Below are 57,671 nucleotides of genomic sequence, written 5' to 3'. Positions count from 1 at the left end.
AGTATCCCCAATACTACAGGCTTAAATACCAGGAGGTAACTATTACCCCAGAAGATGTTAAAGCGATGCTGAAGCCCGGTCAAACGATGATCGAGTATGCCTCCGGCCGAAACGCGCTGTATGCGTTTGTCGTGAACCGGGCTCAGATCCGGCTGCAAAAGGTCGGGGCAGATACCACCCTGGATTCGTTAATCCATCAATTTCGTACGGTAATTGAGGAGAATGATAAACAGGAGTTTGCCCATACCTCAAACCGGCTGTACGAAACACTGATTGCCCCCCTGGCGCCGCATGTAAAGAGCTCCAGCCTGATAATAATACCCGATGGAACACTCCATTATCTTCCGTTTGAAGCATTAACTACAAAACCGGCCGGTCCCGAAACAGATTACCAGGAAATGCCCTACCTGTTGGAACAGCATGCCATCTCTTACGCCCCCTCGGCCACGCTTCTGCAATTCTGGCGCCAGGACCAAAGGCAGGAGGGGCACAAATCACTGGTCGGCGTGGCCCCGGTATTTTCTCAGTACCAAGAGCAGGCCGGCACGAATAAAAGCAGGGATACTCCGCCTGTCCACGCCCTTCCTCTAAGTCGTTACGAGGTTCAGCAGGTAGACTCCATCATGAACAGTAAGGGGTACTTGACAAAGTTGTATCTTGAGCAGGAAGCTTCGGAAGCGATATTTAAACAGTCGGTTCAGGAGCAGTATGAGATCATCCACCTGGCTACCCACGCATTTCTGTCGCAAGACTCGGTGACCGCGCCCGGAATCCACTTTGCCAGGGAACCGGGTCATCAGGAAGATGAAGATGGCATCTTGCGATTGCAGGAAGTTTACAACCTGCAGCTGAACGCCCGGCTGGTTGTGCTCAGTGCCTGCGAAACCGGGCTGGGGAAACTGCAGCGTGGAGAAGGGATCATCAGCCTGGCACGGGCTTTTGAGTATGCGGGGGCGCAAAATTTGCTGGTCTCGTTGTGGAAGGTCGATGACCGGTCTACCTCGGAACTGATGATCGAGTTCTACCGGCATCTCGATAATAACGGTTCACTGCGAGAGGCGGCCCGGCAGGCAAAGCTTCACCTGCTAAATGAGTCGCAGTACGCCGCGCCCCGGTTCTGGGCTCCGTTTGTGCTCATCGGCGAATAGGTAGAGGGCTTGGCAAAATCCTAATATCCTGATTCTGAGGGAGTTGTATTCCCTTTTAAAAAGTCAATAAGGTCGGTGGTACCACCACCTTCCTACAAATTAGCAGGTTCTCTAAAGGTCCCTGGGAAATGGGAACTGCCGGTGATAAGTCGAAGAGAAAAATTAAAAGCAGGACCCAGTGAGAGGGCCCTGCCCAAGAAAGGAGACTATAAGCTTCGATGCTTAGCTGTCACTGTCTTCGGGGCTCGGAAGATTTCTTTCCGAATCTTGACCTCCTGAATCGTCATCCTGACCATCAGGCATCTGGCTAAGCGTGGTATCGTTGTCAAATAGAGTGCTGGATTTCTGGTTGAGTATCAACATTGTCAACCTCCGTTGGCTGTTTTAGTGTTGCGCTTTATTATAATAGACCGTTTGGCAGGACATTCCTTACAAATTAATTTTATTTTTTGATCATTTGTCCTTTTTAGCTACTGATTTTTTTGCTTACTTGAGGACAGCAGGCAATTTACAGTGGATGGTATCGCATACAATGCTCTTGAAACGGTTTGGTATTTTGGGGTTGGTGCTGGTGGGACTTCCTGTTCTTCTTCAGGGGCAAAACCTGCAACGGGCCGACTCACTCGCAACAGTCGGGATCAAATATGAGCAGCGTGGTAATTATAAGGAAGCTGAATTGTATCTTTCAGAGGCGGTAAGTCTCTACCGGCAGCACCAGGTTCAGGACACTTCTCAATATATCAATACGCTGTTTTCTTATACCGAGGCGCTTTTTCAGCGGGCGAAGTATGACAAGGCGCTGTCGCAACTGGAAATTGTCAAACCCCTGGCAGAGCAGAGGCGGGATACTTCGAATCTCACATCGGTCCATAACTACTGGGGACTCATACAAAAATATCAAAGTCGGTTTCCTGCCGCCCGGAAACGGTATCAGAAGGCACTTCAGCTGGCTATCTCCAGCAATGATTCCCTGATGATTGCAATCATACACGACAACCTGGGCAGTGTAAACCTTGAACTGGGTGATTATGCCTCCTCTCTTGAACACCGGAGTAAGGCGTTGACAATTTTTCAAAAGGTGGGCACCGACCTCAATCAAGCTATTACCCTTAATAACATCGGGATGACCTACATAAACCTTTCGATGTATGATCGGGCCTATGACTACCTTTCCAAAAGTTTATCTTTGAGTAAGAATCTCAATAATACGGCCCGGCTTACCACGGCATATCTCAATATCGGGATGGTTCACTTTAATCTCGGAAATTATGACCAGGCCCTGGTCTCCTACCAGAAAGCCCTGGAGTATGCACAAGAAACCGGCAACCCGGTGAGGCGGTCCCACTTGCTGGTAAATTTGGGAAATCTCTACTACCGGCTGGGAGATATTGAAAAGTCACTGAACTATTACCAGGAAAGCCTGGAGCTGGTGCTCCGTCACAACATCACATCGCCCGTCGAGCTTTCTACCAAGTACAAGAACATAGCTACGCGGCAGGTTGACCTGGGACAGATGGAACAAGCCCGACAGAATTACCATAAAGCACTTGAGCTACGCAAGCAGACGGGCAATGTTCGTGAACTGGCCCTCTCCTACCTGGATATCGCCCAGCTGGAACGGGGACGTAATCATTTTGATAAGGCGCTCGACTATGTGGAGCGCAGCAAACAGATTGCCGACTCCACCCGCATACGTGATTTAATGGTAAAAGTACAGGTTGAGCTGGGACTCATACAGCGAGCTCGCGGTAATCCGAGGCGGGCTCTCCCTCACTTTCGGACAGCTTATCGCCAGGGCAGGGTTACCAGCGACCGGCTTACACCGCGGCCGCTGGCCTTGCTGGCACACACTTTTAATGAGATCGGCTCTGACAGCGCAGTTGTCTATGGGACTAAGCTTGTAGATATAATTGAAAGCAGCCGAAGCAGGGTGGGAGAGCTGGCCAGCCTGAAATCGGGATATTTTGAAAACTACGCCGACTTTTATGTAAACCTGGCCTCATGGATGTTAAAATACCGCGGTGACAAGCAGCGGGCTTTTGAACTTGTGGAGGCCTCCCGGGCGCGTACGCTGCTGGATGAGCTGGTACAGGCCTCAAAAAACCTGGATGATCTGCTGCCGGTTGAAGATCAGCTAAAAAAGCAGCGACTGCAGAAAACCATAGAGAACTACCAGGGCCAGATCGCTACCACGACCAGCATATATGAAAAGCAGCGGCTGAAAAAAGAATTGCGCAGTGCGGAACTGGAATATGCCGCTTTTATGAACGAGATCAGTGCTCAAAATGAGGGCTTCAAGAAGCTGGAATACCCAACCCCGGTTTCGGCAGCAGACGCACAGGCACTGACGGGCGGTGATACGGCAATCCTGGAATACGCCTTTGCTGACGAAGCGCTGCTGATATTTCTGATCACGCGGCAGCAGATCCGGGTACAGCGGGTCGATGTGGCTGGCGGCCGGCAGGACCGGCACCGGATAACTACCCTGGTGGAGCAGTTCAGGGACAACATACTGGCCCACCAGCCCAGCCACCTGATCCAGGCGCAGTCATCCGAGCTGGTCCACCATCTGATCACCCCTTTTTTCGAGGAACTTTCGGGTTATGAAAACCTGATGATTGTCCCGGATGAAGTACTGGCCTACCTCCCCTTCGAAGCGCTGATGGTCGAGGGTGAATATTTGATTGAGCAGTTTAGTATTAAATACGCCCCTTCGATGACCACATTTTCGTTACTGAAGAACAGGAAAGAGCGACATTCGGGCCACGAGCGGGAGTTGCTGGCGATAGCGGGATCCAGCTTTGAGGGAATATCCAGCCCGTTACAACGGGGCGAAGCCTACCCTCCCCTGCCGGCTACACTGGCTGAAGTCGATTCTATTGCCTCAAAATTTAATGATGCAGAGGTATTCAAGAAGGGGAATTTCAGTGAGCAATTTATAAAAGAGAGTCTCACCAAAAACTACCGGTATATTCACCTGGCCACGCATGGCATCATTGATGAAGAAAACCCCAATCTTAGCGGGCTCGCCCTCTCCACCTCCCCCTCGGAGGCGTCCGGAAGAGAAGACGGGATGCTGAGGAGCTCGGAAATTTACCAGCTCAACATAAATTCCGATATGGTGGTGCTGAGCGCCTGCAACTCGGGGCTTGGCAAAATGGTGAACGGTGAAGGCATGCTGGGACTGCAGCGGGCTTTTTTCTATGCCGGCGTGCCCACGGTGAGCGTGAGCCTCTGGAATGTATATGACCGGTCTACAGCCTACTTTATGGACCAGTTTTACAGCTCGTTGCTGAATCGGGCAGAGAGCCTGCACTCGTCGTGGAGCTGGAGCTCGCTGTTGCGATGGGTGGGATGGGATCCGTCGGTTCCCTTTGGAGACGCCGCCCCCGCGATGCGTCAAGCCAAGCTGAAGATGCTGGAGCACCCGCTTTTTCACCACCCGGTCTATTGGGCCCCGTTTATCGTGCTGGGCCGGTAAGTTTTTTAGCGTGGCTGGGTACGGGTCATGTCGATGAATTCCTGGTTATCTACCGACGGCGGATCCTCCTCATTTGCCACAACAACGGTCGTAGCATAGATCGTCCGTACTATTTTTGCGAGCTTGTCAAACCGGATTTTGTGAACTTCATCGGAGGGGCGGTGGTAATCTTCGTGAACCCCTGTAAAGAAAAAGACAAACGGCAATCCGAACCGCCCGAAATTCCAGTGATCGCTGCGCCGGTAGAACTGGTTGGGATCCTGAAGGTCGTTGTATCTCATATCGAGTTCGATGTTGCCCGAACGGCTGTTGGCAACGGTCAGCATGCTGTCCAGTTCAGAAGAGATAATACTGCTTCCGATGATATAGGAATAGTCGGTAATCCCCTCTTGTTTGTGCCTGGAATCGATCCGCCCGATCATGTCGATGTTAATGTTGGCGACAGTCTGTTCCATCGGGATAACAGGATGGTCGGAATAGTAGCGGGAGCCGAGCAGCCCCTTCTCTTCAGCGGAGACATGCAGGAAAAGAATGCTTCTCCTGGGGGCGTGACCCGCTTCCCGGGCCTGTGAAAGAGCATGGGCAATGTTCAACATCGCTACCGTTCCGCTGCCGTCATCGTCGGCGCCATTGTAGATGGCGTCGCCCGTTGAGTCCGGCTGACCTACGCCAACATGATCGTAATGGGATGTCAGCACGACAACCTCATCCTTCAGCTCGGGATCGCCTCCCGGGAGCATCGCAACCACATTTTTTGTTTTTAACCGTGAGAGGGAAGCAGAGGGAGCTTGCGAGAGAGAGTACCCTGTTTTTTGAGGCGAAAACGAGCTGATCTTTTCAATAAGCTCCTCCCGGTATTGCTGCAGGGCCTCCGGCGTTGAATCGATATCCAGGATACGGGCCGCCAGGCTGGGTTTGACCAAATTGTATCCCACGGGAAGATCTCCGCGTGAGTCATCTTTCAGGTACTCCAGCCCAAACCGGGTCGGTTCAGCGTACCGGATGTTATTTTTTTGGGCGGTAGCCTGGTATTCCTCTTCACTAATAGGAGCAATATTGAGAATGCCCGCCGCTCCCCGTTCCTCGATGATGGTATTGAACCGGGTTTTCCCGTTGATGGAGGGATCTATCACCGTTTCGCCGTCAACCTTGTGGGGAATCTGCTGGAAGATAAGCACCCACTTGCCCTCCAGGTCCATATCACCCAGGTGATTGACATCCCGCCGGGGGTCGTTGATGCCAAACCCGGCAAAGACAATTTCGCCGGAAAGGGAATCGCTGCCCCCGAAAGAGCGGATAAAGTTCCCGGTGCTGGTTTGACTTTCCACGGAGCGGTCCACCAGGCTGCCCCCTTTGTACAGCTGAAATACCGTGCTGTCCCGTTTCAGCGCGCTCAGTGAGAAGTGCTGGAAATAGCTGTTTTGATCACCGGCCGGCTGCAGGCCCATCGATGCATACAGGTCGGCCAGGTAGCGCGCGGCAATGTCGAGCTCCTTGCTGCCGGTATCGCGGCCTTTCAGGGAATCGTCAGCCAGCACGGCAAGGTGGCGATGCAGGAACCCGGTACGGATCGCCTCCTGGTGGTTGAGCAGCTGGTCGGTACTGCGTTCAGCCGGGGCACTCTGACCAACGGCCTGCCCGTGCAGGATAAACAGGAGAAGTATAGCGGGAAAAAACAGGTAGAGAAGCAGATTTCTTTTTTTCATGGTAGTAAACAGCCAGGATTAAAGAGGTATGTTGCGAAACAGGAAGTTAATTTCAGAAAACGGGTTGTCGGGGTTAGGTAGCATATAACAGGCTGACAGAGTTTTTATTCTGCCGGCGATTCCCGCATCGTGTCTCCGATAATCTCGTCAACGGGGCGAAGGTCCAGGTAAAACTCGGTCGGATCATCGTCATCGATATAGAGACTGATCTGCTGCTCTTTCAACATTTCGAGGACCGCGAGAAAGGTGACTACCACCTTTGTTTTACTGCTCAAATCCAGGCAGATCGCCTTAAATGAGGTCCGCCCGCCGCGATGGAGCTTCTCCAGGATGTATTCGGTCTGCTGCTCCACGGTAAGCCCGATCTTTTCCACATGATGGGCCGTCGGCTGATGCTCCGCCTGCGTGAGCACCTTGTTAAAAGCGGCCATCAGGTCAAATATAGTGACATCCTTGAGCGCCTCCCCGGTCGCCTGTTTCTCAACTTCATCGACCTCGTGGTAGCCCCGGTAGTGAAATTTTTGGGCCTCTTCCTCGATAGCCGACATTTTTTCTGCCGCCTCCTTGTACCGCTTGTATTCCAGCAGCCGCTGCACCAGCTCATAACGGGGATCGTGTTCATCCATCTCATCATCGCCGGAGTCCTCCCTGGGAAGCATCATGCGCGCTTTGATCGACATCAGCATGCTGGCCATCAGGATAAATTCACTCGCAACATCCAGGTCCAGCTCTTCCATCAGTTGAATATATTCCAGGAACTCTTCCGTAATATAGGAGATCGGAATATCATAGATGTCGAGCTCGTCCCTTTTGATAAAAAAGAGCAGCAGGTCGAGAGGACCTTCAAAATTTTTGAGCTGAACTCGGTACATGAGAAATTCTTAAAATGGAAAAGGGTGCAACCAACACTGATGGTACAGTTCTTTGGCTAAAAAAGGAAATTTTAATAACGAATGCAGCACCAATACATAATTTTGATTTGTTTTTAATACCTTTGGGTTGAAGTAGCATTCGGGGTGCAAAAAAATGACAGTTAAAAATCAGGAAGTTGGATGGATTATTCAGAGTTAGCAGAAGCTCTCCAGGATGGCGATGATGTAAAAGTAAATAAGATTCTTGAGGAGATCATACCCCGCCTGGTCCGTTTTTTGGAGATCCACATGGGGGCCTCAACAGCAGATGCGGAAGATTGTGTGCAGCACTCGCTGGAACGCGTCCTGAAGGTACTCAGGGAGGACGGGTTGAACAATGCGGACCGTATACTAACCTACCTTATGAGCACCTGCAGGAATAATTACCTGAAGGAGCAGGAGAAAATAAGGGAAGTAAATTATGATCACGTTCCCAGGACAGAGTTTCACAAGCCCAACCAGGTAAAATCCATACTGGACCGGGAGCGCAAGCAGATTTTGAAGCGCTGCATCGAGGAGCTGAAGGAGATGTATCGCACATTCATCGAGTACTGGTTTGAACACCCCGACTCTGAAGCCGATATGGTAGCCTCCCATTTTGGTATCAGCGTCAATAATGTATGGACCCGGAAGCACCGGGTGATTAAAAAACTGAACCAATGTTACAAGCGGAAAATCAATCAATAAATTTTTTTGTAAGGATTGGTCGTCTTACCGGTCTATATAATAACAGGAGTCCTTTTGAAAACCCGAGGTGTTGGTCAATTCAAGTTTTTGGAATACATACTGACAATGAAGGTACCGTTTCGGATGCCAAGAGAGCTTGCAACAAGAGGGCTGTGAAAAACCAGGAGTTTTGGTCAAGATCAACGCCTGAGCGGATTCGAAACCGCAGTTTATATCTGATAAATGAGGATTTCGCATCCGAAAAAATGACGATATTGGCAAAAACAATGGTTTTGCCAAGCCCTCTAACAAGTAATTTGTAAAACAGAACAACCAGCGTGATGAATCATCAATCAAGAGATATCGAAATTATAAAGCAGATTGATGCCTATTTAAAAGATCAGCTATCTGAACAGGAGATCCGTGAATTTTGGGTTGAACTTTTGAAAAACCAGGAATACCTGGAGTACCTGGAAACCGAAATCGCGGTAAAATCGATTCTTGAGGAACGGAAGAATCGCACGGGAGAAGGACCGGAATCGAAGGTATCAGAACTGCGCCAGTCATGGAAATGGATTGCAGCTGCTGCTTCTGTAGCGATATTGGTGATTGCAATCAATTTTCTCAAAATTGACAGTTCTACTCCTCTATCGGAGCAGACGGTCGGTACCATTAATATGACGAGCAACCTGGCGGCGCCGATGGTCATGCGCTCCCAGAACGCGGAACTTACCGGCGCGGATTCACTTATGAATGTCGGTTTTGAAGCCGCTTTATCCGGGGATATAGGGCGGGCCGTACAGATGTATGAGCGGGTGATTCTACAATATGAGGATACGCCGGTGGCGGCCCGGGCCCACCTGAATATTGGCATTATCCGCTATAATGAGGGCGATTTTCGTACCGCTTCCGATGCGTTCCAGCAAGCTGTTTCGATTGCAGAAGATGCCGATCTGTTGAAAGAAAAGGCGTACTGGTACCTGGGGAATGCATATATCAATCTGGACCAGCTGGATAAAGCTCGGGCAGCGATTCAAAAAACGTACCTGCTGGACGGAACCTATCGCAAGCCGGCATATCGCCTACTGAGAAAACTGGATTACGAGCTGGGCAATATCGACTTCCAGGAGCTTGAGCAGTAGAATTAGTAATTGTGAATTTCGAAGGTCGCATAAACGGGTTAAAGCACCATGTCCGACCGGAAGAATTTTTGTCTGACGAGGAGATAGGACAAAAAAATAGACCGGCTGTTCCCGGCCTTTTTGGGTTCCTTTTGGATCAAGCCAAAAGGAACATTGTATTGAGGGAAACAGCTTTTTTTGATGGGACTTCCCAATCAGCTTTCCTTGTTCGTTATGGGTCACTCACAAAATGAACATCCCATTCCGAGATTACCACTTCTAACAGGAACCTGGCTATCAAAAATTTCCTGTAAAAACACCTATGCAGGAAAATGCAGCTACCCCGGATTTCTCACGAGTATTTCGGATAAAATCATGTAACTTCATGGGTGACCATAACTTATACTATTTTTCACTGCCAGATTATCACACACAGAGTGTAAAAGCCTGCGAAATTTGTCTTTCAGCTGCGTTGAAGGGCAAATCACCTGCTCAACGTGCCAATGTACGTCTGCGCGGCCATTTGCCCTTCGCCTTGCTGAAAAATAAATTTCTTGGTGAGGTAAATCCGGGCTAATGTCCATAAAATCTTGCATTCAAAACAGCCTGCTTATCCTACTAAGTTATTGATGAATAATCCGGTAAATAAATGCTGGAGGAGCTGGTAAATACAAGAACTTTTCGGCAACTTGTTCAGAAAATGTAAAGTGGTTCTGTTATTTGTAACAATTTTAGAGATTTATGAATAATGAATTAATTTAAGAGAACTCAAACTCATCATTATTCATTACCTACAACTCCGTGCAAAATCCACTGCTAGACGCTGAAAAAAAAGAGGAACTCTTTGAACAGAACGTTCGCCCCGGCTCAATCGGGGAATTTATAGGTCAGCGCAAAGTGATTCGGAACCTCTCTGTCTTTATTGAAGCTGCCCAGAAACGGGGAGAAGCACTCGACCACGTCATCCTTTCTGGGCCTCCCGGACTGGGCAAAACCACGCTGGCCCACATTATTGCGAACGAGATGGGGGTGCAGATCAAACCGACGACGGGTCCGGTGCTGGAAAAGGCCGGGGACCTGGCCGGCATGTTGACCAACCTGGAGCAGGGCGATGTAATTTTTATCGACGAAATCCACCGGCTGAATCCCGTGGTGGAGGAGTATCTCTACTCGGCGATGGAGGATTACAAGCTTGATATCGTGATCGATTCAGGTCCCAATGCCCGCAGCGTTCAAATCGACCTGAACCGGTTTACCCTGGTGGGAGCCACAACCCGAAAAGGGTTGCTTACAGCCCCGTTGCGCGCCCGTTTCGGCATCGACATGCGGCTGGATTATTACGATGTGGAGCTGTTGCAGCATATTGCGGCGCGCACGGCTAAAATTCTGGACTTCGGCATTACCGACAAGGGAGCGTTTGAAATTGCCCGCCGCAGCCGGGGGACCCCGCGCATTGTTAACAAGCTGTTGCGCCGCACGCGCGACTTTGCCATGGTGGAGGATCTGGATACCATTACCGATGAGATCGCTGACAAAGCCCTCAATGCCCTGGATGTAGATCAAAACGGCTTTGATGAGATGGATATCCGCATCCTGAAGGCGATCATCGAAAACTACTCCGGCGGACCGGTGGGGCTCGGCACACTGGGGGTGGCCGTGGGCGAAGACAAGGGCACGATCGAGGAGGTCTATGAACCCTACCTGATCAAGGAGGGATTCCTGCAGCGCACGCCCAAGGGGCGCATCGCCACCCGAAAGGCGTTTAAATACCTGGGGATCGATCCCGATGAAGAAGCCGAGCCGGGTCTGTTTGGCTGATATCGCGGTAGTTTAATATCTGCACACAGTTCCAGCGTACGGCACAATACCGGGTGGTTAAAAGCAGATCGAAAGTGTACACTATGATCTTTTTTTCGTAGCTTCACTGCTCAATTTTCAAAGTACCAGGCCACATATTGTTTAAATATTGATTAGCTGACATTATGAAAAACCTTTTTACTTCCGAATCTGTATCAGAGGGACATCCCGACAAGGTAGCAGACCAGATTTCAGATGCTGTTCTGGATGCGATGCTTGCTGAAGATCCGAACTCCAGGGTAGCCGTTGAAACGATGGTAACGACCGGCCTGGCAATTCTTTCCGGCGAAGTGAATACCGAGGCTTATGTAGAAGTGCAGGATATTGTCCGGGAAGTGATTCGTGATATCGGCTATACCAAGGCCTCTTACCGGTTCGATGCCGATTCCTGCGGCATCCTTTCCAGCATCCACCAGCAGAGTCCCGACATTGCGCAGGGGGTCGACGCCGGAGAGGACAAGGAGCTGGGGGCCGGTGACCAGGGCATGATGTTTGGCTACGCGTGCCGGGAGACGGACACCCTGATGCCGATGACGCTGCAGTATTCGCACGATCTGTTGCGGAAGCTGGCGCATATTCGCAAGAATACGGCTCTTATGCCCTACCTGGCGCCCGACAGCAAGAGCCAGGTGACCGTGGAATACGATGAGGAAGGTAATCCCCGGCGGGTGGATACCATACTGATCTCCACCCAGCATGATGAAGAGGTGGACCAGCAGCAGATAAAGCAGGACCTGAAAAAGCACCTCATCCCGGAAGTTATTCCTGAAAACCTGATGGATTCGGAAACCATTTTCCATGTAAATCCCACCGGTAAATTTGTCATCGGCGGCCCGCATGGCGACACGGGCCTGACAGGACGCAAGATTATTGTAGACACCTACGGCGGACGCGGGGCTCATGGTGGAGGCGCGTTTTCCGGGAAGGATGCCACGAAGGTGGATCGCAGCGCGGCGTATGCTTCGCGTCATATCGCAAAAAATGTGGTGGCGGCCGGGCTGGCCGATGAATGCCTGGTGCAGCTGGCATATGCTATCGGGATTTCGGAACCGGTGTCGGTGAATGTAAGCACGAATGGAACCGGCAAGGTCACGGATGCCGCGCTGGCAGAGGCGATTCTTAAGACGTTTGACTGCACGCCGGCCGGCATTATCGATCGTTTTGATCTGCAGCGCCCGATCTATCAAAAAACGGCGGCATACGGACATTTCGGACGCGAGGAGTTTCCCTGGGAGAAACTGGATTACACCAATAAAATTCAGAATGCGCTGTAATATTAAAAAGTACAAGCTGGCCTCAGGCATTTCTTGTTCGGCTATCGCACGAGTGATATATCAAGTCCAAAAAAGCTGTTTCCCCAACAGAGGTGTTCCTCGTCTTGATACAAAAGGAACCAAAAACTCAAGGCGGTGAATGGGGCAAACGCTTCAACCTCAGCAGGCGTGGGGGTAGAGAACAATGCCTGTTCCGAACAAGGTCTTGATCCCAAACCTGCGAGGTTTCCCTTCCCGGAAAGGCAATGGCCTTGATAGGGTGCGTCCCTTCCGGAGTACAAACCTCGCAGGTTTCGAGCCGAGCTGACCATCAGACAAGGTAGTACCGGCAGGGCCTCCACGCCCCATTTAAGGCCAGGAAAAGCCGGTCTATTTTTTGTCCTAACTCCTCGTCAGACAAAAATTCTTCCGGTCGGACATGGTGTTTTAACCCGTTTATGCGACCTTCGAAATTCCTGATTCCTAATTCTTCATTCATAATTCCCATCACGGCCACTTCATCCCTTTACAAACTTTCATCCAATCGCATGAAGAATTAATTCAGTAGCGATGCGCTGTTATACTTTTCCTGCTTTATTGCTATTCAGGAGAGAGATCAATATATAGAGTTAGATGGCACGATTACCGGTAAAAAGTTGATTTATATTTCTTTAGGTGAATATTCAATCTCCCTGATCCGCTTTGTCGGAGCGGAGGACGCCCCCAATATTTGATGGGGTTGAACACGCTGTCAACGGGTAAACACATTTGGAAGGTACCTGCCAAATGCATATCTGCATGGGATAAAGGAGGGATTCAGATGAATGCGATAAAAGTATATGAAAATGCATTTGGGAAGTGGTAAAAAGGTCAATCAGGCCACCGTTATCTGCTTAAAATTGATTCCAGCCTTTTCCTGCGATGTGAAAACAAGAAGAGGGATATCATAGCTCGATCAGCAGTGCGGGTTGAGTTCTATTTAAGGAGTAGTAAAAAAATCCGGGACATTGGTCTTCTGGCTGTTTCTTATTAAACAGATAGTGAGAAGGACATGAGCTTGGCGGGGATTTTCGCTTCATTCATGTTGGGATAACAGAGCCACAAAAAAGGGGAAGTTGTGGGATTGCACGAGATGTTCAGAAAGCCAGGTACAAGTGATGATTGGCACGGCCGGTCGGCAGAAGAACTCTGGACCGCTTTTCAGTCGGGTAACAGGGGTGCATTTTCAGAACTATTTTTACGGTATTACGAGCAGCTCTTTCGGTACGGCATGAACTTCTCTTCAGGTTCCGAGGTGGTCAAGGACAGCATCCAAAAGCTATTTTTCCGTCTCTGGCAGAAGCGAACCCTGCTCTCCCGTCCCCGGTCGGTTCGCGGTTACCTGTTTGTGTCGCTTCGCCGGATTTTGCTGAGGTTACATGAGCGTGAAACGTCCCGCGGAGAGCGCAATGCTCGTTATCTTGAACAGGAAGATGAGGCTTTTGTTACCATCGAAGAGGAAATAGTCCGGGAGGAGCAGCGAAAGCGGCGGATGGAGCTGTACAGAAAGTCGGTAGAGGTCCTTTCACCCCGCCAGAAAGAGGCGCTGTTGCTGCGAGTGGATGAGGGGATGAGCAACGGGGAGATTGCCAAAATCATGGGGATCTCCGACAAAAGGGTGCGCAACCTTATCTACGAGGCGACGCGACGGATACGGGAAGAGATCTATTATTTGACCGAGTAAAATGTGCCGGCACCTCTTAGCCCGGGTTCTACAGTTTTGTAACGTGGAAATCCCATTCCCTAAGCAAGGCCAGGCAGGTTGACCGCCTTCCTGGTTCTTTAACCCGGATTATTCACCAAGAAATTTGGTTGTGCACGAGGCGTCCCGGCAATGGCACCAGCAGGCGTACTGAGGTGCGTTGAAGAGCCATTGTCGGGATAACGAAGTGCACGGGCCAATTTCGCAGTTCGTTGCAACGGCACCCAAATTTGAGCTACAGGTAATTTTCGATATATCAACCAACATCACAGGCTTAATTTCATGTTTTACTATTTCGTGAATAATCCGGGTTAACATGCAGAACAAACCAGAAAATAATACCCGGGACAAAATGGTCACGATGGTTTCTTACCAAGTGGAAATATGATAACAAAGATCGTAAAAGATGGATAACAGCAAATTGGAACAATTACTGTCAGATGAATCCTTTGTGCTCTGGCTTAAGGGAGAAGCGTCTCCCGGGCAGAAGGAGCGCTGGGATGTCTGGCTGCAGGAGCAGCCCGGCCGCCGCCAGCTGGTTGCGGACGCGAGAGTGATGATGCAGGCACTTGAGCGGGAGCATGAGCTGCCCGACCCCCATCTAGAGCTGCAGAAGCTGAATCAAAAAATTGACCAGGCTGAACGCGCGTCCTCATCGCAAGCCGGCGCTGCTCCCGGACTGTACCACAGGAGACGTATTGCCCCGGTTGCGGCCGGTATCGTATTTCTTGTCGTACTATTGGGAGGTGTGTTTGCATACCAGGCGTATCCCTCCTACCAGCAGTCCATTGAGTCCACTGCTGAAAAGACCCAAACGACGCCGGTTAAAGAATATGAGACCGATTATGGCGAAAAGCTGACATTCCGACTCAGTGACGGGTCCCGGATTGTGTTGAATGCCAACTCGGAGCTACGTTTTTCCTCCCGGATTGAAGAAGGGCTCAATACGGAAGTCTGGTTGAAGGGGGAGGCGTATTTTGATATCACCCACCTGGAAGATGAACAGCAGCGCACGTTTACCGTTCACACCGACAATGGGTCTGTTCAGGTGCTGGGGACCCGTTTCGCGGTCAACACGTTCAGGGGGCGGACCCAGACGGTGCTGGAAGAAGGCGAAGTCAGTGTTCGGGTCAGGGATGAAGATACCGGCAAACCCAATGAGTACCTGCTGGAGCCCGGTGAGATGGTCCAGTTTAAAGCCTACGATAACAAAATCGCAGTCAAGCAGGTCAACACCCGCGTCTATACCTCCTGGAAAGAGGACAAGCTGATTTTTGAAAAGACGCCTATGGAAGAGGTGGCCAGGCGAATTGAAGATACATTTGGGGTGGAGGTGGTACTGAGCAGTAAATTCAGCAAAGAAAAGCTGTCCGGTTCTATTAAAAGCGACAACATTGAAGTCTTGCGGGAAGCACTGGAAAAGATTTTGAAGACAGAGATTGTACAACGGGGAAATAAGCTCTTAATAGGAGATGTGACCCAAAATTGATTGGAAATTAACCCTTACAAACAAAGCAAAAAGGATAGATATGAATAAGCTACGGTTGACGATTATACTGTTTATGGTCTCGATGCTGGTTCAGGGGACATGGCCACATCAAGGTATAGCCCAGGGCGGAGCAGAGAATAAAGTACTCCTGAGTAGTACGGATGTGATGAAGAACCTGCAGGGCAAGGAGATGGTTGCGCTGCAGGATCTGTTAACGGCACTGGAGCAGCAGTTTGATGTCACTTTTCTGTACCGCAACCAGGTAGTGGAAAACAAGATGGTACCCTCCGATAAAATTAACCTGGAAGAGAGCACTCAGGCGGGTCGTAGTCTCTCTATGATACTGCAGGGCCTGGATCTTTCCTTTCAGCGAATCGATGCCCAGACATATGTTTTGTTGAACGGGCAGCCCTCATTCAGGCGGGCCCCGGTGCTGGAACAAGTGACCGGCCAGGTGACGGATGCTTCCACGGGTGAAACAATGCCCGGCGTAAACGTGCTGGTGAAGGGAACTACCACGGGTACTTCAACAGATTCAGAAGGTCGCTACGAGCTCTCGGTCCCATCTCTGCAGGATACGCTGGTGTTTTCCTTTATCGGTTATCAGCGGCAAGAGGTGCCGATTGATGGGCGGACGGAGATTGACATAGCAATGCAGGTACAGGCAGTTTCTGGTGAAGAATTGATTGTGGTTGGTTACGGAACCCAGCAGCGACAAAATGTGACAGGTTCCGTTAATCAAATTTCTGGAGATGATATTGCAAGTCAGCCATCAGTTCAGGCTTCAGCAGCATTGATGGGTAAAGTTTCCGGGGTTCAGGTTATTCAAAATTCAGGGCAACCGGGTAATAATCAGGGAACTATAAGAATCCGGGGAACCGGAACTCTTGGTAACTCTAATCCTCTCGTTTTAATTGACGGAGTTCCCGGAGATCTTGATGATGTGCCTTCATCAGATATTGAAAGTATCTCAGTATTAAAAGATGCCGCTTCCGCTGCGGTTTATGGTTCACGAGCGGCAAATGGCGTGATATTGGTTACCACTAAAAGAGGCCAACAAGATGAATTTCAAGTGAATTATCGTGGATTTGTCGGGTGGCAGCAACCTACTGAGCAGCCTGAGTTTGTTGAGGGTGGTGAGTTTATGAGACTTGAGAATTTGGGTGCTACCAACTTGGGTAAGCAGCCAATTTGGTCTGAGTCTTATATTGAAGAGTGGGAAGCCAATCATGAAACCAATCCTGATGAATATCCAAACACTGACTGGGTTGACTTGGTATTTAGTGAGCCAGGATTTCAGCAAAAACACCATATTGACATATCTGGTGGAACAGAGGCGATTAGGTATTTGGGTTCCATCTCTTTCGATGATGAAAATGCTAATGTCCCCAACTTTAATTATAAACGTTACAATATACGCTTGAATACAGATGTCAATGTATCTGAAAAGTTTGACTTTGATGTAGATCTCAATGTTCAACGGGCGGATGAAACAGAAACCGCTGCAAACTTTAGTAGTGATAATGTAATTCAGGGAGCTTACAGAATTCCTCCAGTTTATGCAGCTAAGTATTCTAACGGTGGGTGGGGACCTGGTTGGAATGGTCAAAATCCACTTGCATTTATTCACGATGGTGGGTTAGCAACTGACGAAATGTATAAGGTCGATGGCAGGATTAATGCTACTTTTCAACCTTTAGAAGAGTTGCAATTCGAGCTCATGTATGCACCCAAATACCGGTCTACCTTCTTTAGGGAAATGACTAAACAGTATGAAGTTGTCGATCCTGAAGGAAATGTACAGTTAAAAAATCCTACTCAAAATTCACTGTTTCAGCAATATGTTAGGGATTTCACGCATAATGCGAACTTTACAGCTGAGTACCAACAGAGCTTCGGCAATCACAACTTAAATGCTCTCGGTGGGTATGAGTTTATAGAATTCAGGAATGATTTCTTTAATGCTTATCGAGATAATTTTGCACTACAAAATTTTGAACAACTGAATGTTGGTTCTGAAGCCAATCAGCAAAACTCAGGTAGTGCTGAATCCTGGGCTTTGCAATCGCTTTTTAGCAGAGTAAATTATGACTTTAATTCAAAATATCTGTTAGAAGCCAATCTGCGATATGACGGATCTTCAAGGTTTACTGAAGATAATCGTTGGGGCATTTTCCCATCTTTTTCAGCCGGGTGGGTTATTTCTGAGGAACCATTCATGGAATCCCTTGATATTATAAATTCTCTCAAGTTAAGAGGGTCATGGGGGAATCTTGGTAATCAACAGATTGGTACCTATCCGTTTGCTTCGATCATTGACCTTGGCCAAAGCTTTGTACTGGGAGGCAATACCGTATCGGGTGGTGCGCAGTTAGATCTTGCAAACTCTAATATCTCATGGGAGGAGACAGAAACCAAAAATGTTGGGCTGGATCTGGCTCTATTGGATGATCAGGTTAATTTTTCCCTGGATGTTTTTGAGCGTACAACGACTGACATCCTGTTAGAATTACCTATTCCCTTAATAATTGGATTGAATGCTCCTTTCCAGAATGCAGGAGAGGTGAAAAATACAGGTTGGGAAATGCAGGCAGGTTATTCTGATAATATAGGCACTGATTTTTCATATAGTGTTTCATTTAATTTGTCAGATGTTAATAATGAAGTGACAGACTTAAAAGGAGCAGGTCCCTTCATATCCGGTAGTTCAATAATCCAGGTAGGGGATCCTATAAACGCAATATATGGTTATGAATCGGATGGGCTTTTTCAATCTCAAGAGGAGATAGATAATCATGCAACGCAATCAGGACAAATAGCACCTGGTGATATTAAATATGTTGATCAGAATGGTGATGGATTAATTAACGCCGCTGATCGAGTTGTAATAGGTGACCCTTTTCCATCTATGAACTATGGAATAAGCCTGTCTGCCAATTACAAAAACTTTGATTTTTCTGCTTTCATTCAAGGAGTGGGTAGCAGAGATGTTCTGCTTCAGGGAAATGCGGTATGGGCATTGTGGAATGCTGGTAAAGTGAGAGAGTGGCAAGCGGAGGACTATTGGACCCCTGATAATCCGGACGCTTCATATCCACGACTAACTCAGGCGACAAGCCATAGCAATTTTCAGGCTACTGACTTCTGGGTTTATGATGCTTCATACTTGAGGTTAAGGAATTTACAAGTAGGGTATACCCTCCCTAATACTTTAACGAGTCAGCTTTCGATTAGTAATGCTAGAATATTCTTCTTAGGCCAAAATTTACTGACACTATTCGATGATATGCCTCAAGGAGTAGATCCCAATGTTCCTAATGGGACATTTGGAGGTTATTTCGCTGTGAATCGACTCCTTAGTGCAGGTATAGACATCAATTTTTAAATAGAAATTAATTGAGGTAATAAGATGAAGATTTTGAATAAATACATTTCTTTGTGGACACTGAGTTTGCTCGCATTAATAGTGGTAGCTTGTCAAGATGAATTAAATAAAACACCACTTGATGCACCAGCAAATACTAACTTTTTTTCTAATGAAAGTGAACTTGAGTTAGCCATCAATGGTGTATATACAAGCCTGTGGTGGGAGTCAAGAGGCATACCAGCTTTGCAGGAAATAGACAATGCAACAGATATTGGCTTCCTAAGAGACGGTCCTTTAAAAGATGTTGCAACTGGTGCACATAACTCAGATACAGGAATATTTGAGTCTACGTGGGACCATTTTTACAGTGGTATTGCTAAAGCTAACAATTTACTCCAAAATATGAATCGGGCTCAGGATGTGGTTTCACCTAATACCTTTTCCAGGATACAAGCCGAAGCCAGATTTCTCAGGGCTTTCTTCTATCATTTTTTAGTAGAATTGTATGGTGATGTCCCATTACTTACGGAAGTTCCTACAATTGATGAGGCTCAAATTGGTCGTACTCCGAAAGCTGAAGTGGTTAATCAAATAATGTCAGACTTGGATTTTGCGGCCCAGAACCTACCAACAAGTTGGTCGGGTGACCAAGTGGGACGGGCAACACAAGGTGCTGCATTAGCATTGAAAGCAAGAGTTGCATTATATAACGGGGATTATCCGACGGCAGCGCAGGCAGCACAAAGTGTGATTTCATCAGGTGTGTATTCTCTTTATCCTGATTATGAAGCTCAATTTCAATATGAGGGTATTCGTAGTTCTGGTGTTATTTTCGATGCACCATACAAGACCGGGGTTCAAACCTCTCAGTATCCAATTCGCGCAGGAACCAGAATGGTAGGTGCATGGAGTACCAATGTCCCATCCCAGGCACTCGTTGATTCTTATCAGGCCACCGATGGAGAACCTATAGATGAATCCAATGTTTATGATCCCGCTCAACCATTTGAGAACAGGGATCCGCGATTGGATGCCTCAATCGTCCGTCCCCAGAGTACTTTTAAAGGATATGTTTTTGAAACTCACCCCGACAGTACGGAAACCTGGAGGATTGAGGATGGGCAAAAAGTTGAACGGGTTACCAACCAGGATGTGACAAATCCATTTGCGTCATATACGGGACTGGTATGGAGAAAATATCTCTCGCCGGATGATTTTCCTCAAAAAAGTTTCGAATCAACCATCAACTGGATATTTATAAGATATGCTGAAGTATTGCTCACCTATGCTGAAGCGAGAATAGAAAGTAACAATATCGATCAATCGGTATTGGATGCCTTGAATCAGGTACGGGCCCGGGCTTATGGGGTTGATCCTTCACAAACCGGTCAGTATCCTGAAATCACAACGACGAGTCAGGCTGAACTAAGACGTGAAGTAAGGTATGAACGAAAGGTAGAGTTAGCTAATGAGGGTTTCCGTTTGTTCGACATCCGTAGGTGGGGTATTGCGGATGAAGTAATGGACGGAGCATTAATTGGCCGGCCAAGGGGGACTTACTCCACTATTCCAAGTCCACCTGATATTCAAGAAGATGTGGGATATCATCCGGATTATAGCGCTAATATAGATTTATACAGAAATGTAGAACCGAGGACGTTCGATCCTGAGCGTGATTGGCTTTGGGCGATCCCACAGGCTGAAATTAATGTGAATGACCAAATACAACAGAATCCCGGATACTAAAATTAAGAATACTTGCCCGTAAACCGGGCAGTGATGAATTAATAATTGATACCGGTAGATACATCAGCGATCCTGAGATAAGCTGTCTACCGGTATCTTTTTATCATTCGCCGGAAAAAAATCAATGATATCTGAATAGGGGATAACCATCAGTAATTTTCAGGTATAAAATTTTCACTTGGTGAGTCCTTTGTAAACACTCCAGTTGGTTGAATGATTAGACACTGATTGATTCGTTAGATCAGTATATCAATCAATTTTTCAAAAATACTAATCCCAATAAAGTAAACAGTGTATTTCAAAATACAGGTATTTCTGTTTTCAATTTTATTGATATTGGGAGCGTGCACAAAAGAAAAAGCGGCTCCCAACTTTATAATTGTATTTACCGACGACCAGCGCTTTGATGCCCTCGGCACCCTGCCCAATCCTGATATTCTGACACCATTACTGGATTCTCTCAGTAAAACCGGTGTCAACTTCAAAAATGCGTTTGTTACGCTGTCAATATGCAGTCCCAGCAGGGCGGCGCTTTTAACAGGGCGGTACGGCCTGGCCAATGGGGTAGTGACCTATGGGAACGTAAATTATGATCAGGATGAGAAAACCTTTGCTAATTATTTTAAGCAAAACGGCTATGAAACAGGGCTGGTTGGGAAATGGCATTTGAGGAATTCACCGGAATCGGCCGGTTTCGATTACGCAAGTTACTTTTTTTCCAACGGTCCCTGGTATGACAGGCGAGTAATTGAACAGGGAGACACTACAAAGGCAAAGGGTTTTATTGAGGATTACAACGCCCGCAAGGTCGTGCAATTTCTTGAACAGCGACAGGAGGATAAACCATTTTTGCTATTTTTGAATCCTCAACTTCCGCACCTGGATCACAAACATGAGTGGGACGTACAGGAAGAAACGGTTGCCAAATACAGCGGTATGGATATAAACCCGCCCGAAAACTGGAAAGATGATCTCTCGGGAAAACCGCCGTACCTTCAGTCAGGCCGTCACAGGCAGCTGGCCATGAAATATGGGTACCAAAACAGGGATACGCTCATCAGTAAGATCAAACGGTATTATTCTGCTATTACGGAAATGGATGCCTCGTTAGGCAGGGTCTTCCGGTATGTGAGGCAAAATAGTCTGGACGAAAACACCTATATATTAGTAATGGGGGATAACGGGTGGTTCATCGGCGATCACCTTTTTACCAGCAAAGTTCTTGCTTATGAAGAATCCATAAGGGTGCCTTTCTTTGTCACAGGACCGGGAATAGTGCCTGGTGAGAACCACGAATTGGTCTTGAATATCGATCTGATGCCTACGCTGCTGGAACTGGCCGATATTGAAATCCCGGATAACCTCCACGGAGAAAGTATGGTCCCGTTGTTGAAGAACCAGGAGGAGCCTGACTGGCGCGATCGATTCTACTACGAAGCCCCTGAACCGCAGCTGGGCAGCTGGCCCCTGTATGCTGTACGTTCCAAGCGCTATAAGTACATCCGTACTTACGATATCAATAATCGGGATTCTGTGGTTTTCGAAGAATTATACGACCTGGAAAACGACCCCTACGAACTCACGAATAGGATAGATGATCCCGGTCTCCGGGAAAAAGCCGAGGAATTGTCGGGCGACGTGGACAGCCTGCGGAATAGATTCGTAGATGAATAACTTTAAGATTTAATCAGATGGGAAAGATGGAGAAAAAAGGGGCAAACAGTATCTCAAGACGTGATTTTTGCAAACAGGCTTCCATGGCTGTTGGCGGGAGCATTTTTTTGAGCTCAATCCCCGGAATGGGAGTCGCAAGGTCGAAAAATTGGACTGATCACCATCTGGGGATTCGTATTAGCGGAAGGTATCCCCATTTGACCATGTTTAACCATGGTGGTGAGTGTGGAATAGGAAACGTGGTACCCTGGGCGGGGCGGCTTTGGGCTACGACTTATAGTCCACATGATCCACTGGGGAATGATCATGACGGCTTACACGAAATTACGCCGGATCTTGAAATTATAAAGAGAAAAGAATCGATAGGTGGTACATCTCCGGGACGATTGATACACCGGGAATCACAACAATTATTTATAGGTCCATATGCAATAGATGAAAAGGGAAATGTTCGGGTAATCCCCTATGAGAGAATGCCGGGCCGCCACACGGCCATTGCACGGCACTTGACCGAACCATCCCGAAAAGTCTATTACTTTACCATGGAAGAGGGTATGTACGAGGTAGACGTGAACACGTTGGAAGTAAGAACACTCTACCTGGATTCAAACATGACACCCGACGGAAACGACGGCGGCCCTCGTTTGCCTGGTTACCACGGAAAAGGCGGGTATTCCGGACAGGGATTTGCTGTATATGCCAACAACGGCAGAATTGGTACGGGCGGAATAACAGGTGGTGGAGGCTTGGTTGATCTGAGCAATAATTCAGGATGCCTGGCAGCCTGGGACGGTACATGGGGCGGCGAGTTGTCTTCCGAAGGATGGCAGATTATCCACGAAAGACAATTTACTGAAGTAACGGGCCCTGGTGGTATTCAGGGTAATGAATCGGAAGGTGACCCGGTCTGGAGTACAGGATGGGATCACAGATCATTGATACTCAAATTATTGGATAACGGCGAATGGAGCACTTTCAGGCTTCCCAAAGCCGATTACAGTTACGGGGGATTGCACGGGTGGCATACGGAATGGCCCCGAATTCGGCAGGTTGGCCCGGAGGGGCAGTACCTGATGAATCATCACGGCATGTGGTTCGATTTCCCGGGTGAATTCTCCGAAGAATATCATCCTGCGCCGCGACCCATTGCGAGTCATTTGAAAATAACGGGCGATTTTGCAAGATGGGAGGATCAGATCGTTTTCGGATGCGATGATAATGCTGTAAACAGGTGGCCCGGCTCAAATTTAACCGGTCAATCACATTCCAATTTATGGTTCTCAACGTGGGAACAGTTGAAGGATAACGGAAATCCTTACGGCTGGGGCGGTCCCTGGGTCAGTGATGAAGTGCAGGAAGGCCGGGCATCTGACCCATTTGCATTTCCGGGCTTTAGAAATCGACAACTGCATCTGAGCCAGCTTAATAACTATCCAATTACGTTCAAATTGGAAATCGATAAAGATGGCAGAGGAAACTGGGAGGAGCTTACAAGTTTAACAGTACCAGCTCATGGATATATTCACCACAAATTTTCCGATAAGATCCGTGCCGAATGGATACGCCTGACGCCGGAGATGAGCGGAAAATATGTGACGGCCTACTTTCATTTGGGAAAAGGCGGAGGCGTGCAGCAAGATCCGGAAATGTTCAAGGCGTTGGCACCTGCCAGCCCCAAATCACCAAGAAGCGTTGGCCTGCTATATACCCGTGGTGAGGATACAGGAACACTTCAGTTCGGGGCGTGGAGTGTCGATGCTGACGGTAAAACCACCGAGTCGGGTTATTACGAGATGGATGAGGATTTAAAATTAAAAAAGGTAGACGATGAGAATCTATTCAGGGATGTCAAACAAAAAGCGAGCATCGAAGCGGATGGGTTCAAAATTGATGAGGCGTCGGTCATTATAACTGATCACTGGGATAATAGATACCGGTTGCCCAAAGGTGACCCTGCCTTCGATAATCCCACTGAATTCGGTATTCCACGCATGAAAAGGGAGCTGGCAACGGAAAGAGATACCCTGAATTTACATGGTTCAATCTATTACCTGCCGCGGGAAAATTCGGGGGGTGTTGCCAATATGAAGCCGATTGCCACGCATAACAAGCGAATAACCGATTTTTGCACCTGGCGGGGCCTCACTGTCTTGGCGGGCTGCCGAACCGATTTTCAAGAGGAAAGTGAGCACTTTAGAATGAGTGACGATGGTAAAGTGGGCTTGTGGATAGGAGATTACGACGACTTGTGGAAACTTGGAAAACCGAAAGGGGTGGGCGGCCCGTGGAAGAATACCGACGTTCAGGCGAATATACCGTCAGATCCGTACATCATGACGGGGTACGACAAAAAGAGTCTCGAGCTTTCCCACAATGCTGATAGTCCCATAGTGTTCACAATAGAACTTAATGTAACCAGGAATTTCATAGCCGTGAGCGACCAATTTGGACGGTGGAGTTCCTACGAAAATATTACGGTACAACCCGGTGATAAGAGAACGTTCCATTTCCCCGAAGGCTTTAGCGCTCATTGGGTAAGATTGGTTGCTGACAAGGATTGCAATGCTTCCGCCATCTTTACGTACACGTGATTTCCCGGTCAGGCATGGTTATCAAACTTGGTATTAAATACATACATGTAAATTTTATTTAAACATTTATGGAAAATAATAAGACAAAAATTCTCAACAGCATCTCAAGACGTGATTTTTGCAAACAGGCTTCCATGGCTGTAGGCGGGAGCATTTTGTTGAGCTCAATCCCGGGGATGGGATTTGCAGGCTCGAAAAATGGATCTGATCATCATTTGGGGATTCGTATTAGCGGAAGGTATCCTCACTTGGCCATGTTTAACCACGGCGGCGAATGCGGAATAGGAGCCGTAGTGCCGTGGGCCGGGCGACTTTGGGCCGTCACCTACAGCCCGCATTTCCCGTATGGCAACGATCATGACGGATTGTATGAAATTACCCCGAACCTGGAAATAATAAAACGCGAAGAATCGATCGGGGGCACGCCGGCCAACCGCATGATTCACCGGGAATCCAGTCAACTTTTTATCGGTCCGTATGCCATCGATCAAAATAGAAATGTACGACCGATTTCTTATGATGTAATGCCGGGCCGTCCGACAGCAAATGCGCGCCACCTGACCGATCCGGAAGGCAAAATCTACTACATGACCATGGAGGAGGGAATGTATGAAGTGGACGTAAAGAGCCTCGAAGTTACAACCCTTTACCGTGATCAGAACGTACCTCCCGGCTTTACCGGTCAGCAGGAAGATCCCGGCTATACGGGATACCGTTCAATCGGAGGGGAGCGGCTGCCCGGCTATCACGGCAAGGGAGGGTACACCTCGCAGGGTAAAGTAGTGTATGCCAACAACGGACGTATCGGAGGTGGTGATATGACTGATTATACGCTGCCGTCAGGGTGCCTTGCATCCTGGGATGGAAAATCCGACGAATGGCAGGTGGTGGAAGATCGCCAATTCACAGAAGTGACCGGCCCCGGTGGTATTTACGGAAATGAATCAGACGATGCACCTTTATGGAGTGTGGGATGGGATTTCAGGTCCCTGATATTGAAATTATACGACGACGGCGAGTGGAGCACCTTCAGGCTGCCCAAGGGGGATTACAGCTACGAAGGATTACACGGGTGGCATACCGAGTGGCCCCGGATTCGCCAGGTTGGTCCGGACGGCGAATATCTTATGAATCACCACGGCATGTGGTTCGAGTTTCCCAGTGATTTTTCCAAAGAAACACACCGGGCTCCGACACCGATAGCAAGTCATCTGAAAATTACCGGTGATTTTGCCCGGTGGGAAGATCAGCTCGTTTTTGCCTGTGATGATGCAGCACGAAATACGTTTGGTCCCTGGAAAAGCCTGGTAGAGCAGTCACAATCCAACCTGTGGTTTTCCAAGTGGGATGAATTGAAAAACAACGGCAAACCGTATGGATTTGGCGGTCCCTGGCTGCACGATCAGGTAGAGGCGGGGAAACCCTCAGATCCCTATGCATTCAAGGATTTCAAAAACCGGCAGCTTCATCTAAGTCATGAAAACAGCTATCCCATAACATTTACCTTGCAGCTTGATCGAAATGGCCGCGGAAACTGGGAGCGGCTGACCAGGATTGAAGTGCCGCCTTTCGGTTACCTGCGCCACACATTTGAGGATTCCTTGAACGGGGAATGGATTCGAATTGTACCGGACAAAGATGGCAAATATGTAACCGCCAATTTCCACTACGGCAGTGGAGGCGGGGCCGTTCAGGATCCTGATATGTTCTCGGCACTTGCAGCCCCCTCCCACAATGCACCCAGAAATGTGGGACTGTTGCGACCGCGGGGAGAGGATCGCGGCACCTTGCAGTTTGCAGCCTGGTCAGTGGATAGCAACGGTAATGCCGCGGAAGCCGGGTACTACGAGATCGACGTAGACATGAAATTGAAAAACGTACAGAATTCTCAGGCCCACAAGCAGCTGAAAGAGGAAGCTGAAATTGACGATTCCGAATTTACCGTGGATGAGGCCTCGGTAGTGGTAAAAGATCAGAATGGGCGCCCGTACCGGTTGCCCAAAGGCGATGCGGCCTTTGATGAGCCCACAGCTTTTGGCAGACCGCGCAGCAGGCGAGAGGTGGTCACGGAACGCGACCTGTTCAATGTCCATGGAATTATGTACTACCTGCCGCGACCCAACTCCGGGGGTATCGCTCATATAAAGCCGATTACAACCCACAATAAACGAATAACCGATTTTTGTCCCTGGAGAGGACTGCTGGTTCTGGCCGGCTGCCGGAATGATTTTGATAACGGCGGAGATCACTTTGTCAAAAGTGATGATGGCAAAGTTGGCCTGTGGTTCGGTGATGTGGATGACCTGTGGAAACTCGGTAAACCGACAGGAGTCGGGGGCCCTTGGAAAGACTCAAAAGTTTATGCGAATAATCCATCCGATCCGTACTTGATGACCGGATTTGATAAAAAGATGGTGGAAATTTCCCATGACCAAAATGATACAGTCGAATTTACCATAGAGGTTAATTTCACCATGCATGTAGACGTTGTGGGCGATGATTACAGCCGATGGCACACTTTTGACAGCATGGCTGTAAAACCGGGAGAAACAGCCAGGTTTAATTTCCCTGATGGCTTCAATGCACACTGGGTTCGCTTAAAAGCCAATAGTGATTGTCGTGCGTCTGCGATATTTACCTATACGTAGGTTATGAGCAGAAGTATTTCTGTTAGCCAGGTGCCATCTTAATTGATAATAAGTTGGAAGATGAAACATTTATTAGTCGTTGTATTCCTATTTCTGTTTTCGAGTCAGATTTTTGCCCAAAAACAGGTCGATAGAAATGAGCAAAAATTGAATGTCAGTGGTGTTATTCCGGATGTGGCGATGGTGGCCGGGCACGCACCTAGAACGGAAGCGGGGATCGGGGCTTTGATGCCCTGGGCCGACCGCCTCTGGGCCGTCACGTATGTGGCTCATATGAAAGGAACCGGCACCGGGACAGGGCTCTATGAAATCGACCAAAACCTGGACCTGCATAAACATCCCAAAAGTGTAGTCGGCACCTATGCCAACAGGTTGATCCACGGACCCAGTCACCAGCTGTTGATCGGGCCCTACGCCGTCGACACGCTAGGCAACGTACGGCTGATAGACGGGGTGAAAGAGCACCGGCTGGCGGCCACCATGGAACACCTTGACGACCCCGAAAACAAGGTGTATTACCTGGCGATGGAGGGGGAGTTTTTTGAGGTTGATGTTAATACCCTGGAAACAAAACAACTTTTTGATTTAAAAGAAGAGCTGAAAGTCCCCGGGGGAGCCAAACCGCATTTTAAGAGCGGATTTACCAATCACGGGCGGGTTGTGATTGCCAACAATACCTACAGTTCCCTGGATGATCCCGATGGAAGACTGGCGGAGTGGGACGGAAAAGGAGCTTGGCATATCCTTGAAAAAACAGCGTTTACGGAGGTATGGAGTGCCCGTGCTTCCGGCAGCCCGATGATTGCCACCGGCTGGGATAAAGCTTCAGTTATTTTAAAAGCTTTCATCAATGGACAGTGGAAAACTTATAGATTACCCAAAGGCAGCAGAACATTTGATGAAACCAGTTATACGGAGTGGATGCGCATTCGGTCTGTGGAGACGGAACGGGCATTGATGGATGTACACGGCCTGTTCTATGAAGTTGCCTACCACACGTATGCGGATGGGTTGTGGGGAATTCGCCCTATTTCATCCCATTTGAGAATTATCCCCGACTTTGCCTCCTGGCGGGGAATGCTTGTAATGGCCGGTAACCAGGCCACTCCCATGAAATTCGGAACCCTGGATCGCAATCCCCTGGCCGGACAGTCGCAGGCAGGTCTCTGGTTTGGCAAAACAGACGATCTGTGGTCGTTCGGCAAACCAAAGGGTACGGGTGGGGTTTGGTATGAAACCGAAGTAGAGGCTGGCGAAACTTCCGATCCATATTTAATGGGTGGTTTTGATCAAAAATCGGTACATCTGTATCATAATTCTGATGACCCCGTTCAATTTACGCTTGAAGTAGATGTAATTGGTGATGGGAAATGGCATGAATTAAAAAATATAAGCGTACCGGCTGACAAATATATACACTACGAATTTCCCCAAAGCTACGGTGCGAAATGGATCCGGGTTAAAGTTGATAAAAGCTGTAAGGCTACGGCCTATTTTATTTATGAATAAAAATAGAAAGTTCAAACGGTTGGATAATGGATTCCAGAAAAGATTTTTTTAAAAAACTCGGTCTTTTTTTTACAGGTACTCTTTTTGGGGGATCGAGTAATTCCGGTCTGGAATCAAAACCGGAATTCACGATGTCAGAGGAGAAAAAGGAGATTCTCCAGAAAGACAGTATAAACAAAGAATATGAGGTGGTGGTTGTTGGGGGAGGGCTAGCTGGTATTACGGCTTCCATTAGCGCAGCCAGAAATGGGGTCAAAGTGGCGTTGATTCATAACCGATCGATGTTTGGTGGTAGTTCATCCAGTGAAGTAAAATTGGAACCAGAACCCACTGATCGGTTTAATCCCTGGATTAAGGAGGGAGGGATATTTGAAGAGATATACATTGAAGAGCGTGTACGTAACCATAATTCATTTGGAGGTAACAAACTAAACGCCATATGGGATTTGGTACTTTATGAATGGATTTTGAACGAGGAGAATATTGATGCATATCTCAATACCCATATGCACAATGTGGTGATGGCGGATGAATCTACAATCGAGTCAATTTATTGTATACAACTTGGGAGTAACAAGGACTATTTTTTCAAAGCCCCCCTTTTTGTTGATACCACCGGTGATGGGAATCTCGGTTATTTTTCCGGTGCCGAATATAAGTGGGGACGCGAAAGTCAGGATGAATTCGAAGAGCCATTAGCCCCGTCTGAGCCGGATAGGTATCACATGGGCAACACTTATTACTTTAATGCGAGAGACACAGGAAATCCCGTTCCTTTCAAACGACCGGATTGGGCCAGTGAATTTGAAAGCGAAGAGGACCTGCTTTCTCGTGGTCATCACAATCATCCCTCCGAAGATATTATCGGGGGCTACTGGTGGATGGAGATATCCGAACCTTACCACTGGGTTGAAGATATGAATGAGGGGCGGCACGTAGCATTAAAACAAATACTGGGAGTCTGGGATCATTTAAAGAACAAGGGCGATCACGGAGTAGAAAATTATGGCCTCGAGTTTGTAGGAACCTGGCCGTATAAGCGGGATGCCTATCGCATACAGGGAGATTATGTGCTTACCCAGCATAATGTTCAGAATCCTCAAAAACTTGAGGACGCCGTTGCGTATGGAGCCTGGTACATAGATTTACATAATAAAGGAGGGATACTTAACAATGATAAAGTACCGGCGTGGGAATATTTTCATACAGTGGGATCAAAAGTGTATGGAATCCCGCTTCGTTCACTGTATTCCAAAAATATCAATAATCTTATGATGGCCGGCCGACCGATAAGTTGTTCTTACCTCGCCTTTGCGTCGTCTCGTGTGTTGCCGACGGGGGCAGTTACCGGACAAGCAGTAGGCGTTGCGGCATCATTGGCTGTCAAGAACAAGATTTTACCCAAAGAGGTAGCTAATGGTTACGCTGAAGAATGCCAGCAAATATTGCTTCGCCAGGATTGTCATATCCCGGGCGTAGTCAATAAGGATCCCCGGGACCTGGCTCGTAAAGCCAACATGTCGGCCAGTAGTTCCTCACCGTTACTGTTCCCCGATGCTAATAACTCCCATGAATTAAATGAGCCGTGTGCCCAACTTTTCCCCTTTTCCGGTGATCGCATAGAAAGTGTCAAACTACTGCTACACTCCAGAAGTGAAAAAGCACAGAAAATTCGTTTGGGGCTTCGTAGGTCTCAGAGTGTATGGGATTTTCGTTCTGAGAAAGATATCGCTGTGACTCATTCAGTGGTACCTGCCAATTTCAACGGGTGGATCGAGTTTAAGTTTGATACCCCGGTAAAACCAAATCAGCTTTATTATATATATACGGATCAGCATTCTGATATTTACTGGAAATCATATCATGATTCACATGACGGAGCAACACAAACTCCTGTTGCTACAACCGCAGCCGTACAGCCCTCAAAACCTCCATACAAAGAACATCCTGAATCATTTCAAGAAATTTATCCTCCGACCGATATTAAGGACCTGCCGGGAGCGGGTAGAAATGGCTTTTGGGAGCCATTAACACGGGGTAAATGCTTCTCCATTAAGGTTACTCCTTCCAGTTATCCCTACGAAGCCTCCAATGTGAACAGGGGTACAAACCGGCCTGACCAGTGGTCAAATATCTGGATATCGGATCCTGCCGATCCGTTGCCAGCCTGGATTAAGCTTGACTGGGAATCTCCACAGCGTTTTAATACGGTTCAAATAACGTTTGATACCAACCAGAACTACAGAGTAACGAAATCCCTCTACCGCTATCCTGAATCTGTGAAAAAATATATTATTGAATATCAAAAGGATGGTGGATGGCAGGAGCTGATCCGGGAAGAAGACAACTACAGGCGCAGGCGAGTTCATAGTTTTAAAGCTATACAGACTACAGCTCTTCGTTTACGGGTATTAGAAACCAATGGTGCCCCTGAGGCCCGGATTTATGAGATGAGAGTTTATAATGACTAATAGAAGTTATTACGGGACCTGATATCAGGCTTGTCGAAGTAAGTAATTTTGACAAACAGAGGTATCGATCGAAGTGCTAATTACAATTTGAAAATAAGAACAGGTTATTATGAAAAGAAACGACTTCATTAAACAATTTGGCGCGGGCATTTTTGGACTTGCGGGAACAACAGAATGGGTAAAGAAAGAAAAAAATGAAGCTTCTTTTTTGCTGGAAGCAGAACACTTCGCAAACAAGGGCGGATGGATCCTTGACACGCAATTCCACGACGAGCTTGGGTTTTCCTACCTGCTTGCTCACGGGCTGGGCCGTCCAGTCGAAAATGCAAGTACCACGATTACCCTTCCTGCCGAAGGTACATACCACATTTGGGTGCGCACCAAAGACTGGGTCCCCGGAAACTGGGAAGCACCGGGGCGTTTCCGGCTTCACATAAATAGCCAACCCATTGGAAAAGAATTTGGCACCGAGCCCGGCTGGGGATGGATATCGGCAGGCCCGGTGGAGGTATCTAGCCGGCAGTTGTTGGTAGAGCTTGAGGATTTGACCGGCTTTGACGGTCGCTGTGATGCTATTTACTTCTCTCAGGATCCCGGTGATGAGCCGCCCAATGAAGAAGATATGCTGCAGCAATGGCGGCGCGAAAAACATGGACTGTCCGATTCGCCTCAAAAAGAATTGGAATTTGATTTGGTCATAGCCGGTGGAGGCATTGCCGGGTGCGCAGCAGCCCTGGCGGCAGATTCGATGGGACGGAAAGTAGCACTCATCCAGGATCGCCCGGTACTCGGTGGGAACGCATCCTCGGAGATCCGTGTACACACCCTGGGTATAAAAGGAAAGCGGGAGGATATCCTCAGCAAGCTCGATACGCCCCACTACGAAAACGGATCGCCTGAGGCCAAAAAGGCGGAAGAAAAACGTCACAGGAATATGGAAGCGGCGGAAAATGTTCACCTGTTTCTCAGCCACAGTGTTTATGACGTTCAAACAGAAGGGAATAACATTCAATCGGTTGATGCCATTGAACTGGAAACGGGCATCAGGCGACGGTTTACTTCACCTGTTTTTATAGACGCTACCGGCGACGGTTGGATCGGATACTGGGCGGGAGCCGATTATCGATATGGGCGGGAATCCCGTCACGAGTTCGGGGAAGGATGGGACCAGTATGGAGAGCTGTGGAGCCCGGAGGAACCCGACAACCGCGTGATGGGTTCGAGCGTGCTCTGGCGAAGCGTAGAGAAAGACGGGCCGGTTAAATTTCCGGATGTTCCGTGGGCCAAGCCTGTTGCTAAAAATCACAAGGCTACTTCCGGTGAATGGTATTGGGAATACAGTGACGATGATGTTCACCAGGTCGAGGATGCTGAAGATGTGCGGGATCACATGCTCCGCGCCATTTATGGATCCTTTTCCAACGCTAAGAAGGAGCCCAAAAATGCACGTCTCGACCTCGAATGGGTATCACATCTTGTAGGCAAGCGGGAATCCCGCCGCCTGATGGGCGATTATATTTATACGATGAACGATGCCGTCGAATCCCGCAAGTTTCCTGACACGGTTGTTACGGAGGAGCGCGAAGTGGACGTCCATTACCAGCGAAAGCTGCGTGGGTTCCCGGTCGACTTTATTGCCAAAGCGATGTTCCTGAAACCCAAAGAGGAGCAGTATTACCTGCCGTTTCGCACGCTCTACAGCAAAGATATCGACAATTTGATGATGGCCGGTCGATGCTTCAGCTGCTCGCATATCGGACTGGGAGGTCCGCGAGTAATGAATACCTGCGGACAAATGGGGGTGGCCGTTGGATTTGCTGCCCACCTGTGCCTGAAATACGATACCTCGCCCCGGGGGATCGGTCAAAATAACATTACCGAACTTCGCAGCCTTTGTGGTTACGACGAAGAAGATAAGTCTTGACCGTCAATAGTGTTACCTGATGACAAGAATGAGACATTTTGTAAATCTGGCGCTGGTGCCCTTTTTCCTTACCCTCGTGGTAACGGGCATTATGCGTTTTCTGCTTCCATTTTCCCTAATTACCACGCGCGTGCATATTATCTCGGGTTTTGCCGTGCTGGTGCTGGTAGGTCTGCATTTGATTTCGAGAATGGCCTATTTCAAGACGGTCATTCAATCAGCTGGCAACGGCAGTGGCAATGGACGCAAGAATCGTGTGTCTCAAAAAACGCTGATAGGAGTAGCAGGCTTGTGGATTATTTTGCTGACTACCAGTCTCTGGGGACTTCCCCCGGCATCACAAGTAATTGACACCAGCTATGAATCACGGAACCGGGCCACGATTTTTCGTTCCGATCCCCAGACCGTGTACAAGCCTGTCGATGACGGAATGCGCCTGAAACGGGTTACGGATAGCGATGCAAGTCTGCTTGTTCAACTTGACTGGAGTTCCAGCTTTCTGGAGAGATACGGGCAAAACAGAGGTCCGTTTTCGGATTCCCGCCCCCAGATTGCCATATGGGCGGAGAGCGAAACAGGTACACTCATTGAAACACTTTATCTCTCGGAAACCGCTGCGTTCAGCGAGAGGTTTCATTGGGCCGGTCACCAGCAGCGTCGTGTCGACATTCTGCCCATCTGGAGAAATCGATTTACCCTGACGACGGGCATTGCACCAGACGGCGAGCAAGCCGTTTTTTTTTCGGGAGCCACCCCGGAGCACAGCTTTTCGGTTCACAACTACCTGAAAACCGATAGCAATCCGTTCTATCTGTATGTTGAGATCAATGCCCCGGCAGATCCCAATGATTACTTTAATTCCAACCGGGAGCCTGACCAGCCAGGATATACAAAACCGGGTATCGGGCAGCCTTCCGTACTTTACGGGGCTTACATCGAACCCACTGAAGACAAGCAGTACCTGCTGCTTGACTTGGTCGGCCATGGAGGCAGTAATCCCAGTGATGGGAATATCCATTACGATCTTGCCCCGCTAACATCGGCAAGAGAACTCGTCGAAAAAATACTTGTACGCGTCCAGCATGTGGAGCCCGATGAGAATAACGAGGAAGTTCAAACAGGGCCCTGAACTATGATTATAAGCTCAAAAAAATTAAATAAAATCTGGTCCCTCCTGTTAGACCAGGTTATGACCCGCTATCAAAGGGGGAACAGGATCATTCCGGGTGTTCTAATCATTGTTGTTGCGTTTCTTGTAAATTCATGCGTCGGCGATTTTTCGGCCAAGCATATAGAAGGTTCTGCCATGGGCACGTTCTACACTGTTACCTACCGGGCGGATATTCCTCCCGTCGAGCTCAAACCAGCTTTGGAGGAGCACCTGTCAGAAATTGAGGCACAGCTGTCCAATTGGAAAAATGACAGCTGGATCAGCCGTTTTAATCACAGCCGGGATACCTCTTTTGTAGCCATACCGATGCATGCCTGCGAGGTGGTTAAAGCTGCTCTGGTACTTGCCAGGCAAACAGATCGTGCACTCGATCCAACCCTTGGCAACCTCATTAACCTGTGGGGATTTGGTCCGGCCAAAGCGGATCGCACCCCGGACAGGCAGACCATCCGGGAAGCGCTGAAAGCAACGGGCCCGGGAAAGATAATACTAGCGGAGAAACCTGCACGCATTGCCAAAACCGATCCCGATCTAAAATTAAATGTCTCGTCAATAGCAAAGGGGTATGCTGCTGATGTGCTGGCCCGTGCACTGGAACAGGATGGAATTACAAACTACATCGTCAATATTGGCGGAGAAATGCGCGTGAGTGGTCATCCCGAAGATGGCTCTTCGTGGAAGGTTGCGATACAAAAACCCGATCCTGGCGCCAGAGACGGTCAGGCCCATGTAACGATACAGCTCAGCAAAGCAGGTCTCGCAACCAGTGGAGACTATCGCCGCTACCTTGAAATCGGGGGGCAGCGCTATCCACACATCCTGGATCCCCAGACCGGCCGGCCCGTACAGACCGACCTGGTTAGTGCCACGATTATCGCATCCACATCCATGCAGGCAGACGGGCTTGCGACAGCATGCCTGGTACTGGGCTTGCAAAAAGCACAAGAGGTAATCGCCGGAATGCCCGGTGCGGAAGGACTTTTTATTCAACGGGATGAAGATAATCAGTATCACACCCATACAACTCCGGGATGGCCTGATGCCAAATTACAGGGCAGAAAGCCAAAACTGGGGGAATCAATTTGAAACCTGATGCACAGCTGAGACAAGAATGATGGTCAATCACAAATAAAAAGGGAATTGTTATGAAAAAATCCGTATATCACCGGTGGCGCGTACTCTTCGTTACTGTAGCATTACTAATTTTCTTTTGGGGATGTGGGCAGGAATCAGATATCAGTACCCGGCAAACAGATGAGGCTGTGATCATCTCTACCGAAAATTATTCGGTAGAGATCCAGAAAGAAGGGTTTCGGTATGGGTTTAAACAAGCTGACGGTAGTGAAATCGCAAAGCCACATCCCGTGTCGGGATTGCAGATTAGCCGGTCTGGGGAACAACTATCCAACATCGAATCCACAAAGTTTATTGGCAATTCGAAAGATCAAGTAAGTCTTCTTGTCACTAACACGGAGGGTTTGGAAGCTGTAGTCACCATGTGGACTCTCCCCAACGCTGTAAAATTACAGGTCGAACCCAAGGAGGAAGGAAGTTATAACATTGCGGCACGCACAAGGGGTCTCAGCCCGTCATATGGATTGGGAGATCACGCAGCATTTGGTGGAGGGGAACGGGATCGGGGCGTGCGGGCGAGCACCGATCTTACGGGTATCGAAATGGACCCGATGAGAGGATACCGCATGATCAGTAATTTTGTGGTTTTTCCGAAACAGGGATTCGCCGAAGTCAATATTGAGCCGGGGGACAAAATTGTTCGATTAAATGAACAAGAAAACGTGCAGGGCTCGAGGAATGTACACTCTATGCCGGCGATGTACTACTTTATAGGTTTGCCCAAAGAGATCTACCAGTCTTTTCTTGATGTCCGTAATAAGGAGGGATACCCGGTTTACAAGCCTAAATATGAGTGGTTTGGGGTCGGATGGGAGGCGTTCGGTGCTCTGGCGTGGAATACCAACAGTGAGACCGTTACCCAAAATATCAAAGAGTATCTTGACCTTGGCTTCCCGCTGGAGTGGATGGTGGTAGGTTCTGGTTTTTGGCCCCGGGCCCGGGATGAGATGGATGAGCACGGGACGCCCTATAACGCTGAAACTGATTCAGAAGAAGCCAAGAAACTGCTGGCGACTACAAGTTTCGGTATGTGGGATGAGCAGCTGTATCCTAATCCGAAAGAGATGATAGACAATTTCCACAGCCTTGGGCTAAAATTCACAATTGGCCTGCGAACCGGCTTCATCCCCGGAGGACCGTTTACAAATGAAGGGCTCGAGAACGATTATTACATCAAAGATGAGGCAGGCGAACCAAAACTTTTCAGCGTGGGCTTCCCGGAATCGGAAGTATATATCGTTGATGCCGAGAATCCCGACGCGGTTAACTGGTATGTCAATTTATGCCAGAAATGGGAAGATTACGGCGTGGACGGTTACAAGGAGGACCTGTTCGGCTATCCGCAAACCCTGCCGGATGACTTTGTAAATCCGATCAACGAGGCCCTGATGGATAAAGGGGTGTACGTTATGGGCCGAAACAACTACCTCGGATCGCCGGTCGATATCCATCGCTACAACGATTTTAATTATAATCAGCCGCAGGACCGGGGACCAATTAACGGCCTGGCGTATGCCTACTCGGGATTCCCATATGTATACCCGGATATCGTGGGAGGAACTGGTCTTGCAACCGGCCGGTTTGGGGATGAGCCCAAAGAGAAGCTAAGGATTTACCTGATGAGATATGCCCAGTATGCTGCCCTGAATCCCTCCATGTCGTTCGGATACGGGCCCTGGAATTTTGATCAGGAAACTACCCAAATATCACTTGAGGCCGCGATGCTGCACGACCGGTTGCAGCCGTATATTTACAGCAACGCTGTCAAGGCCTACGAGTCCGGCTTTCCGCATCCGATGACACCGCTGCCGCTGGCCTACCCGGACGATGAGAATGTCCACGGGCTGGCCGATACCACCCGTCGAAGCTACCAGTGGCTCATCGGGGAATCGCTGCTGGCCACGCCGCTGTATGGAGACGATTATGCTACCGCAAAAACCCGGGATGTCTACCTGCCGGAGGGCCGATGGATTGAATATAACAGCGGCCAGGTCCACGAGGGACCTGCAACACTTGAGGATTACCCGCTGCCAATAGGCAAAGATCCACTATTCGTAGGTGGCAAGGGGATTGTAGTGGAGGATATCGAGGGATCCTTGAAAGCGCGCATTTATCCGATCACAGACCAGGCCGAAGATATATTTTACGGCCCTGATGGAAAATCGGAGAGCCGGATTACCATTGCGAGTCCCGACTGGGAGAATCTAACAGTAATCGATCAAAGCACCGGTAAAGAGATTGCAGGTAGCTGGAATCGTCATGCTTATGAGTTCAACTTAAATCTCGGCCATGATTACGTTATTGACTGATCGGAAAAAGTATTGAATTAATCCTAATCTCTTAAATATTGGGTTTTGAATGCGAAATATCCGGAATAAAATAAATTTATCACTTGCCTGTATTTTGATCCTGGTCTTTGGATGGGGTGTTTTATCCGGCTATGGCCAACACCCCGAAAGTATCAAACGTGGCACATTAGAGACACCACGTATCTATCTCAATCTGAGTGGCTTTAACCTGGAGGCTCCAAAACGCTTTACCGTTCCTTCACTGGAAGACGGAACCTCGTTCATTATCCGCAGGAAAGAAGGTGGAGACATATTGTACGAAGGCAAAATAAATAACCAAATAGGCGATTTTTCCGCCTTCAATCCCAAAAGTTATTATCCCCAGGAATATGTTGTAGAAGCCGGTCAGTTGGTTTCAGAACCATTTTTTGTTGGTCCGTGGTGGTTGCAGAAGGTGACTTATCAACCTGCAATGGATTTTATGATTCAAAGCAGGCATTACGTGGGTAATGTCAGGGAAGTCCGGCGCAAGTCCTACGGGTGGCGCGATGATACTCATTTTGCTTTTGAGCTCAATGCGCTGGTAGAGCAATATTTATCAAATCCGGCTGCCTATACCCGAATGCCTAGGAAGGTAACCTACAACGAACCCGATGACAGGGCAGCCTGGGGTACTTTATTGCCCTATGATGAGGAAGCACCAGACATTGTGAAATTAATTCATTGGGGAGCTGATGTCATCGTTACACGAGATCTCAAGCATGAGATGTTCAAAGAGCAACTCGCTTATTTCCTTTATGCCTGGCCCTGGATCAAGCAATGGCTGCCGGATCAGAATTACCAGGTGGTGCAGGACTACGCGTTCGGTCATTGGACCGATCCCAATCGAGATCAAGAGAACCAGTACTGGCACGAAGAAACGCCGGAAGGCTCCCACAACCTGCTGGAGATTAATACAGAACTGGGCTCAACGAAAGGAGGAAATCCACCTGGACATACCATTCAGCCTAATCTGTTGATGTATGAGGTAGCCAAACGGCAGGGAAAATCCGATCCTGAAAAATTTCTTAATGCAGCTGTCCGGCAGACTGCTTGGATCATTGAAAATCTGGATTGGCAAAACCCACAGACTACCAAAGGACAGCGAACGAGTGAGCATGTAACGCTTACGGCACTTGTCCATATGCTCAGGGAATATCCTGAGGCTGCCCCCGAAGGGCTTCAGCAAAAGATTACCGAATGGGCTGAAATAGTGATATCCCGATCTGACAATATGTGGGACTTCAGAAAATTATCTGATGACCAGTGGGTGCCAACCGGTTCAGCCCCAACAATGTGGAATGAGACGGGAAATTTAGCCGGTTTTCCTGCCATAGCATATGCAGCAGCATCAGTTATTAATAACCGGGAAATCAGTTCCCGGCTGGAAGTACTAGCGCAATCGCATTTCGATAATTTATTTGGAAGAAATCCTACCGGCAGGGCTGCTTCATACAACGCCCCGAGCGAACTTACAGGGGTTGAGCATGGATGGTTCTCAGAGCATTTAGGTGGAATAGGATTGCTGGAAAACGTAATGTTTGTACTGGATGGCTCCCCGAAGGAAGAGCATTATCCGTATAACCCGGAATTGGGGGATGTTGGCTGGACCGAAGGCTGGGTGAATTTTAATACCGCCTACAACCGGAGTTTGGCCTGGCACGCCTGGTACCATTCGGGCATCGATCTGGTACAACGGGGAGATAAAGTGGAAGTAGCGCTCAGAGCCCCGCTCAATTTCAATTATAACGCTTCTGAACCGGTAGAACTAAAACTTACCACTGAAGCTGGAGATACAGAAAGGGTCCGGCTTGAAGAGGTGTATAATTTATCAAGGGAAATGAGGGGTAGCATTTATGTGAAGGAAGGTAGAAAACTAATGCCTGACAATGGGTTTTTAGAATTGGAAACAGGGGAGGTAATTAAGGTTTCCTACGGTTTTGGTTACCTGCAGCGAAAAGATGAGATAGTTTTTGGTAGGTAAATATTGAAGGAACCATCTAATTTAATTGAAAGATATGCTTCAAAAATTTTTTAATAGCCTAGAATGTGAGTTTTATTGGTATCAGCCGGAATGTTACTCAATATCTACAGCCGAAAGAATTAAAGCTGTAGTTCTTGTAATTTTTTTCTTCTTCGCTGTAGCAAATACTGCTATCGGTCAAAACGGCAGCAATTACAAAACCGCTCTCAATGGAGAATGGGAGTTCAAAACCGACCTATACAACGTTGGAATAACTGAGGAATGGTATCGATCGTCGCTGGACACTGAAGGCTGGGAAACAATGGAGGTTCCGGGTAACTGGGATTTGAAAAACGAGTACGCCGATTACGTAGGCAAAGCCTGGTATCGAAAGACGTTTGAGGCCCCCGAAGAGTGGCGTGACCGGGCGATACGCTTGTATTTCGAGTCGGTGTACAACGACGTCCAGGTTTGGGTCAACGGCGAGCATATCGGCGAACATCATGTGGGATTTCTACCTTTCTGGTTTGATATTCGGGACAAGGTGAAGTTCGGGGAAGAAAACACCCTCGCAGTAAGGGCAGACAATACCTTCAAACGGGGTGCCATCTGGAACTGGGGCGGTATCCGTCGTCCCGTATGGCTGGAAATTACCGATAAAACGAGGCTGGAGAACCAGCACATTACCTCGGTACCGGATATTAACAAAGGTACCGCCGATATCGATGTTGCCTTATCGATTAGTAACCAGTCGGATCAACAGGACGAGGTTGAATATGAAGTCATTATAAAAAGAAACGGCAGCAGGATATGGCATTCCGATGAAAGTAATCTTGACAATTCATTATTAATTGAACCGGGAGATACCACCAAACAAAACGTGTCACTAACTCTTGCTGCCCGAGATGTCGATCTTTGGCATTTCAACGATCCGAACCTGTATGAATGCATCGTTCGGATTTACAGGGATGGCAAGCCGGTACACCAACTTTCAGACCGTTTCGGCATCCGAAAAATTGAGGTGGTTGGAGAATCACTTCATTTAAACGGTGAATCCATTCGAACGGTCGGGTTCAACCTGGTACCTGAAGACCGAACGACCGGCAGCACGCTTCCCTTGTGGCGTATCAAAAAAGATGTGGATATGATGAAAGCCCTGGGTGCGAATATGGCCCGTCTCAGTCACCTACCGCTGCCGGAAGAATTCCTGGATTATCTGGATGAGAAAGGAATCATGACGTTTGAAGAGGTTTCGCTCTGGGGGAAAGACAACATGGTGGACCCGGAACACCCGCTGCCGAAATACTGGCTGAATAAAATGATACAGGTGAAATACAACCATCCCTCTATTATCGGGTGGAGTGTGGGCAATGAAATCGGGTTTACAGACCGTAATCCCAAAGTAATGGAATACGTAGAGGGGGCTATCGACCAGGTCAGGAAGCTGGATCCGACCAGGCTGGCCATCTATGTCACGCACTCTGCCGACCACCAGGAAGTCGATCCGGTGGAATTTTCCGATATGATCATGTTTAACGCGTACGGCAACTGGAGCGAGAGAGTGGAAAAAGCCCACGAACTGCACCCGGGAAAGCCGATTTTCATGTCGGAGTACGGAGATCATCTTAATGATGAAAACCTGAATGAAGCTCATATCAACGGCAAAAAACTACTTAATGAATTCCGGGGGAAATCCTATATGGTCGGGGCCTCACTCTGGACGTTCAACGACTACCGTAGTTTTTGGAAAGCCGGCCCCACCTGGACGACACCGCCTTCCCAAAACCGAACCTGGGGCGTGGTGGATGTGCACAGGCAAAAAAAACGGGCCTATTATACGTATCGGAGAGAACATGCTCCTGTTGAGCGGTTTGTTGTCAAACATAATAATCAAAGTAGCGCGGAGATTTCGCTAACCCCGAGAGGAAACCTGGATATACCGGCCTATACACTAAAGGGATACACCCTGGTTTGGACGGTTGCCGACAAAAATGGAGAGATATTGGATGGAGGGCTGGAACAGCTTCCAGTAATAAATCCCGGCGACGATCACCTGCAAAAAAATATTAGATGGGATGAATCTGATGTGGATCAACTCCATGTTGATCTGCTTGATCCCCAGCAGTATTCGGTTCGTGATACGACCACATATTTTACGCCGCCCGACTCTCCGGAAGTCATCTCCGTTCACTCGGCCAGCAATAGTGCCCGTATTGTGTTTGAACCGGTCGATAATGCCGGTGCCTATAAAGCAGTTTACGGAATAGACGGGTTTACCGGGCAGACCAGCCCCACAATTAATGATTACATCGAGCTAAATGATCTGGAAGAACTGGAGAATTATCGCGTCAAGCTGATCGCCATCAATAACGCCGGAGAAAGCAAACCCACCGAAATCATTGATATACAGCTGGATGAGGATGAGCTCCCGCCGATTATTCGGGATACAACCCCGGCCGATGAATCCTTTTTTGTGGGATATTCTGTTGATCGAATTGACTACATGTATGAAGTGAAATATGGAACGTCACCCGGAAACTACACTAATACGATTGGACTTCGGAATGTGGGTGTTCTTCAGGTTCCCAACCTGGAAAATGGGACCACTTACTATTATAAGATACGTAATCGCAAACAATGGGGATTCGCCAGTGAGTGGTCACACGAGGTTTCCGTGACTCCTGATGGAGATCTCCCCCCCTTCTCCTCCGATTGTGCACGGTATTATTGAAGATGGGGACAAAACGATAATAAAAATTGACCCTGTAGATAAAGCTACCGGATATGAAGTGACTATTCGGGAGGGAGACCTCAGTAAAAGGAAAGTGTTTTTCAACAGGGCGATAGTAAAGTATCTGGTTCTGGATCAGCTTTCGCCTAATGCCAGCTATACGTATGAAATACGTGTCCAAAATAAATTCGGACTTTCTAAGCCCACTACTGTAAAAAGGTAATTCATGTTTTTTATAAATAATGTTATAAAAAATAGCCTGAGCTCATTACTCCTGTACTTGCTATTCCTGGGTTTTTTTATCGTCTCCTGTTCAAATGAGATTACCCATACTGAAAAACCCAATTTTATACTCATCATGGCCGATGACATGGGTTTTTCGGATATCGGGTATTTCGGATCGAAAATCGAAACACCAAATATCGACCAGCTGGCCAGAAACGGACTTGTCATGACGCAGTTTTATAACTCGGGCCGGTGCGTGCCCACCCGGGCTTCGTTGCTTACCGGACTGTATCAGCACCAGGCCGGCGTTGGTCACATGACCGACGATAAAGGTTATGAATCCTACCAGGGGTACTTAAATAATAAGGCTGTAACGCTTGCTGAAGCCCTGCAGCACGGCGGATATACGACCATGATGACCGGCAAGTGGCACTTGGGAGAACCCGAGCAAAGCTGGCCGCAAAACAGGGGCTTTGAACATTTTTACGGCGTGCCCAAGGGAGGGGGCATCTATTTTTACCCGTTTTTGATCGACCGGAACGTGATGCTGAATGACAAAGTTGTACAGGTTGATTCGGCTTCATTTTATTCCACCGATGCATTTAATGATTATGCCGTCCGGTTCTTGGAAGAGCACCGGAACAGCGATTCGCCCTTTTTTCTGTATGTAGCCCACATCGCCCCGCACTTTCCACTGCAGGCTCCCGAAGAAGATATCGCCAAATATCACGGTACGTATTGCAAGGGATTTCATGAATACCGGCGGCAGCGGTTGGAGCGCCAGAAAGAGCTCGGCATTTTGCCGGATGACCTGAAGCTTTCTCCTCCTGACGAAAGGGTAAAAGAGTGGGAGAAGCTCTCGGAATCTGAAAAAGATACGCTTGAGAAGAAAATGACGGTCTACGCCGCTCAGGTTGACCGCATGGACCAGGGAATAGGGCGGATACTGGAAAAGCTCAGGGATATCGGCGAGTATGACAATACGGTGGTTATGTTTTTGTCAGACAACGGGGCTGTATCGGTAGATCTGGACGACTGGAATATAGAAGGGGCGAACGGTCCGATCGGTTCCCGGAACAGCTGGGAAGCCTATGGAGCGTCCTGGGGAAATGTCAGCAATACGCCGTTCAGGATGTACAAGCGGTGGGTTCATGAGGGCGGGATTGCCACACCGCTGATTGTTCACTGGCCGGAAGAGATCAGGGGGCAGAGGATTAACAATCAGGTTGGTCACGTCATAGACATCATGCCGACGCTGCTGGATTTGGCTGACGTCGAATACCCGATGAATTATGAAGATCGAAAACGCCTGGAGCCGGAAGGAATAAACCTGGCTCCCATTTTGAAAGGCGGTGAATTAACAGAAAGCAGGATCCTCTTTTGGGAGCATGAAGGCAATCGTGCCGTACGATCGGGCAAGTGGAAACTGGTTTCTCAATATCCCGAAAATGAGTGGCATCTCTACAATATGGAGAAAGACCGAACGGAATTAAATGATGTGAGTAATGAACATCCTCAACTAGTTGAAAACCTCATAAATAAATATAAAAAATGGGCGGGACGGGTAGGTGTCATATCATGGCAAAAAATACACTAAGCTAGAAATTTAAATTGATTAAGGGATGAATATTCGATCTTATATGAATCTTAAAAGTTTGATTAATATAACGCTATTTATATTGATGGCATCCTTCCTTATGAGTTGTAATTCTGATGAAAAGTTAAAATGGAATCAAGAGGAAGGTTATCGGTGGGCTCAGCTGGATCCGGGTTTCTGGGGAAAGGTTGGTTTTAAAGAACTATCCAACTCGCATACTAATATTGATTTCACAAATTATTTATCTAAACAGAATATGGCAGAAAATCGCAACCTTTTTATTGGGTCAGGTGTGGCTACAGGTGACGTGGACGGTGACGGGTTACCTGACATTTATTTTGCCCAGCTTGAAGGTCCCAATAAGCTCTATAAAAATATGGGGGGGATGGATTTCAAGGATATCACTCAGCGATCTGGGGTTGCTCATGATAACTATTTAACCACCGGTGTTGCCTTAGAAGACATTGACGGGGATGGTGATCTTGATATACTGATAACAGGTTTTGATGGAGGTAATGCCCTTTATATCAATGATGGGAAAGGCAATTTTACTCTAAAAAAAGATAGTGGATTAACCCCCGGAAATGGAAGTACTACTATGGCTTTGGCCGATATTGACGGAGACGGTGATCTGGATCTGTACGTTACAAATTATAAAGTAAAATCCACCCGAGATATATACAGCTTGAATGAGCTGGTATTGGAAAATATTACAAGAAAAAATGCTGATTCATTAATACTGGTGCCGCCCTACGACCAAGACTATGTTTTGATTAAAAATGATGGTAATTATGATGCGCGGGAGCTGGGAGAAGTAGATGAACTTTTTATTAACAACGGTGATGGCACTTTTCAAAAAGTAAAAAATACGGAAGAGCGTTTTCTGACAAAAGATGGAAATCCCAAAGGACTTTCGCGCGACTGGGGACTTACGGCAAAATTCCAAGATTTGAATGGGGATAATTTGCCAGACCTATATGTTTGTAATGACTATTGGACCCCCGATCGGGTCTGGATGAATCAGGGAGATGGAACATTTAGGGCAATCGAAGAAATTGCAATTCGAAAGTTCAGCCTGGCATCTATGGGAGTTGATTTTTCTGACGTAAACAGGGATGGATATACCGATATCTTTACGACAGAAATGTTGAGTCAGTACCATAAAAACAGGCTGAGACAATTTGTAACTCAAAGTCCGTTTGTAAATTCCACAGAAGATCTAAACCATCAGGAACTGGCTGTGCAAAATGCATTTCATGTTAACAGGGGAGATAATACCTTTGCAGAAATAGCCTATTTTAGTGGCCTCGAAGCGTCCGGCTGGTCATGGGGAACCCGTTTTTTAGATGTAGATCTTGACGGGTATGAGGACCTGATAATTACTACGGGTAATGCTGCAGATTTTCAGGACATGGACACCCAGGAACGGCTTGGCAGGCGTATGATTCAATCGGGTGATAAAACCCAGGATTTTTTACTTGAATTTCCATCCCTTCAACTTCCAAACAAAATTTTCAGGAATAATCAGGATTTAACATTTGAAGATAAAAGTACGGAATGGGGATTCCGAGGAGAGGATGTTTCACAGGGATTGGCATCCGCCGATTTTGATTTAGATGGTGATCTGGATTTGGTAATGAACCGGTTCAATCAGCAAGCCGCTTTTTATGAGAATACAAATACGAAATCAAGAATAGCAGTTCGATTGGAAGGCAAAGCTCCAAATACCGAAGGAATAGGAGCCAAAGTGCAATTAAAAGGTGGCTTTGCTACTCAGGAAGATGAAGTGGTAGCCGGAGGTAGTTATTTATCCGACTCTTCTTCTGAGTTAGTATTTGCTGCAAATCCCGATGTCAAGAATTATACAATAATTGTTCTGTGGCCGAGTGGGGAAAAAACCAAAATTGATAATGTGAAAGCGAATACAGTTTACGAAATCCAAGAGCCTCAAGATGGAGAAATATATCAACAGGAATCGCCTGGGGATAATAATTATTTATTCGAAGACATATCTTTTCACCTAAATCATACTCACCACGAAAACAACTTTAACGATTTTAATGTACAACCGCTTCTGCCCAATAAATTAAGTCAATTGGGGCCTGGCATAAGTTGGATCGATTATGACAGAGACGGCGATGATGATCTTTTGGTTTCAAGTGGAAAGGGTGGGGAGCTCCGGATATTCGAAAATTTAGGTAATAGTTCATTCCTGCCTAAGAATCTTGGAGCGTTAACGGAAGAAAGTACCGGAGATCAAACTGCAATACTGGGCTGGGCAGAAGAGGAGAAAACGAAAATAATTGTCGGTCAATCTAATTATGAGAGGGAATATTCTGGTTCGGTTTCCGCCAGCAATTACAGTTTAGATCACGGAAAGATTGTCAGCGAAAAAAATATTCCTCCAATTTTTTCATCCACGGGACCACTTGCTGCCGCCGATTATGACGGAGATGGTGATCTGGACCTGTTTATCGGCGGACGCTTTGTCCCAGGTCATTATCCGATGGATGCTAGTTCTCGTTTATTTACAAATGATGATGGTGAATTCACTCTTGATGAGATCAATTCGAAAACTTTACGTGAAATTGGGTTGGTAACTTCCGCAGTCTTCTTTGATTATGACCGTGATGGAGATCCAGATTTGCTGGTTAGTACTGAGTGGGGAGCCATAAAACTTTTTAGAAATATGGAAGGGGAATTCAGAGAGGTTACCCAGGTAGCCGGACTTCAGGAATTCAATGGTTGGTGGCAAGGGCTCGCTACCGGAGACTTTAATAATGATGGAAGGCCGGATATCGTGGCTACGAATATCGGTCTCAATAGCAGTTATCAACTTTATTCGGGACAACCATTCAAGATTTATTACGATGATTTCGACAAAGATCGCCGTATGGAAATACTAGAAGCCTATTTTGATGAAAATGTTGCGTCCTATGTACCAAGGAGACAACTGTACGATTTGGACCGCTCCCTTTCCGCTATTACAAGGAGCATTCAATCTCATACAAAATTTGCCCAGTCCTCGTTGCAGGATATTCTTGACAGGAACTTGAAGAATATATCTTCTAAAGAGATCAATACACTACAACACATGGTATTTATAAATCAAGGACAAAAGTTTTCACCCCATCCGCTACCGGATATAGCCCAGTGGAGCAATGGATTTTACGCCGGAGTGGCTGACTATGATAATGATGGTAATGAAGATTTGTTTTTGAGCCAGAACTTTTTCGGGGTCCCTCCCAAAAGAGCGAGATTAGATGCCGGCAGAGGCTTATGGCTTCGTGGCAATGGGAAAGGAGCATTCGAACCAGTTTCTGGTAATAAAACAGGAATAAAAGTTTATGGAGAACAACGAGGGGCAGCATTAAGTGACTTTAACAAGGATGGAAAAATAGATCTGGCTGTCTCACAAAACGCGGCTTCAACCAAACTGTACCTTAATCAAACAGATAAAAAGGGTATAAGAATCCAGTTGATTGGGCCGCCGGCCAACAGGGATGGCATTGGTTCAGGAATCAGGCTGTTGTATGAGGATGATTCCAAAGGCCCCTACCGCGAAATACAGGCGGGTTCCGGGTATTGGTCCCAAAACAGTGCTACACAGGTGATGGGCAAATCGGGGACTCCTTCAGCAATTGAAATACACTGGTTCGATGGAACCCTCCAGCAGGTACCGTATGAACAGGGAAAAGATGAATACCGGGTACAATACCCGGATTGATCCTTAACCAAACAGCTAAACTAAGATCTGTAGAATTAATGCACACTATTGATTATGCCGTAGTATTAGTATTCAGCATTGCGATTGTGGTCGCCGGGATGTCGTTTGGGCGGGGTTCGTCAAGCTCTGATATGAAATCCTTTTTTGCAGCCGGCGGGGCGGTGCCGTGGCAGATCAACGGGCTGTCGCTGTTTATGAGCTTTTTCTCGGCCGGTACGTTTGTGGTGTGGGGCGCCATCGCCTACGAGTACGGCTGGGTGGCGGTAACTATCCAGTGGGCGATGTGTTTGGCCGGGCTGTTGATCGGACTTTTTATCGCCCCGATGTGGCGGAAAACGAGAGTACTCACCGCCGCTGAGTTTATTAAAAAACGCCTGGGGAAAGACGCCCAGCAGATTTATACCTACCTGTTTCTGGCCCTGGCGCTCGGCTACACGGGCCCGTTCCTGTACCCGGTTGCCAAGATCGTAAACGTTTCGACGGGATTCGGCATCGAGCAGGTCATTATTTTCCTTGGACTGATGATCATCCTGTATACGGCCGTCGGGGGGCTGTGGGCCGTGGTCGTAACCGATGTGCTGCAGTTTGTGATACTGACGGCAGCGGTGGTGATCGTGGTGCCGCTGGCGCTCAATAATGCCGGCGGATTCAGCGGGTTTATTTCCGAGGCTCCGGAAGGTTTTTTCAAGCTCTTCAGTGGAGAATACACCATCGGTTTTATTATTGCCTTTATGTTCTACAACATGGTGTTTATCGGCGGAAACTGGGCCTATGTACAACGGTATACCACAGTAAAGGACACCCGCTCAGCGAAAAAAGTGGGGTATCTGTTTAGCGCGCTCTACATTATCAGTCCGGTTATTTGGATGCTGCCGCCCATGATCTACCGCACCGTGGAGCCCGACCTGGCCGGGTTGCAGAATGAGGGGGCCTACCTGCTGATGGTTAAGCAGGTGCTGCCTGTGGGCATGCTGGGTCTGATGCTCGGGGGGATGGTCTTTGCAACGGCCAGTTCGGTAAATACCACCCTGAATATGGCTGCGGCGGTGGTGACCAACGATATCTTCAAGCAACTTCGACCGGATGCTTCAGACAAGAAATTGATGTTTGTGGCCCGTCTCTCGACGGTTCTATTCGGGGTGGGGACAATCGTGGTGGCCCTGCTGATACCCGATGCCGGGGGCATTGTAGAGGTGGTGCTGAGCGTGGCGGCCCTGACCGGGGCCCCGTTGTATGCCCCGCCGATCTGGGCGCTCTTTTCCCGGCGGCAGACCGGAACCTCGATAACAGTGGTGACAATTGCCAGCCTGTTTGTAAACCTGTTCTTTAAATTCGGGGCACCGGCACTCTGGGGTTTCAGCCTGGAGAGGGCTCCGGAGATGATTTTGGGAGTGGGCGGCCCACTGGTCATGCTTGGGGTATATGAACTCTGGGCTATCTATAAAGACCGGGTCAGTGAACAATACAGGGCTTATAGAAAAGCAGAGGAAGACAAGTCGATCAAGGAAAAATTAGCCGAGTCGGTTGGAGACACCTCCGCAGAACAGAATCAATACGGGCTCAAAGTAATCGCCTGGTCGCTGGCCTTCACCGGCCTATTAATTATTGGAATAAGTTTCCTGGCCGGGAAGGCCAACCTGCTGGTCGGTCTCGTCGGCGTGGCTATTATGGGCGTTGCGTGGCTCGTCTGGAGAGTAGCCCGGCAGCTGCCCGAAATTCTCGAAAAAGAGAAACCGGATCTGTTATGAACCAAATCGTGATGAATGAAACCGATTTGGGAAACATCAAATAATGGTCATTAACTCGATAATTTAAATGATCGAAATATTTTGAATTTCTATGATTAAAAAAGACTTCGAAGAAAAACGGTCGGTACATACCGAAACCATCGAATCGGATCTGGTTGTAGTTGGGGGTGGGATGTCAGGGGTGTGCTGTGCGCTTACGGCCGCGCGGGCCGGCATCACGGTTACCCTGGTGCAGGATCGTCCGGTTCTGGGCGGGAATGCCTCCAGCGAGGTTCGGCTCTGGATTCTCGGGGCTACCTCCCACATGGGCAACAACAACCGCTGGGCTCGCGAGGGAGGCGTCATTGACGAAATTTTGGTCGAAAATACCTACAGAAATCCCGAAGGCAATCCCCTGATCTTCGATACGATTCTTTTGGAAAAAGTTGCCGAAGAGGAAAACATCCGGTTGTTGCTTAATACCACCGTCTATGAAATAGAAAAGAACGATAAAACCACCATCAGCGGGGTAACCGGGTTTTGCAGCCAGAATTCAACAAAGTACCAACTGAGGGCACCGTTATTCTGTGATGCATCGGGAGACGGCATTGTGGCCTTCCAGGCGGGGGCGGCCTTCCGCATGGGTGCTGAGGACCCTGAAGAGTTCGGGGAGGGATTCGCACCGGATGTGGAGGATTACGGTGAGCTGCTGGGGCACTCCCTCTATTTTTACACCAAAGATGTGGGAGAACCGGTCAAGTATGTGCCCCCGGGTTTTGCCAATAAGGAGGCCGGGAAGCTCCCCAAAGTACGGAACTTCGACCTGCAGGAGCACGGGTGCCAGCTTTGGTGGGTGGAGTACGGCGGGCGGCTGGATACGATCCACCAGTCCGAGCAGATCAAGTGGGAACTCTGGAAAGTGGTGTACGGCATCTGGGACTACGTCAAAAACAGCGGGGAATACCCGGAGGCGGAGACCATGACCCTGGAGTGGGTCGGCACGATTCCCGGAAAGCGGGAAAGCCGGCGATTTGAGGGGGATTATATGCTGACACAGCAGGATATTGTGGAGCAGCGCGAGCACGATGACGCGGTGGCGTTCGGCGGATGGGCCATGGATCTGCACCCGGCCGACGGCGTTTACAGCGAGGAGAGCAGCTGCACCCAGTGGCATTCGAAGGGCTTCTACCAGATCCCCTACCGGTGCTACTACAGTAAAAATATTAACAACCTGTTTCTGGCCGGGCGTATCATCAGTGCCTCGCATGTAGCGTTTGGCTCCTCGCGGGTGATGGCCACCTGCTCGCATGGAGCGCAGGCAGTGGGCATGGCTGCCGTGATAGCCACAAAAAAAGGATTAACGCCCCGCCAGATTGCGGACTCTCCCCATATCAATTTGCTGCAAAAAGAGCTGAACAAGAGAGGACAGAGCATCCCGCTCGTTTCGCTGGAGGATGAAGATAATCTGGTTAATGGGGCTGCTGTTACGGCAACTTCAGAATTTGAGTTGAGCGGGCTGCCTCCGGACGGTTCCTGGAAAGAGCTGGCTCATTCGGCTGCCCAAATGCTTCCGTTGTCTTCAAATAAAACCTACCGCCTGAAATTTTGGGTAAAAGCCGCTCGTCCTGCTACCCTGGAGATTCAGTTGCGGACAAGCTCCAAACAACATAATCACACGCCCGATGTCACTATTGATACGAGGAAGATCCAGCTGGAACAGGGTGAACAGGAGGTGAAATTGGATTTTAGCGACACATTGGATCGAGATCAGTACGGGTTTATTTGTTTTTTGGAAAATGAAGACGTGTCGGTAAAAACGACAACAAAAAGAGTCTCCGGTCTGCTGTCGGTGTTCAGAAAAGTAAACAAGGCCGTCTCGAATTACGGGCGCCAGGATCCGCCGGATGGCATCGGTATCGAGTCTTTTGAATTTTGGACCCCGGAAAGGCGTCCCAAAGGACAAAATTTCGCTTTTGAAATAGAACCTGCTATTCAGGCATTTAAAGCCGGCAATGTAAATAATGGATTTTCCAGACCGACCAACAAACCAAATGGATGGATTCCAAATTGGTATGGGGATGATCAACCTACATTGACTATCAACTGGGATAATGAGAAAACCATAAAGAAGCTGGTATTGATGTTTGATACCGATTTTGATCACCCGATGGAATCTACCCTGCGAGGGCATCCGGAAAGAGTTATGCCTTTTTGTATTGGGCAGTACAAGATTTTTGATGCCGATGATAACCTGCTTTGCGAAAGAGAGAACAACCACCAGACCAGTAACAGAATTGAATTTGAGCAGCCGGTAAAGACAGCTAAGATAGCGATTAAAATAAAGCAGAGAGATCCTGATGTGTACGCTGCCCTTTTCCAGGTCCTTTGTTACAACGAGGGAGCAGAACTCGGTACTTAAACTGAATTATAACTTTTAAAAAGGAATCCTATGAGCAGTATCTGGCTGGCCACGGCGGCCCTGGCGATCTTCGCCCTCGGCTACCGCTTTTACTCGAAATTCATAGCCGAAAAGATCTACCGGCTCGACCCCGACTTCCAGACCCCGGCCCACACCCGGGAAGACGGGCGGGATTTTGTGCCCACCAACAAGTGGATCGTACTGGGCCACCATTTTACCTCCGTGGCCGGGGCGGCGCCCATCGTCGGGCCGGCCATCGCCATCTACTGGGGCTGGCTGCCGGCCCTCCTGTGGGTGGCCCTGGGGACGGTCTTTGCCGCCGGGGTCCACGACTTCGGGACCCTGGTGCTGTCGATCCGCCACAAGGGCCGCTCGATCGGCACCCTGGCCGACTCCCTGATCGGCCGACGCGGGCGGATCCTGTTTCTGTTTATCATCCTGATCCTGGTGCTGATGATCAACGCGGTCTTCGCCTGGGTGATCGCCAACCTGTTTATCTCGTTCCCGGCCAGCGTGCTGTCGGTCTTCATCCAGATTCCGCTGGCAGTCTGGATCGGCTTCTACACCTATAAAAAGTCCGGGAGCATGCTCTGGCCCACCGTGGTGGTGCTGGCGGTGATGTACGGGACGGCCGTGCTGGCCAGCTACGTGCCGGTCCTCCAAATTGACCTGATTCGCTATTTTGGGGGCGCCGAGGCGGCCACCTGGTTCGGACTCAGCGGCACCTCCATGGCCTTCCTGGTCTGGATCATCGTGCTGATGGCCTACGTGTACATCGCCTCGGTGCTGCCGGTCTGGACGCTGCTGCAGCCCCGCGACTTCATCAACGCCCAGCAGCTGCTGCTTGGTCTGGGCGTACTGTATATGGGACTGCTTTTTATGGCCCCCGAAGTCACCGCCCCGATGCACAACCCGGCGGCCACGGACGTCTCCTGGTTCCCGCTGCTGTTTATCACCATCGCCTGCGGGGCGGTCTCGGGCTTCCACGGGCTGGTGGCCTCCGGGACCACCTCCAAGCAAGTGGACCAGGAAACCGATGCCCGGTTTGTCGGCTACCTGGGGGCGGTCGGGGAAGGGGCCCTGGCCATTATCACCATCCTGGCGGTGGCCACCTTCTTTTCCTCCAGCCAGGCCTTCGCCGAGACCTACTCCTCGTTTGCGGCGGCCGGGGCCGGAGGGCTGGGGGCCTTCATCCAGGGGGCCGGGCAGCTGGCCACCGGCGTGGGCATCCCGGCCGAGGCGGCCCGCACCATCATTGCGGTCATCGTGGTCAGTTTTGCCGCCACCACCCTGGACAGCTCGGTGCGGCTGATGCGCTACATCATCGGGGAGCTGGGGGAGATCTACAAGGTTCCCCCGCTGACCAACATCCACGTGGCCACCTCGGTGGCGGTGATCTCGAGTGCAGCCCTGGTCTTATTGCCGGAAGGCCCGCGAGGCCTCGGCTCGGGCGGGTACCTGCTGTGGCCGCTGTTCGGGACCTCCAACCAGCTGCTGGCGGGCATCAGTTTTCTGCTGATTTCTATCTGGCTAAAAAAGCAGGGCCGGCCGATTATCTATACCCTCGTGCCGATGGTGTTCCTGCTGGCGATGACCCTGTGGGCGATGGTCCGGCAGGTGGTCTTCGAGTGGTCGGGGTGGGGCGCCGCCGATCCGAACCTGCTGCTGTTTACCTTCGGGGCGATCATCCTCGGATTTACCATATGGATACTGCTGGAGGCGGCAAGCATTATCTCCGGTTTCAGAAAAACAGCTGTCGTGAAACAATAATTAAACAGACAACCAAGAAATTAAATTGATAAATGAAAATGAAATTAAGGCTGAAATTAAAATTCTTAATTGTCTGTCTTTCCATTCCAATTCTGCTGTCATGTGGTAATAGTGTAAAGGCAGATCATCTGAAAAAGATTACTTCGAAAAAAGCTATTCAAACCGAAATATGTGTTTACGGGGGTACACCGGGTGGTGTAACAGCCGCAATACAAGCCGCAAAAATGGGCAAGTCTGTGTTACTGATTGAGCCAAGTCGTCATCTTGGAGGAATCATGGTTAACGGTCTGGGAGGCACGGATATTAATAATCACAGCGAATTCGATAATGATGCTGCAGTAGGCGGTTTAGCTTTGGAATTTTACAAGAAGATATTTGATCACTACGGCATCGAAAATTGGCAGGAAAGGCGTGAAGATGCTTCTATATGGAATTTTGAGTCGTCTGTGGCAGATAGCATTATTAAGGCGTGGGTATCAGAACATGATATTAAAGTGCTTTACGAGAGCCGGCTAAAACTTGGTCAAGAGTCCGTACGAAAAGAAGACGGTTTTATAAAAGAGATTAAACTGGAAAGTGGTCAGGTTGTCCGGGCTGATATGTTCATTGATGCTACCATTGAGGGTGACTTAGTCCATTTTGCCGGGATTGATACCTACATCGGAAGGGAGTCAAATGCCAAATACGGTGAAACAAAGAATGGCATTCGGGGCACCAATACCTATCGCCAGTTTGAGGTTCGTGTTGATCCTTACAACATACCGGGAGACTCTACAAGTGGTGTAATACCCACGATTCAGGATGAACCGTTGGGCACTCCCGGAGCGGGAGATCACCGTATCCAGGCCTACTGTTATCGAGTCTGTCTCACCCAGAAAGAAGACAACAAGGTACCCTTTAACCGGCCTGAGGGCTACGACCGTGATGAATATGAGATTTATCTCCGTTATCTGGAAGCGGGCGGTGATCTATATCGACCATCTGCCGGTCTTCCGAATGGTAAAACGGATCTGGGGGTCTGGCACGACCTTTCACACAACCTGTATGGAATGAACCACGAGTATCCTGGAGGGGACTACCAGACCCGTGAAAAGATCCGGAAGCAGCACAGGGTTTTTACACAAGGGTTATTTTATTTTCTGGCTAATGATAAAGAAGTCCCTGAAGAGGTAAGAAACGATTGGGGATCCTGGGGACTCTGCAAGGATGAATTTACTGATAATAACAACTGGCCCCGCAAATTTTATGTCCGTGATGGTCGCCGTATGGTTTCGGATTACGTGATTACAGAGCATCATACAAAAAGAATCAATCCAACGCCGGTTCCGGATCCTGTGGGCGTGGCTTACTGGCCTCCGGATGTACACCATGTGCGTCGTATAATCCGGGATGGGGCGGCTTATAATGAGGGGTTCGTATTTGGAGGAGATGACTGGGGGCCTTTCGGCATATCCTATCGGGCACTTATTCCACCAGAGAACCAAGCGAAAAACTTATTAACTCCCACGGTGCTTTCAGCCAGTCATATTGGGTATGGTGCCATTCGCCTGGAATGGACATATATGGTTTTGGGACAATCTGCCGGAACAGCGGCAGTGTTGGCGTTAGAGAATGGGATATCGGTGCAAGAAGTCGAATACGATCAACTTCATAAGCAACTGTTAAAAGATGGACAAGTACTTGAAGTACCTCCCCGAAAACTGAAATGAAACGCTGGTTTGAAAGAACCGACAAGTGAAATAGAAGCCATGCTCAGAAAAAGCTCGTGTCAAACTCTTATTAAAATATTATCCCTTTCTGTTTTCATTACCATTGTACTTTCTAATGGTTCGATAGCACAACAGAACAGGGGATGGAGTTCGGAATTTGATGGAGTCGGTATCTATTCATCTCCGAGGGCTGCTGATTTAAATAATGATGGCGTTAAGGATATTGTCCTGGGTTCAGGTAAGCTCGAATTCCAACCGACGGATACAGCGGTAATTGCCATAGACGGTACGAATGGAAGAGTTTTGTGGAACGTAGGTGCCAGAGATCAAATATTCGGTACGGCAAATCTTATGGATATCACCGGAGATGATATCCCGGACGTTTTTATTGGCGGGCGATCAGCTGAGTTTATGGCAATAAATGGAAAGTCGGGGGAAATAATTTGGGAGTATTTTCCTGAGGGAGATTCTGTAAAACCAAGAACAGAGGGACTGTTCAATTTTTATAATCCGCAATTTATTCCCGATCAAAACCAGGATGGTTTGAAGGATATTCTTGTATCAAATGGCGGAGACGTATCTGCAAAACCGTTCGACCCGGATCGACCTCCCGGCAAGTTGATGATAATAAGTTCAAGTGAAGGGGATCTAATCGCACAAGCCGAAATGCCTGACGGTAAAGAAACATATATGTCGGTCGTTGTTTCCAAAATGCATCATAATGATTCTGACTATACAATTTTGTTTGGAACCGGGGGAGAAACCCTAGGTGGAAATTTTTATAGAACCAAATTACAAGATGTACTGAATGGAGATCTATCGGAGGCGGTATTGCTGGCAAGTAGCGATAAGAAGGGATTCATCGCTCCGCCGGTATTGGCTGATATAAATCTCGATGGATATTATGATATCATTACGAATGCCGTTGAAGGGAAAGTGTACGCATTTAATGGTAAAACGAATGAATTAATATGGGACAAGGAGATTAAAAGGGCCGAGGCTTACGGAACGCTGGCAGTAGGTCAGTTCAATGATGACGAAATACCCGACTTTGTTACGACATATTCCGAGGGCATGTGGCCTTATTTTGACAAATCCGAACAAATTATGATAGATGGTAAAAATGGAGATGTTGCCTTTCGAGACTCCCTCGGTGCTGGCCAGATATCTAGTCCCGTAGTATATGATTTTACAGATGATGGTTATGATGATGCATTGATCAGTGTAAATTTTACAACTGATAAAAACGGTGCAAAAAATTTTAACAATATGCTGGTCATATATGATTTTAAAAATGAAGAGGCTTTCCAGGCAGCAGGGTATAACCCCGGATTCAACCTGGCTTCTACTCCTTGGATTGGTGATTTAGATAACAATGGGAGACTGGACATCATCTATTGCAGCCTGACTGAAACAAAGAATAGATTTGCCATGAACGGGTTTAGGGTAATTCGATTAAATACGAATATTGAGCTAACTACTGATGTGAAATGGGGAGGTTACATGGGTAACAAGATGAGTGGTAAAGTTGAATAGAATTTAATTAGCGTGAATTCGGGTTAAGCCAATATTAAAAAAAGGTGGTTATCGGGAATTTTCTACAAGTCCAAGCAAGGTTTTTAGGAAAAAAGCGGTAGGCCGCAATTGCCTCAAGGCTATTACAGAGAAAATCGATTAAGGAGCGATGGCGCGTGTGTTCTATTTGACACTGGCTTTAGTTGGTCATTAATCGTTGAGACCAGGGCGTGTTTGCACAGTAGAATTTTATGATTCAGAACGCGTTTAGGGGTTAACCTTAAGCAGCCAATGCATGTTTAATGCGATTAATGGGTTCATCGTTTTGCCAATTGATGTACTGCAATAGCGTC

33 protein-coding genes (1 of these 33 running past the window's edge) are annotated in these 57,671 nt (G+C 48.3%); 29 read left to right on the top strand and 4 right to left on the bottom strand.

The window, feature by feature from the left end; genetic code table 11:
- Positions 1-1,148, top strand: the end of a protein-coding gene (locus ACG2F4_RS09400) for a CHAT domain-containing protein (protein ID WP_395260118.1). The gene continues 1,936 nt to the left of window position 1, outside the view; only the last 1,148 of its 3,084 coding nucleotides appear in the window; its start codon lies off the left edge, out of view; it ends in the stop codon at positions 1,146-1,148.
- 222 nt (positions 1,149-1,370) lie between these two features.
- On the opposite strand, the gene ACG2F4_RS09395 is transcribed toward ACG2F4_RS09400, so the two are convergent.
- Positions 1,371-1,511 (bottom strand): hypothetical protein, encoded by a 141-nt coding sequence (locus ACG2F4_RS09395; protein WP_395260117.1) that lies wholly within the window; start codon positions 1,509-1,511, stop codon positions 1,371-1,373.
- A 154-nt stretch (positions 1,512-1,665) separates the two neighbouring features.
- Here ACG2F4_RS09395 and ACG2F4_RS09390 point away from each other — a divergent pair, with 154 nt between their 5' ends.
- Positions 1,666-4,629, top strand: coding sequence for a CHAT domain-containing protein (locus ACG2F4_RS09390; RefSeq protein ID WP_395260115.1), 2,964 nt, complete (start codon positions 1,666-1,668; stop codon positions 4,627-4,629).
- Between the two features lie 5 nt (positions 4,630-4,634).
- On the opposite strand, the gene ACG2F4_RS09385 is transcribed toward ACG2F4_RS09390, so the two are convergent.
- Both ACG2F4_RS09385 and ACG2F4_RS09380 read right to left on the bottom strand, forming a co-directional pair.
- Positions 4,635-6,335, bottom strand: coding sequence for a M28 family peptidase (locus ACG2F4_RS09385; RefSeq protein ID WP_395260114.1), 1,701 nt, complete (start codon positions 6,333-6,335; stop codon positions 4,635-4,637).
- Positions 6,336-6,439: 104 nt separating this feature from the next.
- Positions 6,440-7,207, bottom strand: a complete 768-nt coding sequence (locus tag ACG2F4_RS09380; RefSeq protein ID WP_395260112.1) for a segregation and condensation protein A — start codon at positions 7,205-7,207, stop codon at positions 6,440-6,442.
- Positions 7,208-7,387: 180 nt separating this feature from the next.
- On the opposite strand from ACG2F4_RS09380, the gene ACG2F4_RS09375 reads away from it, so the two are divergent.
- The 5 genes from ACG2F4_RS09375 to metK all read left to right on the top strand — a co-directional run bounded on the left by ACG2F4_RS09375 (position 7,388) and on the right by metK (position 12,164).
- Positions 7,388-7,933, top strand: a complete 546-nt coding sequence (locus ACG2F4_RS09375) for an RNA polymerase sigma factor (protein WP_395260110.1) — start codon at positions 7,388-7,390, stop codon at positions 7,931-7,933.
- A gap of 320 nt (positions 7,934-8,253) precedes the next feature.
- Positions 8,254-9,054: a tol-pal system YbgF family protein gene (locus ACG2F4_RS09370; protein ID WP_395260108.1), complete on the top strand. Its 801-nt coding sequence runs from the start codon at positions 8,254-8,256 to the stop codon at positions 9,052-9,054.
- Between the two features lie 364 nt (positions 9,055-9,418).
- Entirely contained in the window at positions 9,419-9,610 is a 192-nt protein-coding gene (locus tag ACG2F4_RS09365; RefSeq protein ID WP_395260106.1) for a hypothetical protein, read from the top strand.
- A 224-nt stretch (positions 9,611-9,834) separates the two neighbouring features.
- Complete coding sequence (ruvB, locus tag ACG2F4_RS09360; protein WP_395260104.1) at positions 9,835-10,851, top strand: Holliday junction branch migration DNA helicase RuvB; 1,017 nt, start codon at positions 9,835-9,837, stop codon at positions 10,849-10,851.
- A gap of 164 nt (positions 10,852-11,015) precedes the next feature.
- Positions 11,016-12,164: a methionine adenosyltransferase gene (metK, locus tag ACG2F4_RS09355; RefSeq protein WP_395260102.1), complete on the top strand. Its 1,149-nt coding sequence runs from the start codon at positions 11,016-11,018 to the stop codon at positions 12,162-12,164.
- A gap of 310 nt (positions 12,165-12,474) precedes the next feature.
- On the opposite strand, the gene ACG2F4_RS09350 is transcribed toward metK, so the two are convergent.
- Entirely contained in the window at positions 12,475-12,642 is a 168-nt protein-coding gene (locus ACG2F4_RS09350) for a hypothetical protein (protein WP_395260100.1), read from the bottom strand.
- Between the two features lie 618 nt (positions 12,643-13,260).
- On the opposite strand from ACG2F4_RS09350, the gene ACG2F4_RS09345 reads away from it, so the two are divergent.
- From ACG2F4_RS09345 to ACG2F4_RS09240, 22 genes are all read left to right on the top strand, one after another.
- Positions 13,261-13,866, top strand: coding sequence for an RNA polymerase sigma factor (locus tag ACG2F4_RS09345; RefSeq protein ID WP_395260099.1), 606 nt, complete (start codon positions 13,261-13,263; stop codon positions 13,864-13,866).
- A gap of 424 nt (positions 13,867-14,290) precedes the next feature.
- Positions 14,291-15,373, top strand: a complete 1,083-nt coding sequence (locus ACG2F4_RS09340) for a FecR family protein (RefSeq protein ID WP_395260097.1) — start codon at positions 14,291-14,293, stop codon at positions 15,371-15,373.
- 40 nt (positions 15,374-15,413) lie between these two features.
- Positions 15,414-18,758, top strand: a complete 3,345-nt coding sequence (locus tag ACG2F4_RS09335) for a SusC/RagA family TonB-linked outer membrane protein (RefSeq protein WP_395260095.1) — start codon at positions 15,414-15,416, stop codon at positions 18,756-18,758.
- 33 nt (positions 18,759-18,791) lie between these two features.
- Positions 18,792-20,486: a RagB/SusD family nutrient uptake outer membrane protein gene (locus ACG2F4_RS09330; RefSeq protein WP_395260093.1), complete on the top strand. Its 1,695-nt coding sequence runs from the start codon at positions 18,792-18,794 to the stop codon at positions 20,484-20,486.
- 291 nt (positions 20,487-20,777) lie between these two features.
- Positions 20,778-22,160 (top strand): sulfatase-like hydrolase/transferase, encoded by a 1,383-nt coding sequence (locus ACG2F4_RS09325; RefSeq protein WP_395260091.1) that lies wholly within the window; start codon positions 20,778-20,780, stop codon positions 22,158-22,160.
- A gap of 203 nt (positions 22,161-22,363) precedes the next feature.
- The gene (locus tag ACG2F4_RS09320; RefSeq protein ID WP_395260089.1) at positions 22,364-24,751 is read left to right on the top strand and encodes a hypothetical protein; all 2,388 of its coding nucleotides are present in this window, start codon (positions 22,364-22,366) and stop codon (positions 24,749-24,751) included.
- Positions 24,752-24,819: 68 nt separating this feature from the next.
- Positions 24,820-27,399 carry a hypothetical protein gene (locus ACG2F4_RS09315; protein ID WP_395260088.1) on the top strand — a complete coding sequence of 860 codons (2,580 nt, stop codon included), beginning with the start codon at positions 24,820-24,822 and terminating at the stop codon, positions 27,397-27,399.
- Between the two features lie 60 nt (positions 27,400-27,459).
- Positions 27,460-28,908, top strand: coding sequence for a hypothetical protein (locus ACG2F4_RS09310; protein WP_395260086.1), 1,449 nt, complete (start codon positions 27,460-27,462; stop codon positions 28,906-28,908).
- A gap of 26 nt (positions 28,909-28,934) precedes the next feature.
- On the top strand, positions 28,935-31,379 hold the full coding sequence (locus ACG2F4_RS09305; protein WP_395260084.1) for an FAD-dependent oxidoreductase: 2,445 nt from the start codon (positions 28,935-28,937) through the stop codon (positions 31,377-31,379).
- 109 nt (positions 31,380-31,488) lie between these two features.
- On the top strand, positions 31,489-33,303 hold the full coding sequence (locus ACG2F4_RS09300) for an FAD-dependent oxidoreductase (protein WP_395260083.1): 1,815 nt from the start codon (positions 31,489-31,491) through the stop codon (positions 33,301-33,303).
- Positions 33,304-33,331: 28 nt separating this feature from the next.
- Positions 33,332-34,432 (top strand): DUF4405 domain-containing protein, encoded by a 1,101-nt coding sequence (locus ACG2F4_RS09295; protein ID WP_395260081.1) that lies wholly within the window; start codon positions 33,332-33,334, stop codon positions 34,430-34,432.
- A gap of 177 nt (positions 34,433-34,609) precedes the next feature.
- The gene (locus tag ACG2F4_RS09290) at positions 34,610-35,560 is read left to right on the top strand and encodes an FAD:protein FMN transferase (RefSeq protein WP_395260080.1); all 951 of its coding nucleotides are present in this window, start codon (positions 34,610-34,612) and stop codon (positions 35,558-35,560) included.
- 59 nt (positions 35,561-35,619) lie between these two features.
- Positions 35,620-37,917, top strand: a complete 2,298-nt coding sequence (locus ACG2F4_RS09285; RefSeq protein ID WP_395260078.1) for a TIM-barrel domain-containing protein — start codon at positions 35,620-35,622, stop codon at positions 37,915-37,917.
- Positions 37,918-37,966: 49 nt separating this feature from the next.
- Positions 37,967-39,919 carry a hypothetical protein gene (locus ACG2F4_RS09280; RefSeq protein ID WP_395260076.1) on the top strand — a complete coding sequence of 651 codons (1,953 nt, stop codon included), beginning with the start codon at positions 37,967-37,969 and terminating at the stop codon, positions 39,917-39,919.
- Positions 39,920-39,953: 34 nt separating this feature from the next.
- Positions 39,954-42,629: a glycoside hydrolase family 2 TIM barrel-domain containing protein gene (locus tag ACG2F4_RS09275; protein WP_395260075.1), complete on the top strand. Its 2,676-nt coding sequence runs from the start codon at positions 39,954-39,956 to the stop codon at positions 42,627-42,629.
- Positions 42,630-42,855: 226 nt separating this feature from the next.
- Positions 42,856-44,451 carry an arylsulfatase gene (locus ACG2F4_RS09270; protein ID WP_395260074.1) on the top strand — a complete coding sequence of 532 codons (1,596 nt, stop codon included), beginning with the start codon at positions 42,856-42,858 and terminating at the stop codon, positions 44,449-44,451.
- Between the two features lie 25 nt (positions 44,452-44,476).
- A complete protein-coding gene (locus ACG2F4_RS09265) occupies positions 44,477-48,178 on the top strand; it encodes an FG-GAP-like repeat-containing protein (RefSeq protein ID WP_395260072.1) in 3,702 nt (1,233 codons plus the stop codon).
- Between the two features lie 38 nt (positions 48,179-48,216).
- Positions 48,217-49,926, top strand: a complete 1,710-nt coding sequence (locus ACG2F4_RS09260; RefSeq protein WP_395260070.1) for a sodium:solute symporter family protein — start codon at positions 48,217-48,219, stop codon at positions 49,924-49,926.
- Positions 49,927-50,017: 91 nt separating this feature from the next.
- Positions 50,018-52,324 carry an FAD-dependent oxidoreductase gene (locus ACG2F4_RS09255; RefSeq protein ID WP_395260068.1) on the top strand — a complete coding sequence of 769 codons (2,307 nt, stop codon included), beginning with the start codon at positions 50,018-50,020 and terminating at the stop codon, positions 52,322-52,324.
- A gap of 30 nt (positions 52,325-52,354) precedes the next feature.
- The gene (locus tag ACG2F4_RS09250; RefSeq protein ID WP_395260067.1) at positions 52,355-54,094 is read left to right on the top strand and encodes a carbon starvation protein A; all 1,740 of its coding nucleotides are present in this window, start codon (positions 52,355-52,357) and stop codon (positions 54,092-54,094) included.
- A gap of 32 nt (positions 54,095-54,126) precedes the next feature.
- Positions 54,127-55,803: an FAD-dependent oxidoreductase gene (locus ACG2F4_RS09245; protein WP_395260065.1), complete on the top strand. Its 1,677-nt coding sequence runs from the start codon at positions 54,127-54,129 to the stop codon at positions 55,801-55,803.
- Positions 55,804-55,812: 9 nt separating this feature from the next.
- Positions 55,813-57,339 carry a PQQ-binding-like beta-propeller repeat protein gene (locus ACG2F4_RS09240; RefSeq protein ID WP_395260064.1) on the top strand — a complete coding sequence of 509 codons (1,527 nt, stop codon included), beginning with the start codon at positions 55,813-55,815 and terminating at the stop codon, positions 57,337-57,339.
- The last annotated feature ends 332 nt before the right edge of the window (positions 57,340-57,671 follow it).

Source organism: Halalkalibaculum sp. DA3122, assembly GCF_043951865.1.
GTDB lineage: Bacteria > Bacteroidota > Rhodothermia > Balneolales > Balneolaceae > JAMQKA01.
The sequence above is the reverse complement of the archived record's forward strand: the minus strand, read 5'-3'. Positions and strand labels throughout refer to the sequence as shown.

Bases quoted from the DNA above. Each gene is read 5' to 3' on its own strand.
- ACG2F4_RS09270 (WP_395260074.1), top strand. From the start codon at position 42,856: ATGTTTTTTATAAATAATGTTATAAAAAATAGCCTGAGCTCATTACTC.
- ACG2F4_RS09265 (WP_395260072.1), top strand. From the start codon at position 44,477: ATGAATATTCGATCTTATATGAATCTTAAAAGTTTGATTAATATAACG.
- ACG2F4_RS09250 (WP_395260067.1), top strand. From the start codon at position 52,355: ATGAGCAGTATCTGGCTGGCCACGGCGGCCCTGGCGATCTTCGCCCTC.
- ACG2F4_RS09370 (WP_395260108.1), top strand. From the start codon at position 8,254: ATGAATCATCAATCAAGAGATATCGAAATTATAAAGCAGATTGATGCC.
- ACG2F4_RS09380 (WP_395260112.1), bottom strand. From the start codon at position 7,207: ATGTACCGAGTTCAGCTCAAAAATTTTGAAGGTCCTCTCGACCTGCTG.
- ACG2F4_RS09350 (WP_395260100.1), bottom strand. From the start codon at position 12,642: ATGAATGAAGAATTAGGAATCAGGAATTTCGAAGGTCGCATAAACGGG.
- ACG2F4_RS09385 (WP_395260114.1), bottom strand. From the start codon at position 6,335: ATGAAAAAAAGAAATCTGCTTCTCTACCTGTTTTTTCCCGCTATACTT.
- ACG2F4_RS09245 (WP_395260065.1), top strand. From the start codon at position 54,127: ATGAAAATGAAATTAAGGCTGAAATTAAAATTCTTAATTGTCTGTCTT.
- metK (WP_395260102.1), top strand. From the start codon at position 11,016: ATGAAAAACCTTTTTACTTCCGAATCTGTATCAGAGGGACATCCCGAC.
- ACG2F4_RS09335 (WP_395260095.1), top strand. From the start codon at position 15,414: ATGAATAAGCTACGGTTGACGATTATACTGTTTATGGTCTCGATGCTG.
- ACG2F4_RS09280 (WP_395260076.1), top strand. From the start codon at position 37,967: ATGCGAAATATCCGGAATAAAATAAATTTATCACTTGCCTGTATTTTG.
- ACG2F4_RS09390 (WP_395260115.1), top strand. From the start codon at position 1,666: ATGGTATCGCATACAATGCTCTTGAAACGGTTTGGTATTTTGGGGTTG.
- ACG2F4_RS09365 (WP_395260106.1), top strand. From the start codon at position 9,419: ATGGGTGACCATAACTTATACTATTTTTCACTGCCAGATTATCACACA.
- ACG2F4_RS09375 (WP_395260110.1), top strand. From the start codon at position 7,388: ATGGATTATTCAGAGTTAGCAGAAGCTCTCCAGGATGGCGATGATGTA.
- ACG2F4_RS09300 (WP_395260083.1), top strand. From the start codon at position 31,489: ATGAAAAGAAACGACTTCATTAAACAATTTGGCGCGGGCATTTTTGGA.
- ACG2F4_RS09340 (WP_395260097.1), top strand. From the start codon at position 14,291: ATGGATAACAGCAAATTGGAACAATTACTGTCAGATGAATCCTTTGTG.
- ACG2F4_RS09285 (WP_395260078.1), top strand. From the start codon at position 35,620: ATGAAAAAATCCGTATATCACCGGTGGCGCGTACTCTTCGTTACTGTA.
- ACG2F4_RS09310 (WP_395260086.1), top strand. From the start codon at position 27,460: ATGAAACATTTATTAGTCGTTGTATTCCTATTTCTGTTTTCGAGTCAG.
- ACG2F4_RS09255 (WP_395260068.1), top strand. From the start codon at position 50,018: ATGATTAAAAAAGACTTCGAAGAAAAACGGTCGGTACATACCGAAACC.
- ACG2F4_RS09315 (WP_395260088.1), top strand. From the start codon at position 24,820: ATGGAAAATAATAAGACAAAAATTCTCAACAGCATCTCAAGACGTGAT.
- ACG2F4_RS09395 (WP_395260117.1), bottom strand. From the start codon at position 1,511: ATGTTGATACTCAACCAGAAATCCAGCACTCTATTTGACAACGATACC.
- ACG2F4_RS09295 (WP_395260081.1), top strand. From the start codon at position 33,332: ATGAGACATTTTGTAAATCTGGCGCTGGTGCCCTTTTTCCTTACCCTC.
- ACG2F4_RS09305 (WP_395260084.1), top strand. From the start codon at position 28,935: ATGGATTCCAGAAAAGATTTTTTTAAAAAACTCGGTCTTTTTTTTACA.
- ACG2F4_RS09275 (WP_395260075.1), top strand. From the start codon at position 39,954: ATGCTTCAAAAATTTTTTAATAGCCTAGAATGTGAGTTTTATTGGTAT.
- ACG2F4_RS09260 (WP_395260070.1), top strand. From the start codon at position 48,217: ATGCACACTATTGATTATGCCGTAGTATTAGTATTCAGCATTGCGATT.
- ACG2F4_RS09290 (WP_395260080.1), top strand. From the start codon at position 34,610: ATGGGCACGTTCTACACTGTTACCTACCGGGCGGATATTCCTCCCGTC.
- ACG2F4_RS09320 (WP_395260089.1), top strand. From the start codon at position 22,364: ATGTTTAACCATGGTGGTGAGTGTGGAATAGGAAACGTGGTACCCTGG.